Here is a 56,530-nt window from a genome sequence, read left to right on the forward strand (position 1 = left end):
CCCCCGCTATGCGAGCCCGAGCCCCTCGACTATCACTTCGTGCGCGCCTCCATCAATCTGGTGCGCACGACGATGAAGGACCGCCGAGTGTTCCTGGCGATCTGTGCGATCAGCTTTTTCTGGGCGATCGGCACCGTGCTGTTCATCCAGTTCCCGCCACTCGCCAAGAACATGCTGCGCGCCAGCAAGGAAGTTGCGAGCCTGTTCCTGGTGATCTTCTCGGTCGGCGTGGCTATCGGTTCGGTCGCCATCAACGCGCTGCTCAAAGGCACCGTTTCGGCCCGCTGGTCGCCGATTTCGGTGATCGGCATGGGCGTGTTCCTGGTCGCCTTCCAGCAGGTCTGCCGCATCTGGCCGCCCCACACCGGGCCGGACGTGATGATGGACGTCTCCACTTTCGTGATCCAGCCGCTGGCCGCGCCACTGATGCTCACGCTGCTGGGTATCGCGATTTGCGGCGGCATGTTCGTCGTGCCGCTCTACGCCTTCCTCACCACGTTTGTCGAAAAGTCGCAGACGGCCCGGACGATCGCGGCGAACAACATCGTCAACTCGGGCGCCATGGTAGTCGGCTCGCTGGCGACCGGCGTGATGACGCTGATGGGTGTCGCAGTGGCGCAGCAATTGCTTATCGTAGCTTTGGGTTGCGGCGCGTCGGCCTGGCTGGGCCATCTGCTGTTCCGCGCCGAAAAGGCCGCCTGCGCCGCCTGAGGCTCGGCGGAGTTCGCAAGGCCCCACCACACCGCCGTTGCATCGCCCGGAACCGCTTAAACCGCCCTGTGCTGCTTCGCTACGCTCGTAATACCGAGAGTATGTGCCGGAACCCCGAAGGTTCAGGCAATGAACAGGGTGATCGCGACGAAGCTGGCGCAATAGGCGGCCATAAAGCCCTTCCAGTCGCCACCGTTCAACCGCCAGCGGCGGGCGGCTTCCAGATTCTCCCCTGCCTCCACGTCCGCCGGAAGCGGATCGCTGAAGACGTGAGGCGGCAGCGAGCGACGGAACCAGTGTCCGGCCGACTCCTGCGTGAGGACGAGTGCGCGACGTGAGATGCTCCGCATGAGCACGTCTTAACGATTTATTTACTATTTCGTAAAGCGGGCCAAATGCCGCTTCCCGAAACGGGACGCGCCCGTTAAATCTCTTTAATCAACCGCAGGAAAATCAACGAAAAAGGGCCGCCCGAAGGCAGCCCTTATCCGATTCGATGATAGTGCGTCGGGTCAGATGCGGTCGCCGAGGGCGCCCTTCACCTTGCCAGCCGCCTGCTGCAGTTCACCCTTTTTTTCCTGCGCGACGCCTTCGGCCTTCTGGGCCGGATCGTTGCGCGCGTCTCCGAGAGCCTGCTTGGTGTTGCCGGCAACTTCGTTGGCGAGACCCTTCACGGTGTCTTTGAGCTTACCCATGCTGTTATCTCCTTGATTTTTCGGTGAAAACAATTCGCCGTCTTACAAGGAATAAACGCGGGCAGCCGCCGAAAGGTTGCGAGGGGTGCTATCGGTTCGTCGCGAACGAAAGAGATTCACCGCACAGGCGGCCCGCTTCGTCTCAGCCCCCTGCCAGCGACAGGACATATTCCCACTCTTCAGGCGTAACTGGCGCCACCGACAGGCGCGAGAACTTCACCAGTTCCATTTCCGTCAATTTCGGGTCGGCCTTGACCTGCTTCAGGGTGACGGTGCGCTTCAGCTTGCGCACAGGCTTCACCTTCACCGCCGCCCACTTGCCTTCCGGGTCGCTCGGGTCGGCGATCCCGGACTTGCTGACCTGCGCGATCCCGACGATTTCCTTGCCGATGTTCGAGTGATAGAAGAACACCTCGTCCCCGACCTGCATGGCGCGCAGGTTGTTGGCGGCGCGGTGGTTGCGCACTCCGTCCCAGGTTCCTTCGCCCTCGGCGACGAGGTCGTTCCAGCTGTACGCGTCCGGTTCAGACTTCATCAGCCAGTAACTCTTGCCCATCGCTCGCCTTTCCATTTCATCTCCAGCCCACATGCCTCTAAGGCGGGCGACATATCGACTCATACGGATTGCACTACCATGGACCTAGCCGAAATTCCCGTTCTCAGCCTCGACGCAGATCGGGCCGACCTGCCCGCCCGCATCGGTGAGAGCTTCCGCACCTTCGGTTTCGCGATGATCCGCGACCACGGCATCGACCCGGCCCTGATCGAGCGCGCTTGGCAGCTGACCGGCGAATTCTTTGCCCTGCCGGTGGAAACGAAGCAGAAGTATTTCAATCCCGGTCAGGGCGGCGCCCGTGGCTACACCCCGTTCCGCACCGAAGTGGCCAAGGGCGCCAGCGAGAAGGACCTCAAGGAATTCTGGCATGTCGGCCGCGACGTGCCTGCCTCCTCGCCCCTCGCCGCCTCGATGCCGCCGAACGTCTGGCCCACAGAGATCGCCGGATTCCGCGAGACTTTCACTGAGCTTTACGCCCAGTTCGACGAGGCCGGCGCCAAGGTGCTCTCGGCCATTGCCATCGACCTCGGTCTCGATCCACGCTGGTTCGATCCCGCGATCGACGACGGCAACTCGGTCATGCGCCTGCTCCACTACCCCCCCGTGAGCGAGGGTTCCGGCGGCGCCATCCGTGCCGGCGCGCATGAGGATATCAACCTCATCACCCTGCTGCTCGGCGCGCAGGAAGCGGGCCTTGAACTGCTCGGCAAGGATGGTCGCTGGCTTTCCGTCGCCCCGCCCGAAGGCGCGATCGTGGTCAATATCGGCGACATGCTGCAGCGCCTGACCAACCACGTCCTGCCTTCCACCACGCACCGCGTGCGCAACCCCGAAGGCAGCCGGGCTGGCCACAGCCGGTACTCGATGCCGTTCTTCCTGCACTTGCGCAGCGACTTTCCCTTCGTCACCTTGCCCGAGTGCGTCAGCGAATCGAACCCGGACCGCTACCCGGAAACGATCACCGCCGATGATTACCTGCAGGAGCGCCTGCGCGAAATCGGCCTGAAGATGTAACCAAAATGCCGCCGTCCCGGACCTGATCCGAGACGGCGGCGGCCTTCTTAATAAATATTTCAGAGCGTTTACTTAGGGCGTGGGAAATAGGGGCGACACCCTAGGGGGCCACGTCGGTGCGCGCAGTGAAATTCAAGATTGCCGGCTATGACAGCGAGGACGACACTGCGGGACAGCAGGTGGATATCGTCGCGCTGGGCATCGTTACGGCCGCGATCATCCTCTTCGTGGCGACGGGCAGCGAAATCGGCCCGGCTGTCGTGCGCTCGCTCAGGGGGCAAGGTCCGGGGCCGGACAGCTTCATGCTCGACGCCTTCCTCCTCAACATCGCCATCATCATTTTCGGCTGGAGCCGTTATCGCCAGTTGTGCGAGGAAATCGTGCTGCGCAAGGCGGCCGAAAACGCCGCGCGCCGCCTGGCCGAAACCGATCCGCTGACCGGCTTCCTCAACCGCCGCAGCTTCAATACCGGCATCGATGCGCTGATCGCCCGATGCACCGACCAACGCCCGAACCATGGCGCGGACCGGAACCGGGTCGCAGCGCTGATGATGATCGACCTCGACAACTTCAAACAGGTCAACGACCACAACGGCCACTCCGTCGGTGACCTGCTGCTGTGCGAATGCGCCCGCCGCATCAGCACGGCGCTGCCCCGCGGCGCCATCGTGGGCCGCATCGGCGGCGACGAATTCGCTGTCGCCCTGCCCTTCGACCGGCAGCACCCCGAATTCGTCACTCATATCGCCAAGGTGCTGGTCGCCGCGATCGGCGAAAGCGTGCAGATCAACGCCGTCAACATCACCGTCAGCGCCTCGATCGGCCTGTCACGCTCCGACCTCGGCGGCGATTCGCCCGGCGGACGGGTCAGTTCGCTGTTCGAGATGGCCGATATCGCCATGTACCACTCCAAACGGCAGGGCCGGAACGGCTTCTCGTGGTTCGAACCCCACATGGCCGACGAAATGCGCTTTCGCTCCGAGCTGGAAAGCGGCATCCGCCAAGGCATCCCGCGCGGTGAATTCGTGCCCTTTTACGAACAGCAGGTCGACCTGCAAACCGGCGAGCTGATCGGTTTCGAAATGCTGGCGCGCTGGGATTCGCCGCAGTTCGGCATCGTCGCGCCCGACATCTTCATCCCCGTCGCCGAGGATATCGGCGCCATCGCCGAACTTTCGCAAAGCGTGATCGCGCAGGCCCTCGAAGATGCCCGGGCGTGGGACCCGCGCCTGACGCTGGCAGTCAACATCTCGCCGATCCAGTTGCGCGATCCGTGGTTCGCGCAGAAGCTGCTGCGGATGCTGGTGGAAGCGAACTTCCCGCCCCAGCGACTTGAGGTGGAAATCACCGAAAGCTGCCTGCACCAGAACCTGGCCCAGGTGCGTTCGCTGATAACCAGCCTGAAAAACCAGGGCATTCGCGTCAGCCTCGACGATTTCGGCACCGGCTACAGCTCGATCGGCCAGCTGCGCGAACTGCCGTTCGACCGCATCAAGATCGACCGCAGCTTCGTCTCCAGCCTCGTCGACGACGAGGACAGCGCCGCCATCGTGCGCGCCGTCACCACGCTGGGTCAGGGGCTGCACCTGCCTATCACTGCCGAGGGTATCGAGACACAGGACGTCCTCGACCACCTGCGCCAATACGGCGAAATCACCGGCCAGGGCTACCTCTACGGCCGCCCCCGCCCGGCCGGCGAGCTGGGCGAATGGCTGGACGCCGGGCACCACCCCGAAACCGAAGCGCCGGTGGAGCCGCAGAATCCGTTACTGCCCAAGACCCGGCTCGGCTGACCCGTCCGGCATCGGGGCATTCGCCGGCACGCGCAGGCCCGCGATGATGACAACACTGGACCTTGGCCCCCGAGGCTCCTAGATCGCGCGCCATGCGGATCGAATTCACCAAGATGCATGGACTCGGCAACGATTTCGTCGTGCTCGATGCGCGCCTTCGCCCCCTGCCCACGATGAACGCGGCTTTTGCCGCCGCTCTGGCAGACCGGCACACCGGGATCGGCTGCGATCAGCTCATCCTGCTCGAACCTTCCGACCTGGCGGACTTCCGCATGCGCATCTTCAACGGCGACGGCAGCGAGGTGGAAGCCTGCGGCAATGCCACGCGCGCGGTCGGCCTGCTACACGGGCGCGCCGCGCGGATCGAGACGCTGGGCGGCATGATCGCCTCCAGCCCGGTCGAAACCGGCATCAGCGTGGAAATGGGCAAGCCCCGCTTCGACTGGAACGCGATCCCGCTGGGCTATGCGATGGATACCCATGCGATGCCGGTGGCGTTGGAGGAACTGGTCAATCCCATCGCCGTCAACGTCGGCAATCCGCACGTCATCTTCTTCGTGCCCGATCCCTACGCCATCGACATGGCCCGCCTTGGCCCCATGATCGAGAACGACCAGATCTTCCCCGAGCGCATCAACGTCAACGTCGCTGCCATTACCGCACGCGATGCGATGATCCTGCGCGTGTGGGAGCGGGGCGCCGGCCTCACCCGCGCCTGCGGTACGGGTGCCTGCGCCAGCGCCATCGGCGCGATGAAGCGCGGTCTGGTCGATCGCCGCGTCACCGTCACCCTGCCCGGCGGCCCGCTGGTGATCGAGTGGCGCGAAGATGACGTGATCGTCATGACCGGCCCTGCCACCGAGGCGTTCCGCGGCAGCTTCGATCCGGCGGACTTCGGGATCATCGCTTGAGCGTGGAGGTCCACACGCTGGGCTGCCGGCTCAACATCGCCGAGAGCGAAACCCTGCGCGGCCTGCTGGACGGCGATGAAAACCTCGTCGTCATCAATTCCTGCGCGGTCACCGCCGAAGCCGTGCGCCAGACCCGCCAGGCGATCCGCCGAGCCCGGCGCGCCCGGCCTGACGCGCGCCTGCTGGTCACCGGCTGCGCCGCCGAAGTCGAGCGCGAAATGCTGAGCGCCATGCCCGAAGTGGATGGCCTCATCGCCAACGCCGCCAAGCTCGATCCGCGCGCCTGGAACGTGCCGCCTGCCCCCCGCCCGGCCGTAAAGCGCGGCTACACGCGCGGCTTCGTGCAGGTGCAGAACGGCTGCGACCACGCCTGCACCTTCTGCGTCATCCCGCAGGGACGCGGCCCCAGCCGCTCGCGCTCCGTCGCCGAAGTGCTGGAGGACATCGCCGTGCACCTCGCCGCCGGGGTCCAGGAGATCGTGCTGACCGGCGTCGACCTCACATCCTGGGGCAGCGACCTTCCCGGCGAGCCGCGCCTTGGCGCCCTGTGCGAGGCGATCCTCACCCGGTTCGGAGAGCTGCCGCGCCTGCGCCTCTCCTCGATCGACGGGGCGGAAGTGGACGAGGCCCTGTTCGAGCTGCTGGCCGGAGAGGCGCGGGTGATGCCGCACGTCCATCTCTCGCTCCAGCACGGCCACGACCTTATCCTCAAGCGCATGAAGCGCCGCCACAGCCGCGCCGATGCGGTCGGCCTTGTGGAACGCCTGCGCGCGCGCCGCCCCGACTTGGCGATCGGCGCCGACCTCATCGCCGGTTTCCCGACCGAGGACGAGGCCGCGCATGCAGCGAACCTCTCCATCATCGCCGAGCTTGGCATCGCCCACGGCCACGTTTTCCCTTACTCGCAGCGTCCCGGCACCCCTGCCGCGCGGATGCCGCAAGTGGAGCACGCCGTGATCCGCGCCCGCGCCGCGCAGCTTCGTGAAGCACTCGCGCGCGAACGGGCCACGTGGCTTGCCGCCCATCTGGGCAAACCGCTAAGGGTGCTCGCCGAAAAGGGCGGAACCGGCCATGCGCCGGATTTCGCCCCCGTCCGCGTCCCCGCAGACACGCAGCCCGGAACCCTGGTGAGCGTTGTACCCGCAAGGGTAGTCGAAGGAATACTGGAAGCATGAGTATCGACGGCCCCCAGAACGATACGGGGACTCCTGAAACCGGCGGCGACTGGTCCGAGCGCCTCTTCGGAGGTTTTCGCAAGACCTCGGAGCGCCTGACCGGCAACCTCTCCGGCATCGTCGGCGGCGGGCGCCTGACCGAGGCGCAGCTCGACGATCTCGAAGATGCGCTGATCATGTCGGACCTCGGCCCGCGCGCCGCGGCCCGCATCCGCGGCCGCCTGGCCGAGGAACGTTTCGAGCGCGCCGCAGACGAACGCGCGATCATGGAAGTGGTCGCCCGCGAGATCGCCGAGATCCTGCGCCCCGTCGCCAAGCCGCTCGACATCATCGCCTTCCCGCGCCCGCAGGTGATCCTAGTGATCGGCGTCAACGGATCGGGCAAGACCACCACCATCGCCAAGCTGGCGCACCTGTTCCAGGAACAGGACTATTCGGTGATGCTGGCCGCCGGAGACACCTTCCGCGCCGCCGCCATCGGCCAGCTGCGCGTATGGGCGGACCGCCTTTCCATCCCCATCATCACCGGCCCCGAGGGCGGCGACCCCGCCTCCATCGTCTTCGACGGTCTGAAGGCGGCGACCGAACAGGGCATCGACGCTCTGATCGTCGACACCGCCGGACGCCTCCAGAACAAGCGCGAGCTGATGGACGAGCTGGCCAAGATCCGCCGCGTCCTGGGCCGCCTGAACCCCGCCGCCCCGCATGACGTGGTGCTGGTACTGGATGCCACCAACGGCCAGAACGCGCTCTCGCAGATCGAGACGTTCAAGGAAGTGGCGGGCGTCTCGGGCCTCATCATGACCAAGCTGGACGGCACCGCGCGCGGCGGCGTCCTCGTCGCGGCCGCCGAGCAGTACGGCCTTCCCATCCATGCCATCGGCGTGGGCGAGAAGATCGACGACCTGCGCCCCTTCAACCCGGACCTGCTTGCGCGGGTGATCGCGGGAATTGCCTGATGACTGAAACCACCGAAGTTCCCGGCAAGCCCAAACCTAAGAGTTCCTGGGTCAACCTCGTCGTCGATTTCGGGCCGCTGCTCGTCTTCTTCCTCGCCTACCGCCACTTCGCGCCGACCGATGACAACAACATGGTCGGCACCGTCGGCGCCGTCATCAAGGGCACCGTGGCGTTCATGGTCGCGACCGTGGTGGCGCTTGCGGTATCGAAATGGCGGCTTGGCCATATCTCGCCCATGCTGTGGCTGACGACGGTGCTGATCCTCGGCTTCGGCGCGCTGACCGTGATCTTCCGCAATCCGTTCTACGTCCAGATCAAGCCCACGGCCGTCTACCTGCTGTTCTCGGTGGTGCTGTTCATCGGCCTGTTCAAGGGCAAGCCGATGCTGAAATACCTCCTCCAGTCCGCGTTCGAGGGGCTGAACGACGAAGGCTGGATGAAGCTGTCGCGCAACTGGGCGTGGTTCTTCCTGGTGCTCGCGGTGCTGAACACGGCGCTGGTCTATACCGTCAGCTTCGACACCTGGATGCAGGCCAAGCTCTGGGGCTTCACGGTGCTGTCATTCCTCTTCACCTTCTCGCAGCTGCCCATGGTGCTCAAGCACGGCATGGGCGAGGAGGCGAAAGCGGAATTCGTGGAAACACCGCCGACCGACTGAGGGCGATGGCCCTCCCCGTCAGGGAGGATGCAGAAACAAGAAGGGCGCGGGAAGCATTGCCTCCCGCGCCCTTTTTCGTTCCGGCGAAACCGCTGTTACGCGGCCTGCTTCTGCCGTTCGGTCGCTTCGAGATTGAGCAGGTTCGCCATCTCGAAAGCCAGCTCGATCGACTGCGCACCGTTGAGGCGCGGGTCGCAGTGGGTGTGGTAGCGATCGGCCAGAGCGGCATCGGTAACGGCGATGGCGCCGCCGGTGCACTCGGTCACATCCTGGCCGGTCATCTCGATATGGATGCCGCCCGCATGCGTACCCTCGGCGCGGTGTACGGCGAAGAAGCCGCGCACTTCGGACAGGATCCGCTCGAACGGACGCGTCTTGAAGCCGCTGTCGGCCTTGATGACGTTGCCGTGCATCGGATCGCACGACCACACCACCGGATGGCCTTCGCGCTTCACGGCGCGCACCAGCTTGGGCAGGCCTGCTTCGACCTTGTCGTGGCCGTAGCGGCTGATCAGCGTCATGCGGCCCGGCTCACGGCCGGGGTTCAGCGTGTCGAGCATGCGCAGCAGGGCGTCCGGCTCCAGCGTGGGGCCGCACTTCATGCCGATCGGATTGCCAACGCCGCGCAGGTACTCGACGTGGGCCGAACCTTCGAAGCGGGTGCGGTCACCGATCCACAGCATATGGGCAGAGCAGTCATACCAGTCACCCGTCAGCGAATCGCGGCGGGTCAGCGCCTGCTCGTAAGGGAGCAGCAGCGCTTCGTGACTGGTGTAGAAGTCGGTGCCCTGAAGCTGCGGCACGGTCATCGGATCGACGCCGCAGGCCGCCATGAAATCAAGCGCTTCGCTGATCCGGTCCGCCATTTGCGAGAACTGCTCACCCCAGGGGCTGCGGCCGATGTGTTCCATCGTCCACTGGTGAACCTGGCGCAGGTTCGCATAACCGCCATGCGCGAAAGCGCGCAGCAGGTTGAGCGTGGCCGACGACTGGCCATAGGCCTTGAGCATACGCTCGGGATCGTTGCGGCGCGCCTCGGCGTTGCCTTCGATGCCGTTGATGATGTCGCCGAAGTAACTGGGCATTTCCACGCCGCCGATAGTCTCGGTCGGCGCGGAGCGCGGCTTGGCGAACTGGCCCGCCATGCGGCCCAGCTTCACCACCGGCTGCTTGCTGGCGAAGGTCAGGACGACAGCCATCTGCAGCAGCACGCGGAAGGAATCGCGGATGTTGTCGGCGCTGAATTCAGCAAAGCTCTCGGCGCAGTCACCGCCCTGAAGCAGGAAACCGCGGCCTGCAGCCACTTCGGCAAGCTCCGCCTTGAGGGCGCGCGCTTCGCCGGCAAAGACGAGCGGCGGGAACTTCGCAAGCGTGGCCTCAACCTCGCCCAGCTTCGCCTCGTCGCCATAAACCGGGAGGTGGCGCGCTTCATGCGCCTTCCAGCTCTCCGGTGTCCAATTGCTTGCCACGTTCTTAACTCCCGATGCCCGCAGCACCATGCGCGAGCCGCTTCTGCGCCGCATTTTGTCTCTCGTGCAGCGCAAGCAAGGGGGGCGCCATAACGCCCTGCGGCAATATTTGCAAAGATGCTTTGCCCGATCAGCGTGATCGGTTGCGCCGAACTTGAATGTGGGGAACGAGAAGCAGGTTAAGGCAAGGCCTCACGCGAAGGCGCTTCGAATGAGACCTTGCCTTTCTTACTTCGCCGCGACGTTCGGCTCCTTGCCCTCGGGCATGACTTCGAGACGCCACGAGTTGTTCTTCCCCAGGTAACGCGCGGCCAGGGCCTGCATCGCCTGCGGCGTGGTGATCGTGTAGTCGCTCAGCACCGAACGCACGGTGCCGATGCGCGCGGGGTCGCTGGTCGCGCCTTCAAGCTGGCTCATGAAGAACGAGGTGCTCGACGCCGCACGCGTCACCTGCTGGCGCAGCGGTTCGACCACGAGCGCCAGTTCGTCGGCGGTGGGGGGATTGTTGATGAGGTTCTGCGCAATCTCGTCAGCCGTCTGGAAGAAGATCGGCAACGACTTGGGGTCGAGCTGCGCCATCGCCGTGATCGAACCACCGGCGGCAAGGTCAACCGGCCAGCTGGAATAGACGTAAGGCGCATAGGATACGCCCAGCTTCTCGCGCACCGCATCCATAAGACGGTTGGTGAACAGCTGCGTGAGGATTTCAAGCTGGCGCGATTCGCGAATGCCCATGACACCGCCGCCAGTCGGCCACGAGATAACCGCCGCCGCCTGATCCGGGTCGCCGTGGTGAACCAGGGTGACAGGCTTGTCGGACGGCTTGGGCACGTCGATCTTCGCCGGCGTGCCGGCGCCTGCGTAAGGCTGGCGGGTCTTGAGCGCGCCGAAAGTCTTCTCCAGCGCGGCGATAGCGGCGGCCTTGTCGAAGTCGCCGAAGATCTGGACTTCGACCGGGCCTTCCTTGAGCTGCTTGCTCCACACGCGCTTGAAACCCTCGGCCGTGGTGGCTTCGATCTCGTCGGGCGTGGGGGTCGCGAAGCGGGGGTCTTCCCCGCGCTGGTAGAACTGCAGGTCGCGGTTCAGCACGCCCTGCGGCGAGGTCGCGAACGTGGCGTACTGAATCTTCGCCGCCGCCTTGGCGCGCGTGAAGGGGTTCACGTCCCACTGCGGCATGTCGAGCTTGGCCGCAAAGAGATAAAGCTGGTCGGCAAGGTCCTGCGGGCGCGTTTCAGCCGAAAGTTCGAAGGAGGCATCCTTCACTTCGAAATCGAAGCCCATCTTGCGGCCGGTGGAGATCCGGTCAAGATCGTCCTGCCCCAGCGTGGCAAGGCCGGAGCCGATAAGCGCGTAATTGCCCAGCGTAATGTAAGCCGCATCCTTCGGGTCGACCGAGCGATAGCCGCCGCCGAAGCGGGTCTTGACCATGACCCGGCCCGGCTCCTCTGCGACCGGCCAGAGCAGCGCCTTCACGCCGTTGGCAAAGGTCAGCTGCTCGATTTCAAGCAAGCCGGTCGGCGCATCGGCAATCGGCTTCTGCGGGGCGCCGATGGCGGGCAGCTTCTCGAACGAAACCGGCGCAAGCGCAGCGCGCACGCTGGCGTCGGCCTTGACCGGCTCGGCCAGCGCCATCTGTAGCTGCTTGTCGGTCGCCTTGCCGGCCTCCTGTACGGTAAACAGTCCGCGTGTCACCGTTCCGGTGAACAGCTGGCGGGTGTGCTTGAGCACTGCATCCGGAGTGAACAGCGGCTGCGATTCGCGGAAGATGCGCAGCACGTCGGCAGGTGCGGCCACCGTCTCGCGGATATCCAGCGCATTGACGAGATCGTCCGCCAGCTTCGATCCCGGCAGGATGCGCTGCTGCTCGACCGGCACCTGGAAGGCGACGTCGAGTTCAGCCGCTTCGCGGTCGATCTCCGCCTGGGTGGGGACGCGGGTCAGGGCATCGGCGATCACCGAACGCACGTCGCGCAGCGCCGCCTGCCAGTCGTCGCCCAGCGGGGTGACGGAAACGAACGTCGCATCGGCAGAACGCGAAACATCGTCCTGGTTGACCGAAGCCGACAGGAAGCTGCCGCCCGCGCGTGCCTTGGATTCAAGGCGGCGGTTGATGATCGCCTGCGCAATCGCGTCGGTCATCAGGCCCTGGTTGTAGACAATATTGTCGGTGACCTGACGCCACGGACGCAAGGTGGCGTACATCAGCGATGGCGGCAGGTCCGGCTCGACCAGCACGCGGGTCTCGCCCACAGGATTCTTCGGATCGGCCCCCTTGGGCAGGACAGGATCGCCGAAGCTGGGCGCGGGCGTCCGCTTGCCCTTGGCGGACCAGTCGGTGAACCACTTCTTGACGTAGGATTCCAGCATCGCCGGATCGACGTCGCCCGCCACGATCACAGCAACGTTGTCCGGGCGATACCAGCGCGAATAGAACGCGCGCACGCTGGCCGGAGTGGCGGCGGTAAGCGATTCGACCGTGCCGATGGGCTCCCGGTTGGCGAGCGGCTGCCCCGCATAAAGCACCTTCTGCATCGCATCCTGCACGCGCTTGGAAGCGCCGCCCCGCTCGCGCATCTCGGCCAGCACGATCGGCAGATCCGACTTGAGGTTCGAGGCCGAGAGCGTGGGTGCGGTGACCATGCCGCTCATCAGCTTGAACGTATCGTCGAGCGAGGTCGGCGTGGCGTTGGGCAAGTCGAGCTTGAACACCGTCTGCGTGGTGGAGGTCACTGCATTGGTATCGCTGCCGAAAGTCGCACCCAGCCGCTGGAAAGCGGCGATCGCCGCCCCTTCGGGCAGGTACTTCGACTGACGGAACAGCATGTGTTCGAGCAGGTGCGCATAACCGCGCTCGGCATCGGTTTCGTAAAGCGAGCCTGCGTCTACGCGGATGCGGATCGAGACCTGTCCCGGCGGCACGCCGTTCTTGCGCACCGCATACTTGAGGCCGTTGCCCAGTTCGCCGAAGTGCCACTCGGGATCGCGCGGAATGTCGCTGCCGCGATAGAGCCAGGGGTCGGCCTGACCCACGCTCGGCGCCACCATGGTTCCCGTCGCAGGCGTCGCCGCAACGGCGGCTTCCTTGGCAAGCAATGGCGGAATCGGCGCCTGGGTAAGGAGAAGCAGGCAGACGAGCGAACGTGCGGCGCGCGGAGAGGATTTCATCGCAAAAGGTATAGGGTGCGGTTTCCTTAAGGGCCAGTGAATAGCGCAGCACAGTGCTCGCCACCGGAGCCACCTAACACCCACTATTCGACACAAAACCGTGCCTTCGGCGCATAATGCAACATCCTGCGACAAGTCTTGCACTTGACCCTTGGGCGACTTCACCTAAATCGCAAAGGTCATGTTTATTGAAACCGAAACCACGCCCAATCCCGCAACGCTCAAGTTCCTGCCCGGCCGGCAGGTAATGCCTGCAGGGACCCGCGAGTTCACATCGCCCGAGGACGCGGCAGCATCGCCGCTGGCCGAAGCATTGTTCGACCTCGGTGACGTGACGGGCGTGTTCTTCGGCACCGGGTTCATCTCGGTTACTGCCGCGCCCGGCGTCGAGTGGCCCTCGCTGCGCCCACAGGTGGTTTCGATCCTGCTCGACCATTTCGTATCGGAAGCCCCGCTGTTTGCAGGCGGGAGCGCGGCCGGTTTCTCCGTTCCGGCCGAAGATGACGATTTCGGCGACGATCCGGCCGATGCCGACATCGTCGAGCAGATCAAGGAACTGATCGAGAGCCGGGTGCGCCCGGCCGTTGCCAACGACGGCGGGGACATCGTCTATCGCGGCTTCCGCGAAGGCGTCGTCTACCTGTCGATGCAGGGCGCCTGCTCGGGCTGCCCCTCGTCCAGCGCCACACTGAAGCAGGGCATCGAAAGCCTGCTCAAACATTACGTCCCCGAAGTCAGCGAAGTACGCGCGGCCTGAGCGGGCGTTGGGCATGCTGCGTGACAAACCACGCGTATCGGCCGGCGCCAAGGACACACCTCCGCCTTCCGTAACGACACTGGTGATCGACAGCGCCACCGACGCGTGTTCGGTTGCGCTGTTCGCGGGTGATACGCTCATCGCGGGCGACTTTCGCGTGTTGGGCCGTGGTCATGCCGAAGCGCTAGTGCCGATGATCGCGGCGTTACCCGGTCGCGGACGAGCCAGCCGCATCGCCGTCGCAGTCGGCCCCGGCAGCTTTACAGGCGTGCGCGTGGGTCTTGCGGCCGCGCGCGCGCTGGCGCTCGCATGGGGCTCGGATCTTGTCGGCTACCCCACGCTCGCACTCGTGGCGGCGATGGCCCGCAGTGCCGAAGGCGGCCAGGCCGTAGGCGTCGCGATGACCGGCGGACACGGCGAATGGTTCATCGAAGGCTTCGGAAGCGACGGGACCAGTTCCCGCCCTCTCGCCTCGCTCGTACCTCACGCGGCCGCGATCGAAACCGTGGAGCACATCGTTGCCGGAAACCAGGCCGAGGCGCTGGTCGCGGCGCGCGGAACAGGCCGCGCCCTCCCCCTCTGGCCTGACGCCCGCGCCTTCGCACTCCTGGCGCCGGACGTGCTGCAAGCCGACACCCAACCGCTCTACGGCCGCGCACCTGACGCGAAACTGCCGGCAGGCACAGTATGACCGACGACGTCGACAAGATCCTGGCGGTAATGGAGGTGGCTTTCGACCCCATTTACGGGGAAGCATGGAACCGGCGCCAAGTCGAAGACGCACTCAAATTCGGTAACTGTCACTATTGCCTCGTCGACGCTAAAGGCGCTGAACCAGTTGATGCCGAATCGACAGCGGGATTTTTCCTGTCTCGCACGGGATATGAAGAAGAAGAACTTCTCCTGATTGCAGTTGATCCGCATTATCGCGGAAAAGGACTTGGCAGGGCCTTGCTCGAAACCCTGCGAATCGGCGCGCGCAGTCGCGGGGCCAAACGCCTGCTTCTTGAAATGAGACGCGGTAATCCAGCTGAATCACTTTACAGAAATGTCGGATTTCATTCCATCGGCGAAAGACGTGAGTACTATCGCACCCCTGGGGGTGAGCGCCTCGACGCGATTACATTTGCCTGTGACATGGATTAAGTTGCGCTAGCCAATACAGAGGCCAGCATCTTGCATCTGGATCGGTAAATTGTATAAAAAATTGAAATTAATTTGCACTTCATAGCGAATTCGTCCACTGCACGATCAGCAATGCCTAATTGGCATGCCACCCCCCAAAACTACTTGGTCGCACCAAAGGACAATAAGAATGGATAATATCCAGCCCGACATGAACGAAATGTTGATCACGCTGACGTCGGACATCGTATCCGCGCACGTGAGCAACAACAGCGTTGTTGTCGAAGATCTCCCCACGCTGATCACCAACGTCTACGGCGCGCTCGCTGGGCTCGGCGGCATTGCCCCGGTCGTCGAAGAAAAGCCCGAGCCTGCGGTTTCGATCCGTTCGTCGGTGAAGCCGGACTTCATCGTCTGCCTTGAGGACGGCAAGAAGCTGAAGATGCTCAAGCGTCACCTCATGACCCACTACAACATGACCCCGGATGACTACCGCGCGCGCTGGAACCTGCCCGCCGATTACCCGATGGTCGCCCCCAATTACGCTGAAAAGCGCCGCGAACTGGCCAAGAAGATCGGCCTGGGCCGCAAGCCCGACGTGCGCCGTGGCCGCAAGCCCAAGGCAGCCGTAGCCTGATCCGCTGACCGGCGGCCGAATAGCCCGCGCGGCGCAGAAGGCACCTGCACTAACGTTCCGAAAGCCGCTTTTTCGGGGACAAAGGTGCCGACCACTGCCGTAGCTGGCTGACAGGCCGCCCATTGCGGTTGTGATTGCAGGCGCACCGCCCTATCTAGGTCGGTGCGCCTCATTCATATTTACAGGTCTATCGTGCACCAACCCATCGACATCGAAGCCCTCTGCGCCGAACGCGGCCTTCGCATCACCGAGCAACGCCGGGTGATCGCCAAGGTTCTTTCGGAAAGCACCGACCACCCCGACGTCGAGAAGCTGCACGAACGTGCAACTGCGATCGATCCGGGCATTTCGATCGCCACGGTCTACCGTACCGTGCGCCTGTTCGAAGAAGCCGGCATTCTCGACCGTCACGATTTCGGCGATGGCCGCGCCCGCTACGAAGCAGCGCCCGAAGCGCATCACGATCACATGATCGACGTCGAATCCGGCCAGGTCATCGAATTCGTCGACCCCGAACTCGAAGCCCTGCAGCGCACCATTGCCGAGCGTCTGGGTTTCCGCCTTGTCGATCACCGGATGGAACTGTTCGGCGTCAAGCTCGACCGCCCGGAAAGCATCGTCGCCCCTCCGCGCAGGTGACCGCAGTCCAGCCCGCTTCGGGCCGCATCGCGCCCTGGGGCTGGCCGCTGATCGCCATGCGGCTTATGGCGATGCTGGCGATGCTGATTGCCTGCACCGCGCTTTATTACATTGCCGCGCCGTTCACGTCGCGCAATCCGGTGCCACGCGGGTTCCTGCGCAGCATCGTCGCGATTGCCGGCGTGCGCCTGCGCGTGCGCGGGACACATCCGGCGCGGCGCACCTTCTTCCTTGCCAATCACGTCAGCTGGATCGACATCCCCGCCGTCGCAGGGCTTACCGGCAGCGCCTTTGTCGCGCATGACGGGTTGGCGCAGATCGGCCCTTTACGCTGGCTGTGCGGGATGAACGATACGGTCTTTATCGCCCGGCACGAACGGCGCAGTGTCGCCGCCCAGGCCGATCAGGTGCGCAGCGCCCTGCGCAATGCCAGTGCCCTGACGATCTTCCCGGAAGGCACGACGTCATCCGGCGACGAAACGCTGGCGTTCAAATCCTCGCTGCTTTCGGCGCTGGAGGACGACGCCGACGCCGCCCCCATCCCGGTTCAGCCGATCTGGCTGGATTATGGCGCGGAAAGCCGTGATATCGCCTGGGTAGATGCGGAACCGGGGCTGGATAACGCATTTCGCATCCTTGCCCGTCTGCGCCCTGTCGAACTGACAGTACACTTCCTGCCGCCGCTGGGGCCGGAAGACCGCGCAGACCGCAAACGCATGGCAGCTGCCGCCCGCGCCGCAATCGACGCGGCGCGAGAGGGTCGAAGCTGAGGCTGGAAGCGTACCGGCACCCTTTGACAGGCTCAGGGTGAGCGGGTCCGGTGAGAAGCAGCGCAGGCCGGAGGCTAAGCCCCCAGCCGCGACATAAACCTCAGCGCGTGGCGTTGTAAGCCAGTTGACCTTCGTCGAGCTGGAAGCCAACCAGCACCTCGAACGAGGAACGCGCCACCGCGGCCTTCACTTCGGGATCAGACAACGGATCCACGGCGGCGTCGGTGTCGCCGGCCTTGCGCTTGCGCGTAATGCGCTCGCGAATTTCCGACGGCAGGGTCGCTGCAGCGCGGTCGATGAAGGCGTTGACGTTGCCGCTGACCTGTCCGCGCTGTTCACCATCGGCGAACGTGATGGTCACGCTGCCCACCCGCTTGCTGATGACGGCGCTGCCGCCCTGCAACACGGTCACAAAATACGGCAGCGTCACCTGGCGAGCGCCAGCGGTATCGTTGCGGCGGGCCTGCACCTGGAAGGCGACGTTGGCGGTGACCTTGTCGCCGACGTCCTGGTTGCACTGGGTGCGCACGTCGGTCATCGCCGCCACGAGGTCGATGTTCGGCGCGGTGCGATCGCCCGCGCTGCGGAACAGGGTGACGTCGCCAGTGTACTCGGGAATACCGACCGCCGGGCACTTAGAGCGGATCGAGGTAATGCCCACGCCCTGGTCGACCACGATCTCCCCCTTGGTCTTGCACCCGCTCAGCGCGGACATCGCAGCTGCGGAGCACAGGACAGTGGCAGTCAGGCGGCGTGCATTCATCGTCACTTCCTCGAGATGGCGTGCGCTTGCCCTAGCGATGCAAGCGGCAAAGCGCTAGAGGGCCCATTATGAACGCGCCCTTTCCGTCCACGACGTCGTCGCCCGCAATCGGCTCATCCGAGGACCTGTTGCCCATCCGCCTGCTGATCGCCGCTCCCCGCGGTTTCTGCGCCGGGGTCGACCGGGCGATCGAGATCGTCGAACGCGCGATCGAGATTTACGGAGCGCCGGTCTACGTGCGCCACGAGATCGTCCACAACAAGTTCGTGGTCGACAGCCTGAAGGCCAAGGGCGCCGTCTTCGTCGAGGAACTGGACGAGGTGCCCGATGGCGTTCCGGTGATCTTCAGTGCGCACGGCGTGCCCAAGTCGGTGCCCGCCGCCGCGAACGAGCGCGGTCTGGAATGGCTGGACGCGACCTGCCCGCTGGTGAGCAAGGTCCACCGCCAGGCGGAACGCCAGATCGAGGCCGGTCGCCACATCCTGTTCATCGGCCATGCCGGGCACCCGGAAGTGATCGGCACCTTTGGTCAGGTCCCCGACGGCAACATGACGCTCGTCGAGACGGTCGAGGATGTCGAAGCACTCGAATTCCCGTCCGAGACGGAACTTTCCTACCTCTCGCAGACCACGCTCTCGGTCGACGATACCGCCGCGATCATCCAGGCGATACAGGATCGCTTCCCCGAGGTCATCGCGCCCAAGGCCGAGGACATCTGCTATGCGACGTCCAACCGTCAGGCCGCCGTCAAGCAGATCGCGCCGCAGTGCCAGCTGGTGCTGGTGATCGGCGCGCCCAACAGCTCCAACTCGCTGCGCCTCGTGGAAGTCGCCCAGCGCGAAGGCGCAGCCTCGCAGCTGATCCAGCGGGCGAGCGAGATCGATCCGGCCTGGCTGGACGGTGTCGATACCGTGGGCCTAACCGCCGGTGCATCCGCGCCGGAGGAACTGGTCAACGAAGTCATCGCCCGCATCAAGGAACTGCGCGCCGTGGACGCCGAGGAATTTGTGACCACGAAAGAACACATGACCTTCAAGCTGCCCCGCCAGCTGGCCCGCTGAAGGACACGTAACGATGGCAGTCTACACACGGCTCGGCGCGGAAGAGATGGCCGTCATCATCTCCGCATTCGACGTCGGCACGCTGGTTTCGGCCAAGGGCATCGCCGAGGGCGTCTCCAACAGCAACTGGCTGATCGAGACGCAGGATGCGGCCGGATCGGGGCGGCGTTTCATCCTGACGATGTACGAGAGCCGCACCGAAGTGGCGGAACTGCCGTTCTTCCTCGACCTGCTCGACCATCTGGCCGCCAAGCACTGCCCAGTGCCGCGCACCATGCATGACAGCGAAGGCGCCAGCCACCGCCTGCACCAGACGCCCGAAGGCACCAAAGCGCTTGCCCTGATCGAGTTCCTGCCCGGCGTCTCGGTCTCCGAACCTACCCCGGCGCAAGCCCGCGCGGTAGGCGGAGCCCTCGCCCAGATCCATCTGGCCGCAGCCGATTTCCCGGCCTCGCGCACCAATTCGCTGGCGCTGGCCGATTGGCAGCAGCTGCTGCGCGATTGCGGACGCGAGGGGCTCGAATCGATCCACCCGGAACTGGGCCATATCGTCGAGCGTGAACTGGCCCTGCTTGCCGCACGCTGGCCGCGCGATCTGCCGAGCGGCGTCATCCATGCCGACCTGTTCCCCGACAATGTCCTGATGCTGGGCGACACTGTCACAGGGCTCATCGATTTCTACTTCGCTTGCACCGATCTGTTTGCTTACGACGTTGCGGTGACACACGCGGCCTGGTGCTTCAGCCCTGACGGCACTCGTTTTCTGCCCGCGCTCTCGGATGCACTGGTGGCGGGCTATACCGCCGTGCGCCCGCTGAGCGCGGCTGAACATGCGGCCCTGCCGCTGCTGGCGCGCGGTGCCGCAATGCGCTTCCTGGCAACCCGCGCCTACGACTGGCTGAACACGCCGGCCGATGCACTGGTGACGCCCAAGGACCCGATGGCCTTTGCGCGCCGCCTCGAATTCTATGCCGATCCGGCCAACGCCAACATCTTTGGAGAAATTTCCGGCTCATGAAGAAGGTCGATGTCTTCACCGACGGCGCCTGCAAGGGTAATCCCGGCCCCGGCGGCTGGGGCGTATTGCTGCGCATGGGCGAGCACGAAAAGGAAATGTCCGGCGGCGAGCCCGACACGACTAACAACCGCATGGAAATGACCGCCGCGATCAAGGCGCTGAACGCGCTGATCGAACCTTGCGAAGTAACGCTCCACACCGACAGCAAGTACGTCATCGACGGGATCACCAAGTGGGTCCACGGCTGGAAGAAGAAGGGCTGGATCAATTCCAGCAAGCAGCCGGTGCGCAACGCAGACCTGTGGCACGACCTGATCGAGGCATCGGGCCGCCACAAGGTCGAGTGGAAGTGGGTCCGCGGCCATAGCGGCCACGTCGAGAACGAGCGTGTCGACAAACTCGCCAGCGATGCTGCGAAGGCTGCGGCGTAGGAACTACCCTCGTCAATGCCGCCTCCCTTGGTTAGGAACATGACGAACTGCCCTCTGGAGGGAAATTGCAAACGCCCCTCACGGACACCCTGCGCGCCGAACTGAGCGCTCTGGTCACTCCCGGTCCGCGCATGGCCGACGAATGGGCCTGTGTCGCCTCGGTGATGCTGGCGATCGTGCTGGCCCATGCGATGGGTGCGAGCATGGTGTCATGGGCCGCGTTCAGCGCCTTCGTCCTGCTTAAGAGCGACGTTTCCGAAACACTGCTGCGCGGCGTCATGCGTATCGCGGGTACTGCCCTGGGCTCAGGTCTCGCGCTGGCGGTGGTGCCCTATGCTGCGCATTCGCTGCCGCTCTCGATGATTGCCGCCGCGCTGGTCGGTGCGGTGGGGCTCTACGGCATGCTCACTGCGCGGCGCGCTTATGCCTGGCTGCTGTTCGGCCTGACCTTCGAGATGATCCTGTTCGACAAGATCGACCGCCCGGACCTCGACACCATCGGCTTCGCGCAGACGCGGCTGCTGGAAGTGATTGCGGGCACGATCGCCTGCACCCTCGTCAGCCTGACGGCGGGCGCGCTGGCGGGCAAGCGTTGGTGGGCCCAGCGCAAGCCCGCGCCCGGCCGGATGCGCTGGCAGCCCCATGCCGCCCGCCACGCGGCGCAGGCAGGGCTCGCCATCGCCGTATTGCCCCTGCTGCACGCCCTGTTCGACCTTCCCGAGCTACCGCAGGCAGCGGTCACCATCATGGCGGTGATGATCGTCCCCGTCGCCGGGATCGGTGCCAGCGGCTTCGTCCCGGTATCGCGCCGGCTGTTCCACCGCGCACTGGGCTGCATGGCAGGCGGCGCGCTGGCGCTTGCCGTGCTGCTGCTGGCGCAGGGAAGCGCGCCGGTGCTGATCGCGGGAACCTGCATCGGCATCGTCATCGGCCGCCATATCGAGAACGGACTGCCCCGGGTGACCTACCTGGGCCTCCAGTTCACGCTGGCCGTGCTGGTCGTGCTGGTGCCCGACAGCTACGCCGACGCGCGGATTGGCCCGGCCATCCAGCGCCTTGTCAGCGTGTTCGTGGGCATGGCGGTGCTCGAACCGGTGCTGCTGGCGTGGCACTTTCTAGCGCCCGGCCGCAAGGCGCAGGCACAGATGCCGGATGCCGACAACGCCGAGTGAGCACGGGCGGCGCCGTCATCACAGCATTGCCGAGGTTCAAGCGTTTTTCAGCCAAACCTGGCTGGCGAATAGGCTGCCGGGTCGACCCCGCCGTGCCCCTCGCCCATAAGCAGGCGCGCGGCGAGATCGGCGGCGGCGGGTGCGGTCTGGATGCCGAAGCCGCCCTGTCCCGCGAACCAGAAGAACGCCGCGTCCTGCGGAGCGAAGCCATAGACCGGCAGCCGGTCGGGCGCGAAGGAGCGCAGCCCCGCCCAGCGATGCTCGACTCGGCGGACCGGCCAGTCGACGACCTGCTCGAAACGGTCGACCGCCAAAGCCACGTCGATCTCCTCCGGAGCAGCGTCGCAGGGCGCACTGGGCGTCTCGTCGTGCGGGCTGAGCCAAAGACGGCCGCTCTCCGGCTTGAAGTAGAAGCAGCCCGCCACGTCCAGCACCAGCGGCAGATCGTCCGGCACCGGCCCTTCGACCGCGAGCTGAGCGACGGTACGGCGATAGGGCGCGATCCCCAGCGGACCCAGCCCAGCCAGCCGCGCCACCGGATCGGCCCAGGCCCCGGCGGCATTGACCAGCACGCCTGCAGTAACGCGGCGCCCGTCCGCCAGCGCCAGGCTCCAGCCCGAAGTTGTCCGCTCGGCCGCGAGCAGCCCGGCGCGGCACCATAACGGCACGCCATGACGGTGCGCCTGGCCAAGGTAGTGCTGGTGCAGCGCGGCGACATCGATGTCGCAGGTGCTGGGCTCCAGCGCGCCGCTGGTCCAGTCCGCCCGCAGGTTCGGCACGCGGGCTTCGATCCCCGCCCGGTCCAGAAGGTCGATTTCGACGCCAACGGCGCGGTAGCGCGCAGCGAAGGCAGCAACCTCGCCCTCCTGCCCGGCGCGGCCGATCGTCAACGCGCCGCGCGGCGTCAGCACGCCAAGGTCTCGCAGCAACGGCCCGGAGGCCGTGGTCAGCGGCTTTACGCCGGGCCCGCCGTAGCTCTCGGTCCAGAAGGCCGCGGAACGGCCGGTAGCGTGGTAGCCGGGGTGTTCTTCCGCTTCGAGCAGCAGTACGCGCGCATTGGCCCGCGCGCCAATCGCGGCGGCGAGCGAAGCGCCGGCCATGCCGGCACCGACGATGACGATATCGAACGCTGCATCCATTGCGCTCAGCCCCTAGCGGGGGCGCGCCGGTTCAGGAAGTCCTTGATGGCGTCCAGCGCGCGGCCCCTCACCGGATCGACTTCGCGCAGGATCTCATGGCGGCACTCATTGCCGAAGGAGACCAGTTCGCCCTGCGGCAAGCGTGCGGCGGCGCGGCGAATCGCGCCCCAAGAGACAAGCCCGTCGATACTAGTGCCCAGCAGCAGCACAGGCACGGTGACGGCCTCCAGCACGCCGGGGCGTTCCAGCAACTGTATCGAGGCAAGTCCGCGCTCCACCCAGCCCCAGCTTGCCGGACCCATGGCAATCGCGGGCCGCTCACGGCGCCACCACTCCTCGTCGTCGTAGCGTCCATCGTCGTGGGTCAGCAGCAGGCTGCGCGCACGGGGCATGGCACCGGGCTTTTCGCCGCCCTTCCACGCCGGACGGCTCGGATCGCCGAGCGATAGGATACCGCGCGCGATGGGGCGCAGCACACCGGCTGGAATCCAGGCCGGATGGATGCCGAGCATCGGCGCGGAAAGTACCACCGCGTCGGGTTTCACCGCACCTTGCGCGACAGCGCGCAGCACCAGATGACCGCCCATCGAATGCCCCACGGCCACATGAGGCCCCGGCGTGCTGGCCGCCCAGTCCGCGAAGAGCGCTGCATAGTCGTCCACCCAGACCGAGAAGTCGGAGACGTGGCCGGTCGTCGCATCGCGGCCCAGCCGGCCCGATCCGCCCTGCCCGCGCCAGTCGGCCGAAGTCACCTGCCAGCCTTCACGGTGCCAGCCGTCGAGCGTTTCCAGCCACTTCTCGTAAGCGTCGCCGCGGCCCGGCATGAACAGGATCGAGCCGCGACGCTCCCCGTTGGCGGGAACCGGCCAGTCGATCCGGCGCAGCGCATGGCCATCGGGCAGGGCCCAACGCGATTCGACCGCCTCTGGCGGGATCGCGCGCCGGGCTGCGGACGAAAGGACTGCGGACTGGAGGATGGTCTCGATGGCGGATGTCACTTCGGGAATGTCGCTGAAAAAGGGGTCAAGCGGGCAGGCGGTTGCCTTGGTTACTATTTGGTAGTGGTGCCCGGAGTACAGCCATCCCGATCCAAAGGGACAAACGCATGACGGGCGCCGTTTTTTCGTATCTGCTGCTGGCCGCATTGGCAACGGCGCTGCTCACCGCGGCGCTGACCGATCTGCGCCGGCGCGAGATCAACAACTGGCTCAACATGACCATCGCGCTGGCCGCTCCGCTGTGGTGGCTGGCGATGGGCCTGGGCCCGCTCGACATCGCGTTCCAGCTTGCCCTCGCCGCCGTGACTTTCGCGGTTGCCTGCCTGCTGTTCGCGACCGGCCAGATGGGCGGCGGCGATGTAAAGCTGCTGGGCGCGCTGGCGCTGTGGTTCACGCCGTCCAGCTTCTGGGACCTGGTGGTACTGATGGCGCTTCTGGGCGGCGGCGGCTCGATCGCGATGGCCGCTCTCAACATGAAGCGCGAGCCCGGCGAATCGCTGCGCGACGCGCTTGCCGGAGTCGCGGCGCTTGCCTGGGTATGGGCTGCCTGCGCAGTGGTATTCGCCGTGGCCACCGGCCGTCCGATCGTCAGCGAAGAAACCATCTCGGCACTGTTCGACCGACTGCCGGGGGTCTGGGTGCTGGCGCTGGGCGCTATCGTGATCCTGGTGCTGTTCATGGCGGGCCTGCGCCACATGATGCGCCGCCAGAAATCGCGGCTCGAGATTCCTTACGGCATCGCCATCGCCGCCGCCGGGCTTTGGGTGATGGGCGCGCAGACGCTTGTCGCGGCCCGTTTCGCAGCCTGACGCGCGCCTCAACGGGGTGAACCCGTTCTTAACCAATTTACCCGATAAGGCTTACTGAGATTCGGGGTTTTTCAAGGGGCTTATCCAGCCATGGACAGGAAGAAGGTGGTGCTGCTCGCAGTGGCGCTGCTCATCGCAGCATTCACCGCGTTTGCAGCAAGGTCGATGTTCGCTGGCGGCGCCGCGCCGCAGGCCGAAGCCGTGGCCGCGCAGCCCAAGGGCCCCAAGGTCCTTGTCGCCCAGCGCGCGCTGCCGGTGGGGACGATCATCACCGCCGATTCGGTGTCCTTCCAGGGCTGGCCGGACGAACTGGTGAAGGACGCCTACTACATCGAGGGCGAGGCCGACATGTCCAAGCTGCTCGGCACCGTGGTGCGCTTCCCGATCACCGCAGGCCAGCCGCTCACTCAGGGCGCGCTCGTCGCACCCGGTGACCGCGGCTTCCTTGCCGCCGCGCTGGCCCCCGGCATGCGCGCCATCACCATCCCTGTTTCCGCAAAGACCGGCGTTGGTGGCTTCGTGTTTCCGGGCGACCGCGTCGACCTCATGCTCACCCAGGACGTGAAGGGCGAAGGCAGCGGCGATTCGCTGCGCACCGCCGAGACGATCCTTCGCAACCTGCGCGTGCTCGCCACCGATCAGGCCACCGACAGCGAAGTGGTCGAAGGCAAGACCGTGGTTCATGCCTTCCGCACCGTCACGCTCGAAGTCACCCCGCGCATCGCCGAAAAGGTCGCCGTAGCGCAGGAGATCGGCGAGATCAGCCTGTCGCTGCGCGCCATCGCCGACAACCAGGGCGAATTCGAACGCATCCTCGCCAACGGCGACGTCAAGGTTCCCGAAGGCGCGACCCGCGAGCAGGAAGAATCGCTGATGAAGCAGGCGATGGGCAAGCCGCTCGAAGGCAACACCACATACGTCACCGGCGGCGACGTCTCGCGCTTCCAGCGCTCGACCATGCCCACTGCCTCCGTGCCTGCCCCGGTCACCGGCTCTGCCCCTCAGGTTGTCTCTGCGAGCGGCCAGCCAGTGCGGACCGGACCTGTGGTGCGCGTCACGCGCGGCAAGGAAACCACCGAAGAACCCGTGGGTAAGCCGTGATGACCATTCGCCACATGCAGCGGCGCTTTGCCGCCCGTTCCACCGCCTTTGGGGGCACCACGATGAAGCCCACTCTTCTCAAGAGCATACTGGTTGCCGCCTGCGCGATCACGCCCCTGGCAGCCGGCATCGCCGCGCCGGCGGGTGCCCAGTCAGCAAGTCCGTCGGTCGTGCGCCCGGCGCAGGACATCACGCTGTCGATCGGCAACGGCCAGCTCGTCAACGTGGCGGGCGCCATGACCGACGTGTTCGTCGCCAACGATTCGGTGGCGGACGTGCAGGTGAAGTCGGCCCGCCAGCTCTACGTCTTCGGCAAGGGCGGCGGCACCACGACCGTCTACGCCAGTAATGCGGCAGGCGCAGTGGTCTGGTCCGGCACGGTCCGCGTGGGCTCCAACCTCGACAGCGTCGATTCGATGCTGCGCCTGGCGATGCCCGAGGCGAAGATCGCGGTTTCGACCATGGGTTCCAGCACTTTCCTGCTGACCGGCACCGTCCGCAACCCGGATGACGCCGCCGAGGCGGAGCGCCTCGTCAAGGCCTATTCCGGCAAGGACGCCAACATCATCAGCCGTCTGCGCCTGGCGACACCACTGCAGGTCAACCTGCAGGTGCGCATCGCCGAAGTCAGCCGTTCGCTGGTCAAGTCGCTGAGCGTCAAGCTGGCAACGCTGGACTCGACGGGTGGCTTCAAGTTCGGTGTCGGACAAGGTGGCTCGATCGGCACCCAGTTCAACACAGGCCGCGTGCTCGGCGTGGGCACCGGCGCGACTGCGCAGGTGGGGATAGACCCGATCACTGGCGAACTCGCCAGCCTTCCCGGCTCCGACGTGACCGCAACGTCGACCGGCACGACCCTCGGCTTTGCCGGCAAGCTGCTGGGCCTGAACCTGCTCAGCGCGCTCGACGCGGGCGAGACCATCGGCCTCGTCAGCACGTTGGCGCAGCCTAACCTGACCGCGCTTTCGGGCGAAACCGCCGACTTCCTCGCCGGCGGCGAATACCCGATTCCGATCAGCCAGGGCCTCGGCGCGACTTCGGTTGAGTACCGCAAGTACGGCGTCAGTCTCAGCTACACGCCCACCGTGCTCGCCAATGGCCGCATCTCCATGCGTGTGCGCCCGGAAGTGTCGGAACTGTCGACCCAGGGCGCCGTCTCGCTCGGCGGTTACACGATCCCCGCGCTGACGGTACGCCGCACCGAGACGACCGTTGAACTCGGCTCGGGCCAGAGCTTCATGATCGCCGGCCTGCTCAGCAACAACACCGCCAACTCGATCCAGAAGATGCCCGGCGCCGGCGACTTGCCGATCCTCGGCTCGCTATTCCGTTCGACCGGCTACAAGCGCGGCGAGACCGAACTGGTGATCGTGGTGACTCCCTACCTCGTCAATCCGGTGGACGGCTCGCAGATCGCGCTGCCGACCGACGGCTTCAATTCGCCCAACGAACTCCAGCGCCTGCTGGGCAACATGGCCAGTGACGGCGTCAGCGGCACCAAGCGCCCCCGACCGACGCAGGCGCCCGCCAGCCCTGCACCGGCCCCCGGCCTCGGCGCGGCCGAGAGCAAGGCCCCCTCGCGCACCACGTCGGGCGATACCGCCAAGCCCGGCTTCAGCCTGAAGTGAGAAAGGTGAACTCCATGCGACAGCTCAAATTCGCTCCCGCCGGGCTCATCCTCGCGCCCATGCTGGCTCTCGCCCTCGCAGGCTGCACCGGCGTCCCGTCCAACCGCTCGATGGAATCGGTTCACCAGCCGGTGGTCGAGAGGACCGACTACACGCTCGACCTGACCACGGGCGGCGGCAACGCCAGCGGCCTCGCCTACGGCGAACAGGGCCGCCTTGCCGGCTGGTTCGAGGCCATGGGCCTCAAGTACGGCGACCGCGTCTATGTCGACGATCCCGCCGCCAGCCCCGCGACGCGCGGCGCGGTCGAAGCCGTCGCCTCGCGCTACGGCATCTTCCTCAGCGACCAGACGCCGCAGAGCGCGGGCTACGTCGCGCCGGGCACCGCCCGCGTGTTCATAACCCGCTTCAAGGCGACTGTGGCCGGCTGCCCGGACTGGTCCGCGAACAGCGACGCCAATCCGACCAACGGCCTGTCCACCAACTACGGCTGCGCGACCAACGCGAACATCGCGGCGATGGTCGCCAACCCCGAGGACCTGATCCACGGCGCCCGGGATACCGGCGTTACCGTCGTGACGACCTCGAACAAGGCCATCGATGCCTATCGCGCCGCACCTACGACCGGCCAGGGCAACACCGTCGCCCAGACCGGCACCAAGGGGAACTGAGCCATGAACGCACCCTGGAAATCCGGCGGCCCCGGCGGACGCGACCAGTTCGCGGCATTCCTGTGCGACGATGCTTCGCTCGACGTCGTGCGCACGCTTGCCACCGACCTCGGCTGGCAGCCGGAGAAGTGCCACAAGGGCGGGTTGCGTAGCGCCGTCCAGTCGCTTTCGATCACCGCCAGTCCCAACATCCTGCTGGTCGACCTGTCGGAAAGCGGCGATCCACTGAGTGACATCAACGCCCTCGCCGAAGTGTGCGAGCCGGGCACGGTCGTCGTCGCGGTGGGCCAGGTCAACGACGTGCGCCTTTACCGCGATCTCATCGCCAGCGGCATCCACGACTACCTGCTCAAGCCGCTGCAGCCCTCGCACGTTCGCGATTCGCTGGCCCATGCACAGGCCGCGTTTGCTGCGCCGCGCGTACATGACGCAGCCGCCTCCAAGCAGCACATCTCGACCGCCGTGATCGGCACGCGCGGCGGCGTCGGTGCTTCCACCCTGGCGACCTCGCTCGCCTGGCTGTTCAGCGCCGACCACAAGCTGCCGACCGCGCTGCTCGACCTCGACATCCACTTCGGGACCGGCGCACTGTGCCTCGACCTGGAGCCGGGCCGCGGCCTCACCGACGCGATCGAGAACCCCAGCCGCATCGACGGCCTTTTCATCGAACGCGCGATGATCCGCGCGAACGACAACCTGGCGATCCTTTCAGCTGAGGCCCCAATCAACACCCCGCTGATGACCGACGGCTCGGCCTTCGTTCAGCTCGAGGAGGAATTCCGTTCCGCCTTCGAGATGACCGTCATCGACATGCCGCGCAACATGCTGATCAACTTCCCTCAGCTGGTCGCCAACGTGAACGTGATCGTGCTTGTCGCCGAGATGACGCTGGCCTCGGCCCGCGATTCGATCCGCATGCTGTCCTGGTTCAAGAGCAATGCGCCCCAGACCCGTATCATCATCGTCGCCAACAAGGTGCAGACCGCGCTGGCCGAAATCAGCAAGGCCGATTTCGAAGCTTCGATCGAAGCCAAGATCGACCTCCTGATCCCCTATGACCTCAAGTCCGCTTCGATGGCCGCCAAACTGGGCCAGACGTTCGCCGATGCCAACCGCACCAGCAAGGCCGGTTCGGTGATGTGCGAACTGGCCCGGAGCATCGCCGACACCGGCGACGATAACGTGGTTTCGGGAGGCAAGACGTCGCTGCTGGGCAAGATCGACTTCAAGTCGATGATGCCCAAGGCGAAGAAGAAGGCGCAGGCCTCGGCGCAGTGATGCGCCGCAGGCAGGCTCGGGCGTAAAGGCACGGCACGGCTATGAACTTTCTCCAGCTCATCACGGTCGCAGCGGGCCTTTCCGGCGTGCTGCTGCTGATCTGGGCAGCCTTTTCGGGGCCCTCGCCGGCCAAGGAATCGACGCGCCGCCTGAAGTCGGTGCGCTTCCGGCATTCGGCAAACGGCAGCGACCGGCTCGAAGCGCAGATGCGCAGGGCCGTGGCCGCACGCAAGCCCAAGGGCCACCACATCGCCGGCTCCGGATCGCGGACGGAAGCGCTGGCGCTGCGCCTGAACCGCTCGGGCAAGAAGTGGACGATCAAGCAGTATCTTTACGGCTCGGTCGGTCTGGGCAGCGCCATCGCGCTGCTCGTATTCCTGAAGACCGGAGCGCTGTTCCTCGGGCTGGCCTTCGGCGCTTTCGTGGGGGCCGGTCTGCCGCACATGGTGCTGAACTATTTCGTCAAGAAGCGCACCAACGCCTTCACCATCAAGTTCGCCGATGCCATCGACCTGCTCGTGCGCGGCCTGCGCTCGGGCCTGCCGGTGTCGGAAACGCTGACGATCGTCTCGCAGGAAGTTCCCGGCCCCGTCGGCGAGGAGTTCAAGCTCGTCACCGACCGCATGAAAGTGGGTAAGACCATGGAGGACGCCCTCCAGGAAACCGCCGACCGCCTTGGCATTTCCGAATTCAACTTCTTCTGCATCACCCTGGCGATCCAGCGCGAAACCGGCGGTAACCTCGCCGAGACGCTGGCCAACCTCTCCGACGTCCTGCGCAAGCGCGCGCAGATGAAGCTCAAGATCCGCGCGATGAGTTCGGAATCCAAGGCTTCGGCTTATATCGTCGGCTCGCTGCCCTTCATCGTGACCATCATGATTTACTGGGTAAACCCCAAGTATATCGGCGAATTCATGGTCGACGAACGCCTGATGGTCGCCGGCATGGGCGGCGCGATCTGGATGGGCATCGGCGCCTTCATCATGGCCAAGATGGTCAGCTTCGAAATCTGATCGAGAAGGCAGGACAACACCCATGCTCGACCAACCCGCAGGTCCCACCCTCCTCGGCTTCGACGTTACGCTCGTCGGCACGCTGCTGTCCGTGGTTGCCGCTGCTGCGGTGATCCTCGCGATCTATTCCGCGATCACCATCCGCGATCCGATGGCAAAGCGCGTCAAGGCCCTCAACCAGCGCCGCGAGGCCCTCAAGCTGGGCCTGACCACGACTGCCCGCAAACGCCAGAGCCTGGTGCGCCGCAACGACACCACCGACAAGATGGGCGCGTTCCTGGGCGGCGCCAAGATGCTGCAGGACAGCCAGATCAAGGAGATCCAGCAGAAGCTGGCCCAGGCCGGCATCCGCAACAAGGAGTGGGCCGTCGCGGTCGTCTTCGCGCGCCTCGTCGCGCCGATCGTGCTGGGCGCCCTCGCCGCACTGGTGATCTACGGGATCGACTATTTCCCGGAATGGAGTTCTTTCAAGAAGTTCATGGGCTTCGCGGCCATGGTACTGGCGGGCTACAAGGGGCCTGACGTCTTCATCAAGAACCTGATCACCAAGCGCACCGATGCTATCCGCAAGGGTTTGCCCGATGCACTCGACCTTCTGGTGATCTGCGCCGAAGCCGGCCTGACCGTCGACGCTGCCTTCGAGCGCGTCTCGCGCGAACTGGGCCGCGCCTACCCAGAACTGGGCGACGAATTCTCGATGACATCGATCGAACTGTCGTTCCTTCACGAGCGCCGACAGGCGTTCGAGAACCTCGCCTACCGCGTCAATCTGGAAGCGGTGAAAGGCGTGGTCACGACCATGGTGCAGACGGAACGCTACGGCACCCCGCTCGCTTCGGCACTGCGTGTGCTGTCGGCGGAATTCCGCAACGAGCGCATGATGCGCGCCGAGGAAAAGGCCGCGCGCCTGCCTGCGATCATGACCGTGCCGCTGATCCTGTTCATCCTGCCCACGCTCTTCGTGGTGATCCTTGGCCCGGCCGCCTGCTCGATCGGCGACGCTTTCTCCGGGGGCGACCCGCACCCGGCCAAGCCGGGCTGATCAGCGAGGCTCGAGCAATGTGGCATAAGCTGTAGTTTGCCCCGGTCGTCACCTCAGTGAATGCCGGGGTGACGACCAAGGGCCGCTTTACCTAAACCGGCGTTTCCACCAGATCCGCGATCTCGAACACGAAGCTTAGCCAGCCGCGCATTCGCGCTGCGTCGTCCAGAGCGGCCCGCTTCTTCTTCGCCTCTGCCAGCGAGCGCGCATGGCCCCAGAACACTTCGGTCTTGCCGTTCTGCAACTGCGCCACCACTCGCCAGTAATGCGTGAGAGGATCGCCAGTAGGGCCGATGGTCTTGACATAGCCATCAGGCATCGTCGCGGTGAGGTAGCGCTTTTTCCGGGCCATTGCAGCCTTCCCCGTCAGCCCGGCACGCGGCCGGCAGCAGGATAGCTGCCACCGATCCGCAGATACCGGCTCCGGCTCTTCTCAGCGCGCAAGGATACCCGCCATGATGATGTCGATGGTATGCTCGCGGTAGCGGTCGCGCAGTTCTTCCGTCAGCGAATCCTGATCGAAACAGTGCTTGAGCACCAGCCGCGCCGAGAAGAAGCGGTCCACCGCCCCGGTGACGGTGAAGTAGAACAGCTGCGGGTCGATCTCGCGGAACACGCCCGCCTTCACCCCGTCGCCGATCAGCTGCTCGTAAGCACGGTAGATCGGCGAGAGATAGCAGTCGGCGATGCGGCGCGCCTCGGCATCGTCGCTCTCGCGCACCATGCGCATCGTCAGGCGGTTGAGGTAAGGCACTTCGTAGAAAGTATCGACGACCTTCCACAAGTGCCGCCGCAGCTTGGCCTCCGGTTCCCACTCGTCCTTGGCGACAAGCGCGTCGACGCTGCTGACGATGGCCTGCCAGTCGCGGTCGAGCAGCGCTTTCAGAAGCCCTGCCTTGTTGCCGAAGTAGTACTTCACCAGCGCCGAATTCAGCCCGGACCGCAGCGAAAGTTCGGACAGCGAAATGTCGACCACATCGCCGTCACGCATGATCGCGCTTGCGGTGTCGAGCAGCAACTCCCGTGCCCCCGGAGGTGCAGCGACGTCACCCGATGCCGGGCCATTCGGCGAGGCGGAACGCTCCTTCATCGCAACCTTACTTCGGCCCCAGGCGAATCGCACCGTCAAGACGCACGGATTCGCCGTTCATATAGTCGTGTTCCAGCAGGAACAGCGCCAGCTTGGCGTATTCATCCGCCTTGCCTAGCCGCTTGGGGAACGGCACCATCGCAGCGAGCGCGTCCTGCACGCCCTGCGGCATGCCGGCCATCATCGGCGTCTCGAAGATGCCCGGCAGGATGGTGTTGACGCGAATACCCTCGCTCATGAGATCGCGCGCGACGGGCAGCGTCATCGCCAGCACGCCGCCCTTGGAGGCAGCATAGGCGGCCTGCCCGATCTGCCCGTCCTGCGCCGCGACGGACGCTGTATTGACGATGGCTCCCCGCGAACCGGCCTCGTCGAGCGGCTCCAGCGTCGACATGCCTGCGGCCGACTTGCTGATGCAGCGGAACGTGCCGACAAGGTTGATGGCGATAGCCTTTTCGAACAGCGCCATGTCGTGCGCACGCGGCTCGCCGGTTTCACGGTTCTTGCCAACGGTCTTGGCCGCAGGCGCGATGCCGGCGCAGTTGACCAGCACCCGCTCCTGCCCATGCACAGCGCGCGCCTTGGCGAAGCCTGCGACAACGCTGTCCTCGTCGGTGACGTTGACCGCGCAGAACACGCCGCCGATCTCCGCAGCCAGGGCCTCGCCCGCCTCGGCATTGAGATCGAAGATCGCAACCTTCACGCCATTCGCCGCAAGCGCACGCGCCGTTGCAGCGCCCAACCCCGATGCCGCGCCGGTCACGACGGCGGCCATGCTGCTATCAAGCTTCATCCCGATGATCCTTTTGGCCAGATTTCATGAGACGGCCCGTATGCCGTTCCAGACAGCCCGGGCAACCTTTTCGCTCGGCCTATTTAATCGCCCGGTTAAGCGGGCAATGAAGCGCGGTCAATGCGCTTGTGGGACACAGTACCAGTTACGCAACAGGATTTCCCCCAGGCGATGCCAAACGTAACAATCAAAACGAACCGACCCAAAATGCGACACTCTATTATGTACCACACACGCTTTCGAAGCGTTGATTTTCCGCGATTATCCACACCCGAGCGAGGGTGTATGTTGCCACATTGCAACAACGATGAACGCAATTTAATTCCTCAGGCAAAATCCATTGAAAGCAGCCCCCCCCGGCGCGAGAAGCCCCGGCCATGGCGTCGAGGTGCGGAAAGTACCCGAAGCTGCAACGTGTCATTTGCCGGGTCTGGTCACGCTCCCTGGCAAGTGAACGAAGCCACAAGGGACACAAACGTTGAAGACATCCATTCACAAGGGCGCCCTTCGCGGCGCGACGAGCCTTGGTGCGCTCGCGCTGCTTTGCGGAACTGCCTATGCGCAGGACGCCGCCCCCCAGGCGGCCGACGCGGTCGACGATTCCAACACCATTGTCGTCACCGGCTCGATCACGCGCAACCCGGCGGCCGCCACAGCATCGCCGGTCGTTTCCATTACTTCGGATGACCTCAGCAAGCGCGGCATCACCACTGTTGCCGACGCGCTCCAGACGCTGACCGCCAACAACGCCGGCACCATTCCCGCCAGCTGGTCGGCCAACGGCTTCACCACCGGCGCCACCGCCCCTTCGCTGCGCGGCTTCAACAACTCCTACACGCTCACGCTGTTCGACGGCATGCGCACCGCCTACTACCCGCTGGCAGACGACACCCAGCGCAACATCGTCGACATCAACAGCATCCCCGGCTCGATCGTGGACCGCGTCGACACCCTGCTCGACGGCGCTTCGGCAACGTACGGCTCTGACGCCATCGCAGGCGTCATCAACGTCATCACCAAGCGCCAGATCACCGGCCTGCACCTCGATGGCTCGCTGGGCATCTCGCAGCGCGGCGATGGCGGCGAACAGCGCCTGAACGCCACTTACGGCTACGGCGATCTCGATGAGCAGGGCTTCAACATCTACGCGAACGTCGAATATCAGCGTAACGCCAAGATGTTCCTGCGCGATCGCGGCGCACCATTCAACACCGCCGACCAGAGCTCGATCTGCGGTACCGCCGAGCAGGGCTGCCTTCCCAACAGCATCCGCAACGGCATCCAGGCCGATGGCAGCTACAACGGCTTCCAGTCGACGATCATCAATTTCGTCCAGCCGGTCTCGGCTACGCCTGATGCCAACGGCAACTACTTCGGCCTGGCTCCGAACCAGCTGCTTAACCCGGGCGCCGGTTGCGGCCGCCTGGACTCGGTCACGCTGACCCCCGAGCAGCAGGCCGGAACGGCCAACGCGACCACCGGCGTCCCCGTCGCACCCTCGGTCGCCTGCCAGCAGGACCTGGTGAACGACTACAGCATGTACAACGCCAAGATCGAGCGTAAGGGCGCCACCCTTCGCGCGACCGCCAAGGTTGGTTCCGACGCCGAAGCGTTCTTCATGTTCAACTACTACAACGTGAAGACCTCGAACCTTTCGCAGAACTCGGCATGGGCTGACCGTACCGCTGCCGGCGGCGACCGCGTCACCGTCAGCCAGATTCTGCTGCCGGCCTATGTCTGCGCCAACGGCACTTCGTCGGTCGTCGGCGGCAACCTGATCGCATCGGGCTGCAACGCTGCGAACGGCACGCTCAACCCCAACAATCCGTTTGCGGCTGATGGCAACCTCGCCCTCCTCACCGGTCGGCCTGACCGTCCGCGTGAAACCTTCACCGACGCCAAGACCTACCGCGCTTCGGCCGGCATCAACGGCAGCTTCGGCCAGGGCTGGAACTACTCGCTCGGCGCCACCGCGTCCGAGGTCACGCTGGACGTCAAGAACACCGGCTACATCTACCTTCAGGGGCTGATGGACGCCGTTGCCCAGGGCACCTACAACTTCGTCGATCCCTCGGCCAATTCCGAAGCCGCAAACCAGATCGTCTTCCGTGACCAGAACAAGCGCTCGACCTCGAAGCTTGCCCAGGTCATTGCAACGCTCAACAAGGACGTGTTCGAGCTTCCCGGCGGTTTCGTGAACGTCGCCGTCGCGGGCCAGTACCGTTACGAGTCGATCAACAACCCCAGCTCCAACGCCCCGAACGACGACAACCCGGCAGCGCGTTACTACGGCATCAACGCCGTGGGCGTGAAGGGCAACCGCGACATCTGGTCCGCTTCGTATGAAATCTCGGTTCCGGTCGTCGACCAGTTCCGCTTCAAGCTCGACGGTTCCTACGACCACTACTCGACAGGTCAGAAGAACTTCGCACCCAAGTTCGAAGCGGAATTCACCCCGATCGAGCAGGTAAAGCTGCGCGGCACGTTCTCGAAGGGCTTCCGTGCCCCGAACCTGAACGAGTCCTTCCAGTTGCCTTCCACCGGCTACACCGCCGCACAGATCAACTGCAACGACGCGACTTACGCTGCATTCTGCGCCGCTCACGCCAGCAACACCGCGTATTATGCGGGAGGCTACAACCCCGGCATCACCTCTTCGGGCAACCCTGACCTGAAGGCAGAAAAGTCGACCTCGTACACCATGGGAATCGTGGTGCAGCCGACGCGCAGGATCACCCTGACGCTCGACTACTGGCGCACGAAGATCAACAACCTGATCGCCAGCGCCAGCGCCAGCGACGACATCTACAGCCAGTACTACACCAACAACGGCGTCGTTAACATTCCGGGCATCGAGGTCAGCCAGGGTGCGCCCGATCCGCAGAACCTGAGCGCACTGCCGCTGCTGGGCGAGATCATCAGCTCGTTCCAGAACCAGAACTCGCTGCTCGGCAAGGGCATCGACTTCTCGGCGGATGGCCGTTTCAACCTGACCGACACCGTCTCGCTGCGCAGTAAGGCGACCGCTTCGTACCTGCTCCGCCTCCAGCAGGAGAACGACGATGGCACGACCTGGCGCTATGATGGCTCGCTGGGCGGCTGCAACCTGACCTCGTGCTCGGGCGCCCCGCGCTTCCGCGCCACCTGGCAGAACACGCTGGACTTCAACGACAAGGCCAGCTTCACCCTGACCGCCAGCTACACCAGCGGGTACTCGGCAACGTCCTCGGATGCTGGCGGCTTCTACAAGGACTGCCAGCGCAGCGCCGACAGCGGCCAGCTGGTGTCTTACGACAACGGCGATCCCGTGCAGTGCCATGCGAAGTCGGTCTTCAACCTCGACGCCCACGGCGAAATCAAGGTTGCCGACCAGTTCAAGTTCTACTTCGACATGCTCAATGTCCTCGACGGCAAGCCGAAGTACGACCCGAACGCCGGTTATGGCCTGTACCAGTTCAACCCGGCCTGGTCGGACCGTCTCTTCATGGGCCGCTACTTCCGCGTCGGCGCCAAGGTCGACTTCTAAAGTCACCAGCCAGACCTGAAATGAGGGGCGGTTCGCGCAAGCGGCCGCCCCTTTTTTTATGGCTTCGATCATCCCTTGCGTGCTGTGCAACATAGTCGCAACAATTCCGCTGACTTGTTGTAATGTTACAACTCTTTGGGAGGAAAATTGCACCCATGTTGCAGATAGTGTTGCAGTTCCGCGACTCTTGGGCAGGATGGCCTCATTGATCCTGACCGCGCAGCGGAGGGATCTTCGGATCTTTTCCGGGGTCCGAATGCAATAAGGGGACACACTAAGTGAAAGCCACAATGACCAAGGCCGCCCTCCGCGGGGCGACCTGTCTTTCGATTGCGCTGCTGGGCAGCAACGCATACGCACAGGACGCCGCTACTCAGGACACGGCAGCTCAGGCAGCTGAAGATGCCACCACCGCCGATTCAATCGTCGTCACCGGATCGCGCATCTCCACCCCGAATCTGCAGTCGGCCAACCCCGTCGCCATCGTCACGGGTGAGCAGATCTTCAGCTCGGGCAACCTCTCGGTTGGCGACCAGCTGAACGAACTGCCGCAGCTGCGCAGCACCTACAGCCAGGCGAACTCGACTCGCTTCCTCGGTACGCGCGGCCTGAACCTGCTCGACCTTCGCGGTCTGGGCACGCAGCGCACCCTGGTCCTGGTCAACGGCCGTCGTCACGTGGGCAGCGACATCCTGGTCAACGGCACCTCGGTTGACGTCAACACGATCCCCGCCGACCTCATCGACCGCGTCGATGTCGTCACCGGCGGCGCTTCGGGCGTCTACGGCTCGGACGCAATTGCCGGCGTCGTGAACTTCGTTCTCAAGGAAGACTACGAAGGTCTGAAGCTGCGCGCGCAGAACGGCATTTCCAAGTATGGCGATGCCGGCAAGCAGTACGCCTCGATCCTTGCGGGCAAGAACTTCGCCGATGGCCGCGGCAACATCACCTTCTCGGGTGAATTCTCGCACTCCGACGATTTCTACGCCTCGGGCCGCCCGGGCCTCGCCCGCAACCAGGCCTTCGTCGTCACAGACACCGATCCCGCTGGTGCGCTCAACGGTTCCGACGGCATTCCCGACCGCACGTTCTACACCGACGTCCGCTCCGCCACCATTTCGCTGGGCGGTCTTGTTGCAGTCGGCCAGGGTTCCAGCTCGCGCTGCGGCAACAACGTGTCGAACTTCAGCTGCACCTATCTGTTCCAGCCGGATGGCACGCTCATCCCGCAGACCGGTGAACGCATCGGCATCGGCCCGAACGGCAACTTCCAGGGCGGCAACGGCGCCACCAACCGCGAAGGCCAGCTGCTTGCGCTCTCGCCCGACCTGAAGCGCTATACCGCCAACCTGACCGGCCACTTCGAAGTCACTCCGGCACTCGTTCCGTTCTTCGAAGCAAAGTACAGCCGCACCGAAGCCCGCGGCTCGCAGAGCGGTCCGTTCTTCTCGCAGGGCACCACCCTGGGCGATCCCGGCGGCCGTGAACGTGTCCGTCTGGACAACCCGTACCTTAGCGCCCAGGCCCGCGACGTTCTGACCCAGGCTTTCCTGGCGACGCCCGGCAACGTCAACGGCACCTCGTTCGCGGACATTCTGGATGCTAACGGCAACGTCACGACCACCGCTGCCGCACAGCTCGCCGCGCAGCGCGCCGCAATTGCTGCCGGCACGTACAAGTTCAACCTGCGCCGCAACTGGACGGACTTCGGCAACCGCGACGAAGAGATTCAGCGCGAAACCTACCGCATTGTCGCCGGCGTCCGCGGCGATTTCAACGATGACTGGCATTACGAACTGTCCGCCAACTACGGCGAGCACAAGGAATCCAACATCATCCGCGGCAACGTGAACGTTCAGCGCTACCTGCTGGCGCTCGATTCGACGCGTGATGCGGCCGGCAACATCGTCTGCCGTTCGCAGGTCAATCCGGCTGCCGGGATTTCCTACATCACGGGCACGACAAGGGGCGATCCGCGTCTCGCAGGCGACATCGCTTCCTGCGTTCCGCTGAACCCGTTCGGCCAGGGTTCGGTCAGCCAGGCTGCGAAGGACTACATCCTCGTCGACAGCATGGCGCGCGGCAAAATGACCCAGCTCGACCTGATGGGCTTCATGTCGGGTGACACCAGCTCGTTCTTCAACCTGCCAGGCGGTCCGGTCGCCTTCTCGGTTGGCGGTGAATATCGCCGCGAGACGGTTGCCTACGACCTCGACGACCTGACGCAGGAAGGCTATGCGTTCTACAACGCTATCCCGACCTTCAACGCACCGGCATTCAAGGTGAAGGAAGCCTACGGCGAAATCCTGCTGCCGCTTCTTGCCGACAAGCCGTTCTTCCAGGACCTGAGCCTGCGCGGTAACGGCCGTATCTCGGACTACGCCGGTGCGACCGGCACCGTCTACACGTACGGTGGTGAAGCGATCTGGAGCCCCGTCCGCGACATCAAGTTCCGTGGCACCTACTCGCGCTCGGTTCGCGCGCCGAACCTGTCCGAGCTCTATTCGGCACAGGGCCAGAACTTCGCACCGCTCTTCGTCGATCCCTGCTCTGACCGCAACCTCGCAACCGGTTCCGCGAACCGCCTCGCGAACTGCAACGCAGCTGGCCGTCCGGCCGGTTACGACTTCGTCTATTCTCAGTCGCTCGAGATCGTGAGCGGCGGTAACCCCAACCTGAAGCAGGAAACCTCCGACTCGATCACCGTCGGCACCGTCATCCAGCCCCGCTGGGTCCCGGGCCTGTCGATCTCGGTCGATTACTGGAACATCAAGGTCAATAACGTCATCTCGTCGGTCGACGCGCAGACGATCGCCAACCTTTGCTACGACTCGGCAACGCTGAGCAACCCGTTCTGCGGACTGTTCCAGCGCGCCGGTGCCGGAGGCGGCCCGAACGGCGAAGTCGCCTTCCAGATTCTCGAAGGCTCGCTCCTGCAGTCGCAGGCGAACTTCGCGAAGCTGAAGGTTCGCGGTATCGATACGCAGATCAACTATGATCACACGTTCGACTTCGGCCGCCTGACGCTCGCGGCGTACTGGACACACTACCTCCAGAACGACTCGTTCACCGACCCCAGCGATCCGACCTTCAAGGACCGCTTCCTGGACGAACTGAACGATCCTTCGGATGAGGTGACCCTGAACGCTTCGTTCCAGACCGGCCCGATCAAGTTCAGCTACGGCCTGCGCTGGATCGACAAGATGTACCTGAATACGTACGAGGACTATAACGCGCTCAACGGCAGCCCGCCGCAGAACGAAGACTATGCTCCGATCAAGAAGTACCCGGACGTCTTCTACCACGACGTGCGACTGCAGTACTCCATCAACAAGGACTTCGACTTCTACGTCGGCGCGGACAACGTCTTCAACAAGATGCCTCCGTACGGCCTGACCGGCGTCGGCAGCGGCTCGGGTGTCTACCCGAACCTTGGTCGTTACTTCTACGCAGGCATCACTGCCAACTTCTGATCGTTTCGATCGGCAATGCCTTGACGAAGGGGCGGCGGGCTATCCCGCTGCCCCTTTTCTTTGCCCGTTCGGCAGGCCATGAAAGCCTCATGAGCCAACATAGTGACCGAGCCAACCGCGCACTTGAACGCGGAGCGACAGCTGATGCGATAGCCATCGCCCGCGATGCCGGAGACGACGCAGACGCCCTCAACCTCCTGGCCCACTGGACGCTTGCCGGGCGCCTCCTCCCACGGGACCTGGTCGAAGCGCGCCGACTCCTGCGAGCGGCGCGCGAGGCCGGCAACGAAGACGCCAGTCTGGTAGAGGCGGCGCTGACCGCCAACGGTACCGGAAGCGCCCGCGACTGGCAGGGGGCGCTCGTTTTGCTGCGCAATGCTGCAGAGCGGTTCGGGGGCCCAGCCCGCGATGACCTCGCACTTCTCGGCGCCATGGAGCTGGACGCGAACGGCGATCCGGCGGAGCTGCCCGATCCTGAAATACTGGGCAAAGACTATACGGTGCGCCGTTGGCGTGCTTTCCTGACACCGGCCGAATGCGCACATGTGGCCATGTCCGTCAGCGATCTGCTAGCCCCTTCCGTCGTGGCCGATCCACGAACGGGAAGGATGATGGATCACCCGGTTCGAACCTCGTCCGCCGCCGTTCTCGGGCCTACTCGCGAAACCCTGCCCTTGCAGGCGATCATGCGACGTCTGGCTACCGCTACCGGAACTGCGGTGGAGCAGGGCGAGCCGCTAAACGTGCTCCATTATGCACCCGGCCAGCAATATCGCGATCATGTCGATACGCTTCCGCATGAGCCCAATCAGCGGATCAAGACGGCGCTCATGTATCTCAACTCGGGATATGCGGGCGGCGAAACGCACTTCGCACTCTCACGCCTGTCGGTCGCGGGCGGCGGGGGCGATGCCGTTGCCTTCGACAATGTCCTGCCGGACGGCACCCCGGACCCGAGAAGCCGCCACGCCGGCCTGCCGATCCGGCAAGGCGCGAAATGGGCGGCAACCCGGTGGATCAGGGCGCGGCCCTACGACGTGTGGAATCCCCGCTGAAACAGACAGCGGACGGGACTATGCCCGCCGCTGCCTGGCCCATCCGGTCGGCTCACATCACGCCGATCACCAGCGCCCCGTCGCCATCCTCGATGTGAAGGTGCGACCCATCGGGCACTTCGCCCGCCAGCAGCTTTTCGGCGAGCGGGTCCTGCAGGTAACGCTGGACCGCGCGCTTCAAAGGCCGGGCGCCGTAGACCGGATCGTATCCCACCCGCCCGAGCCAGCGCTTCGCGGCATCGCTGAGGTCCAGCACGATCTTCCGGTCCTTGAGCAGCTTCTGCACCCGCGCCACCTGGATATCGACGATCGGTCCCATGTCCGCCTGCCCAAGCCGGTGGAACAGCACGATCTCGTCGAGACGGTTGAGGAATTCGGGCCGGAAATGCCCGCGCACCACTTCCATCACCTGCGGCTCGACCACGTCGACATCCTGCCCTTCGTCGAGCTGGGTGAGGTACTGGCTGCCCAGGTTCGAGGTCAGAATGATGAGCGTGTTGGTGAAGTCCACCACCCGGCCCTGCCCGTCCGTCAGGCGTCCATCGTCGAGCACCTGCAGCAGCACGTTGAACACGTCCGGGTGCGCCTTCTCGACCTCGTCGAACAGCACGACCTGGTAAGGGCGCCTGCGCACGGCCTCGGTCAGCACACCGCCAGATTCGTAACCGACATAGCCCGGAGGGGCGCCGATCAGGCGGGACACGGCGTGCTTTTCCATGAACTCCGACATGTCGATGCGCACCATCGCGGTGTCGTCGTCGAACAGGAACCCCGCGAGCGCCTTGGTCAGTTCGGTCTTGCCGACACCCGTGGGGCCGAGGAACAGGAACGAGCCGAGCGGCCGGTTCGGATCCTGAAGCCCTGCGCGAGCACGCCGCACCGCCTTGGACACGGCGGACACCGCGTCCTTCTGGCCAATGACGCGCGCGCCGATGATCGCCTCCATCTTGAGGAGCTTCTCGCGCTCGCCCTCCAGCATCTTGTCGACTGGCACACCGGTCCAGCGGCTGACGACGCCGGCGATGTCGTCCTCAGTCACTTCCTCGCGCAGCAACGCATTGCCGGCAGAGGCCTGCGCATCGCCCAGCTGCTTTTCCAGTGCCGGGATCGTGCCGTAGGACAGCTCGCCCGCGCGGGCGAGGTCGCCCGAACGCTGCGCCTGTTCCAGTTCGATGCGCGCGGCGTCCAGCTTCTCCTTGACCTTGCTTTCGGCGGCGATCTTGTCGCGCTCGTTCTGCCAGCGGGTAGTCAGTTCGCTCGACTGCTGTTCGAGGTTGCCCAGTTCACCGCGCAAAGTGGCGAGGCGGTCCTTCGATGCCTCGTCGCTCTCCTTGCCGAGCGCCATTTCCTCGATCTTGAGCTGGATGATCCGGCGGTCGAGCTTCTCGATTTCCTCCGGCTTGGACTCCACTTCCATGCGGATACGACTTGCGGCCTCGTCCATGAGGTCGATCGCCTTGTCGGGCAGGAAGCGGTTGGTGATGTAGCGGTGCGACAGGGTCGCCGCCGCCACGATAGCGCCGTCGGTGATCCGCACCCCGTGGTGCAGCTCGTACTTCTCCTTAAGCCCGCGCAGGATCGAGATCGTGTCCTCAACGGTCGGCTCGCCCACGAACACCGGCTGGAAACGCCGCTGCAGCGCCGCGTCCTTCTCGACGTACTTCTGGTATTCATCTAGCGTGGTCGCGCCGATGCAATGCAATTCGCCGCGGGCCAGGGCGGGCTTAAGCAGGTTGCCCGCATCCATCGAACCTTCCGAGGCCCCCGCGCCGATCAGCGTGTGCATCTCATCGATGAACAGGATGATCTGGCCATCCGCGCCCTTCACTTCGTCGAGCACGGCCTTCAGGCGCTCCTCGAATTCGCCGCGGTACTTGGCGCCCGCGATCAGCGAGCCCATGTCGAGCGACATCAGGCTGCGATCCTTCAGGCTGTCGGGCACGTCGCCATTGGCGATGCGCAGCGCGAGGCCTTCGGCGATAGCGGTCTTGCCCACGCCGGGATCGCCGATCAGCACCGGGTTGTTCTTTGTGCGCCGGGCGAGAATCTGAATGGTGCGGCGGATTTCCTCGTCACGCCCGATGACCGGGTCGAGCTTACCGCTACGCGCCGCCTCGGTGAGGTCGCGGGCGTACTTCTTCATCGCGTCGTAGGCGTTTTCAGCGCCTGCGCTGTCTGCGGTGCGGCCTCCGCGAAGTTCGGTGATCGCCGTTTCCAGCGATTGCGCGGTGACATTGGCGGCCTTCAGCGCTTGCCCCGCAGGCGTGGTGGTGGCGAGCGCGAGGCCCAGCAGCAACCGCTCCACGGTGACAAAACTGTCGCCCGACTTGGTCGCCGCCTGCTCCGCCGCGTCGAGCACGCGCACGGCATCGTTATCAAGCCCCGGCGCGCCCGCCGCGCCGCTGCCCGATACCGCCGGCACCTTGGCCAGCGCACGGTCGAGTTCCTGCACTGCGAAAACAGGGTTGCCGCCCGCGCGCTTGATGAGCCCGGCGGCCATGCCTTCGGGATCGTCGAGAAGGGCCTTAAGGATATGTTCGGGTGCGATGCGCTGGTGGTTCAAGCGGATCGCGACGGTCTGCGCGGCCTGCAGGAATCCCTTGGCGCGGTCGGTGAATTTTTCGAGATTCATGGGTAGTGTTGCCTCCTGACCTCGTCGATATGGTGTTGCAATTGTGCAACACAAGAGCCGCTACAGGAAATTTTCCCTGCGCCGTACTCTCGTCCATTCAAGGTCGAAGCGCCTTGATCGTTCTCAAGAAAACAGCGCCGAAGCGAGCTGGAGCAGAGATGGGTGTACCGCGCGAAATTGCCAGAGGGCTTCGAATAACAGGTTCGCTGGGGCGGTAATGAACAGTGCTTTCGATCAAGACTTGGCCTTGGCCGGGTGCCTCGCCTAGCCTCTGCGCGATAATCCAAAGGGAAGAGGCAACAATCGTGGCAAAATTCACTCCCCAGCAGGCGGCAGATGTGCTTGCGGTCAAGCAAGTGGTCTATGAGTGGGGCGACGAGCTGGACGTCAACAACGGCCTGTCGATGCGCACCAGCGACTGCCTCGCGCAGGATGTACGCTACAACGTGGGCGGCCAGTGGCGCGAAGGGCTGGAAGCGGTTGAGGCCTTCTACAGTGGCCGTGCCGAGGCGATGCGCAGTGGCGCGGGGCTGATGACGATGCGCCACATCATCACTTCCCTGCGTGTCAGCTTCGACGATGCGGACCACGCCAAGGTCGGCTATCTGCTGGTGTTCTTCGCAGCGCTGGGGGACGGACCTTTCGACAAGTACTGCGATCCTCTCGCCGTAGCGGACGTGAAGATGGAATGCCGTCGGGACAAAGACGGCGAATGGCGCATTTCGATGTTCGATTCGGGACAGATCTTCAAGCGGGGGTGAAGGCGCGGGCGGGGCAACCCTGCGGTTGCCCCGCCAGGACCAAACCCATGTTCCGCATCGCCCCCGCGCAGGCGAGAACCCGGTTTTTTCCTGAAACGTTGCGTAAAGCAGCAATACCCCGCCTTCGCGGCGGGCTGCGGAATTTTGTCGGCCGAATGCAAGCCGCCACACCGCATTGAAGTAACGCGAACATCTCCGGCAGGATGGTCCATCATACCCGCCGTTTGACGCTGGCCCTCGCCAAACAAGCTGCTAGGCTGGGCCCATGCGACCGTCCCCTACGTCGAGCCTGAGCGCTCTCGCCGCCGTCCTTGCCCTTTCCGCCTGCGCCACCGCAGGTCCGCCGGGAACGCCGCCGGCACCCGCCGTCTCACCGGGACAGGAAAACCGCTCTGCCACCACGCCCGGCCCCGTAGCAGGTGCAGTCTCTGCGGAAGAACTCGTCTCGCGCGTCGACATTCCCTTCGAAAAGTTCGTGCTACCCAACGGGCTGACCACGATCGTCCACACCGATCGCAAGGCTCCGATCGTCGCCGTCACGCTCTATTACAAGGTCGGCTCCAAGAACGAGCCGCGTGGCCACACCGGATTCGCGCACTTGTACGAGCACTTGTTCTTCGGCGGATCGGCCAATGTGCCGAGCTTTGACATTCCGCTGGAGGGCGCGGGCTCCACGCCGACCAACGGCTCCACCTGGTACGATCGCACCAACTATGTGGAGACGGTGCCCACCGGCGCGCTCGATCTGGCGCTGTTCATGGAGAGCGACCGTATGGGCGCCCTGCTGCCCGCCGTCTCCCAGGACAAGCTCGACAAGCAGCGCGGCGTTGTCCAGAACGAGAAGCGCCAGGGCGACAACCAGCCTTACGGCCTTGCCGAATATGCCGTGGCCGACGGGCTGTTCCCGGTGGGCCACCCCTACCGCCATTCGACCATCGGCTCGATGGCCGATCTCGACGCCGCCACCCTGACCGACGTGCGCAAGTGGTTCACCGACCACTACGGCCCCAACAACGTGGTGCTGGTACTATCGGGCGACATCGACGCGGCCACCGCAAGGCCCAAGGTCGAAAAGTGGTTCGGCCAGGTCCCCAAGGGCCCGGAAGTGGCGCCGGTTCAGGCCGGTCCGGTCACGCTGCCCGCGCCGATCTCACGCGACATGACAGATCAGGTTCCCGTGCTGCGCCTTACCCGCCAGTGGAGCGGCCCTGGGCTCAACGACGCAGACTCCCCGGCGCTGCGCATCGGCATGCATATCCTGGGCGGCCTTGCCAGTTCGCAGCTCGACAACGCGCTGGTGCGCGGATCGCAGCAGGCAGTATCGGTCAGCGCCTCGGCGCAGGTCCACGAACAGGTCAGCATGCTTGAAGCCTCGATGGACGTGAAGCCCGGCGTCGAACGCGCCGCCGCCGAAGCCGCCCTCGACAAGGTCATTACCGATTTCGTCGCCCGGGGCCCGAGCGAGGACGAAGTACGCCGCGCCGTCGTCAGCACGCTGTCGGCCGAAATCGGCGGGCTGGAACAGGTCGGCGGGTTCTCCGGCAAGGGCGCAACCCTGGCCGAAGGGCAAGTCTATTCGGGCGATCCCGCCAAGTACAAGACCGACCTCCTGGCCATCGCCGCGCTCTCACCGCAGACCGTCCACGCGGCACTGCGCAAGTGGCTGAGCCGCCCGGTCTACAAGCTCGCCATCGTGCCGGGTGCCCGCACCGAAAACGGCGACGTCATGGGCGGCTGGGGCGACGAAAAGGCAACCGCCGCTCCGCCGGCAGACGCCCGCGCCAAGGCGCCCAAGCTGGCCCCCGCGCCCAAGCGCACCTCCCCCCCGGTCGCGCCGGTGGGCGAACTCGCCTTCCCGGCGATCGAGCGAACCACGCTGTCAAACGGCATCCCGGTGGTGCTGGCGCGCCGCACCGCCGTGCCCAAGCTGGTCCTCTCGATCGACTTCGACGCAGGCTTTGCCGCCGATGCGCTCGACACGCCCGGAACGCAGGGCCTGATGCTCGACATGCTGGAAGAAGGCACCAAGACCCGCAACGCCACCCAGATCGCCGAGGAGCAGGAGCGTCTGGGCGCCTCGATCGGCACCACCGCCAGCCTCGATACCAGCAGCGTGATGCTCAGCGCGCTTAGCGCCAACCTGGCGCCTTCGCTGGCGTTGACCACCGACCTACTTCTGAACCCTGCCTTCGCGCAGGCCGATTTCGACCGTACGCGCGGGCAGGCCGAAGCCGAACTGGCGCAGGCCGAATCGACTCCCTCCGCGCTTGCTGCACGCACGCTCAGCAGTGAACTCTACGGCAGCCATCCTTATGCCCAGCCGGGCGACGGCCTTGGCACCAGGCTCTCGCTCACCGCGCTGACCCCGGCGGCCCTGCGGGCGGCCCATGCCAAGTGGCTGCGCCCCGATCTGGCCCGGATCACAGTGGTCGGCGACGTCACCATGGCGGAACTGAAACCGCTGCTGGAAAAGGCGCTCGGCGGGTGGAAAGCCCCGGCCGCGCCCAAGCCAGTCAAGGTGCTCGATGCGCAGACGCCCGCGCCTGCCTCGCGCATCGTGCTGATCGACCGGCCCAATTCGCCGCAGTCGGTGATTTACGCCGGGCGCGTCCTGCCGCTCACCGGCCGCACACCCGGCGAGGAGCCGCTGATGCTGGCCAACGACGTGGTCGGCAACGGTTTCCTCTCGCGCCTGAACGCCGACATCCGCGAGGACAAGGGCTGGAGCTACGGCGTCCGCACCGGCGTCACCCAGTCCATCGGCCCGCGCGCACTGCAGGTCATGGCTCCGGTGCAGGCGGACCGCACCGGCGATTCTATTCGCGCAATCATCAAGGACATGTCGTCCTTCCCCGCGAAGCAGCCGGTCTCTGCCGAAGAATACCAGCGCGTCACTGAAGGCGCGATCCGCGCCCTACCCACCCAGTTCGAAACCAATGGTGCCGTTCTGTCCGCCATCGTCAAGAACGACCGGCTGGGGCGGCCCGAAGACTACTACGTGCGCCTCGCAGCGACCTACCGCGCCATCGACGCCAGGCGGATAGGCGCGGCGGCAGGGCAATATCTGCAACCCGCCGACCTGACCTGGGTGATCGTCGGGGACCGCAAGATCGTGGAACCGCAGCTCAAGGGGCTGGGTTTACCGGTAGAGGTCCGCGAGGCCCCCACCGCCGCCGGTGACGAAGGCGAACAAGAGTAAGGAGTACCCGAATGTCTGTTGCAGGAACCTACGACTGCGTGACCAATACGCCTCTCGGCAAGCAGAAAGGCGTGCTCACCGTGGTGCCCGGCGAAGCGAACAGCTTCACTGGGCACATCTCGGGCGACCTGGGCAACATGGATGTCACCGATGGCCGGATCAGCGGTCAGTCGCTGGTGTGGTCGATGAAGATGACCATGCCGATGCCGATGGACCTCGATTGCCAAGCAATCGTTGAAGGTGACAGCCTGACCGGGCAGATCAAGGCGGGCATGTTCGGCTCGATGGAACTGACGGGGACGCGGCAGGCCTGAGGGCACGCCGCCCGAATACACGAAAGCCCGGCACCGCGCGCTCAATTGGGCGCAGTACCGGGCTCCCTCACCCCCCCAGGTGAGCTCGTGCGGCAAGGTCGGAGTGCCCCCGCGCCGCAGCGTCGGTCTCCGACCATGCCTATACGCGCGCTTCGCACAGGCGGCATCTGGTGTACGCAAGCCGCGTACATGTCATGGAATAGTTGGAAAGCCCCCCGTCCTTCTGGCGCAATCGATAACATCAGCATTGCCGAAAACAAGCGTATTATTGCGGAAACGCCGGATGGCTGCCCTTGGCGATGCTTAACAACGCCAGGGTGTTACGCAGGTGCAACACGAAGCTGCACAGGAGGGGTTTCCAGGAAGGCGGCGGCAACCCCGGGTCGCCGCCGCGTAACTGCCTCAGCCTAGCTTGGACTTGAGGATTTCGTTGATGACGCCGGGATTGGCCTTGCCCTGCATTGCCTTCATCGTCTGCCCGACGAAGAAGCCGAACAGCGCAACTTTGCCGCCCCGATACTGCTCCACCTTGTCGCCATTGGCAGCAAGGATCTCATCCACCTTGGCTTCGATCGCGCCGGTGTCGCTTTCCTGCTTGAGGCCCTCGCGCTCGACAATGACGGTAGCGCCGTCGCCGGTCTCCAGCATGATCTCCAGCACCTGCTTGGCGATCGAGCCGGAAATCGTGCCCTTGCCGACAAGCGCCAGCAGTTCGGCTGCCTGTTCATGGCTGACGGGCGATTCGTCGAGCGACTTGCCAAGCTTGTTCAGCGCGCCGAACAGTTCGGAAATCAGCCAGTTGGCCGCCTGCTTGGCGACCTCGGCGGGCTGCTTGCCCTGAGCCAGAGCGGTCTCTGCCAGCAACGCTTCGAACCAGCGGAAGGTGTCGACGTCGGCGGTCAGCACGGCGGCGTTGTAGGCGGACAGGCCCAGTTCGCCTTCGTAGCGCGCGCGCTTGGCGTCAGGCAGTTCGGGGAGCGAGGCGCGGCAGTCCTCAAGGAATGCGTCTTCCAGCACCAACGGCAGCAGGTCCGGGTCCGGGAAGTAGCGATAGTCGTGCGCGTCTTCCTTCGAGCGCATCGAGCGCGTCGAGCCCGTGTTCGGATCGAACAGGCGCGTTTCCTGGACGATCTTGCCGCCGCCCTCTATCACGTCGACCTGACGGTTCGCCTCGTGCTCGATCGCCTGCATGACGAAGCGCACCGAGTTGACGTTCTTCGTCTCGGTACGGGTGCCCAGTTCGTCACCGGGGCGGCGTACCGACACGTTGACGTCGGCGCGCATCGAACCCTGGTCCATGTTGCCGTCGCACGAGCCGACATAGCGCAGGATCGTGCGCAGCTTGGACAAGTAGGCACCTGCTTCGGCCGGGCTGTTCATGTCCGGACGGCTGACGATTTCCATCAGCGCCACGCCCGAACGGTTGAGGTCGACATAGGACATCGTCGGATGCTGATCGTGCATCAGCTTGCCCGCGTCCTGCTCGACGTGGATACGCTCCACGCCGATGACCTTGGCCTCCGGGATGCCGGCCTTCTCGTCCGCTTCGATAGTCAGGCTGCCCTCACCCACGATCGGGTGGTAGAGCTGGCTGATCTGGTAGCCCTGCGGCAGATCAGCGTAGAAGTAGTTCTTGCGGTCGAAGCGCGACCACTTGTTGATCTGCGCGTCGATGGCCATGCCGGTGCGCACAGCCTGGCGAATGCACTCGCCATTGAGCACGGGCAACATGCCGGGCATCGCCGCGTCGATCAGCGACACCTGGCTGTTCGGCTCCGCCCCGAAGGCCGTGGCCGAGCCGGAGAACAGCTTGGAATTGGACGTGACCTGCGCGTGGACTTCAAGGCCGATCACGACCTCCCAGTCCCCGGTGGCGCCCTGGATGCGATACGTGCTCATATTACCACCACTTCTCAGGCTTGGCCGTGAACCCGGCGCGGGCTTCGATCGCGAGACCGGCATTCAGCACGCCCTGCTCGTCGAGCGGGCGGCCGATGATCTGCAGGCCAAGCGGCAGGCCCTGTGCGTCGAGCCCCGCAGGCACCGACATCGCCGGCAGGCCGGCCAGCGAAGCCGGCACGGTGAACACGTCGTTGAGGTACATCGACAGCGGATCGTCGACATTCTCGCCCAGCGCAAAGGCGGCGCTCGGCGCGGTCGGGGTCAGCAGCACGTCGACCTGCTCGAAGGCCTTCGCAAAGTCCTGCGAGATCAGCGTGCGGACCTTCTGGGCCTGCGTGTAATAAGCGTCGTAGAAGCCCGCCGAGAGCACATAAGTGCCGATAAGGATGCGGCGCTTCACTTCGTCGCCAAAACCGGCTGCGCGGGTGGCGGCGTACATGTCCTGAAGACCGGCGCCGTCCGGCAGATCACGCAGGCCGTACCGCACGCCGTCATAGCGCGCGAGGTTCGAGGACGCCTCGGCAGGCGCGATGATGTAGTACGCGGCCAGCGCATACTTGGTGTGCGGCAGCGAAACCTCGACCACCTCGGCGCCCGCGTCCTTCGCCCAGGCAATGCCCTGCTCCCAGATCGCGTCCACTTCGGCAGGCATGCCATCGACGCGGTATTCGCGCGGGATGCCGACCTTCTTGCCCCTGAGATCGCCCGAAAGGCTGGCCGTCCATGCCGGAACCGCGAGGTCGAGGCTGGTCGAATCCTTGGGATCGAAGCCCGCCATCGCCTCCAGCATGATCGCGCAGTCGGTGACGTCGCGCGCCATCGAACCGGCCTGGTCGAGCGAGCTGGCATACGCCACCACGCCCCAGCGCGAGCAGCGGCCATACGTGGGCTTGATGCCCACGGTGCCGGTGTAGGCGGCAGGCTGACGGATCGAGCCGCCGGTGTCGGTGCCGGTGGCCGCAGGCGCAAGGCGCGCCGCGATCGCTGCCGACGAGCCGCCCGAGGAACCGCCCGGCGTCAGCTGCGCGTTGCTTCCGGGACGCTGCCAAGGCGAGATCACGTTGCCGAAATAGCTAGATTCGTTCGAGGAGCCCATCGCGAACTGGTCGAGGTTGAGCTTGCCGAGCATGCCGGCGCCCGCTTCCCACAGCTTGCGCGAAACGGTCGATTCGTATTGCGGCACGAAGCCTTCCAGCATGTGGCTGGCGGCAGTGGTCTGCACGCCTTCGGTGGCGAACAGGTCCTTCATGCCGATCGGCACGCCGGCCATCGGGCCAAGCGCCTGACCGGCACTGCGTGCGGCGTCGACGGCCTTTGCCGCTTCAATCGCTTTTTCAGGGGTCGCGACGATGAAGGCGTTCAGCGCATCCTGTGCAGCGGCGACGTTGGCGTTGAACGCCTCGGCCACTTCGACGGCGGAAAACTGGCCGGCAGCAACGCCGTCACGGATGGCGGCAACGCCAAGATCGGTAATTGAGTTGGACGAATTTGGCATTATTCGATCACCTTGGGCACGCCGAAGAAGCCATGCTGCGCGGCGGGGGCATTGGCCAGCACGGCGTCGCGCCGGTCGCCGCCAGTCAGCGGGTCGGCGTTGATGACGTCTTCGCGCAGGCGCAGGGTGTTGGGGATGACGGCGGTCATCGGCTCGACGCCGGTGACGTCGACTTCGCCGAGTTGCTCCACCCAGGCGAGAATTCCGTTCAGCTCGGGCACCATCGCCTCAAGCTCGGCTTCGCTCACCTTGAGGCGCGCGAGGCTGGCGATCTTCGCCACGGTTGCGGTATCGACCGACATGGCTTTCCTTCACGGGTTAGCCCGGCGCGCAAGGCTTGGCGCCGGGGCGGTATTCGATTGCGCGCGCTAGCATCGGGGCTGCCCGGCTTCAAGCACGGGCGCGCCGGGAGCTGCGGCTATTGGCCCGGCTGCGGTGCCGGAGCGGGTGCCTGCCCTTGCGGTTGTTGCTCCGCCGTCTGCTCGGCGTGCATCTGCTCCATCAGCACGGCGATTTCCTCGGGCGTCTTGAAATCGAGCAGCTCGATCTCGAAGACGAGGGTCGCATTCGCCGGGATCGGGCCGGATGCCTGCGCACCATAACCCAGTTCCGGCGGGATGGTCAGTTTGTAGCGGCCGCCGCGCTGCATCTGCACGAGCCCCAGCGCGAAACCGGGCACGACTTCGTCGAGCGCCATCGGCATCTGCTGGTTCTGATCGAAGACAGTGCCGTCCGGCAACATGCCCTTGTAATTGATAAGCACATAGGAATGCTCGGGCGGCTTCTCGCCGGTTCCGGGGGTCAGCGTTTCCACGCTGACCTTGGGAGCGACAGGCGCAGCCGCTGGAGCAGGCGCGGCCTGCGCGAGCGCGGCCCCCGAAGGCACCGCTGCTGCGAGAACGAGGGCTGCCAGCCGGCCTGCGTTACCGAGAATCATCGACGCGATCAGGGCTGGGCCGGAGCCGGCATCGCACCGGGAGCACCGCCCTGCTGCTGCATCTGCTGCATCTGCTGCATAATGCGCTGCTGCTGCTGGATCTCGGCAAGGCTCCGGTAGTCGAGCAGTTCGACTTCGAACTTCAGATCGGCATTGGCGGGGATGGGCGAACCGGCAGGCGGATTCGCGCCGTAGGCCAGCGCTGCGGGAATCTCGACCATGTACTTGCCGCCGCGCTGCATCTTCATAAGCGCCTTGCTGAAGCCGGGCACGAACTGCGCGACCGGATTCGGATAGCCCTTGTTCTGGTCGAACACGGTGCCGTCCTGAAGCATGCCCTTGTAGTTGATGAGCACGACATCTTCCATCGTCGGCGAATCACCCGTGCCCGCGCTCAGCGTCTTCACGGTCGGAGTCGGCGGCAGGGCCGCATAAGCGATGCCGCCGGCTGCCAGAGCCACCACAGCGACGCCGAGCCAGATCTTCGTAAGCGAACCCTTGGTGATCGGCTGAAGCGCAACGCGGGTAATCTCTGTCATGGACCTGCCTCGTATTCGAAAATTGTGGATTCGCGCCCGAAAGTTGAATGCACAAAGGGCGCGGAAATGAAATTCCGCGCCCTCATGGCTCAACCCGGCGCGGCGTTCAAGCCGCAAGCCGTGATTTCGAGGTGCCCTGCGGAAAAGCGCAGGAAACAGCGCTTACTTGGCGCCGTCACGCTCCATGCGCTTACGCTCCAGCTTGCGGGCGCGACGCACAGCAGCGGCCTTTTCACGGGCGCGCTTCTCGGACGGCTTCTCGAAGTGACGGCGCAGCTTCATTTCGCGGTACACGCCTTCACGCTGCAGCTTCTTCTTGAGCGCACGAAGAGCCTGATCGACGTTGTTGTCGCGAACGAGAATTTGCATAAACCGACACACCTCACAAAATACGAACGAGGCCCGCCCCACACCTTTCGGCGAGGCGAACCGCGAATCCTAGAGCCAAACCAAGGCCGCAACCAGCGAAGGTACGGCTCGAATGGCGGGCCCGTTACCAAAGCGACGCCTTGAAGACAAGTCCTAAGGGTCAATCGGCTCTGCAAAAGGACCGGGAAAGGCCATCAGGCCCCGGCCGATACCGCCATCACGTCACACTCTTATATAGCAATACGCCTGCCATGCCCACTACGTTTGGAAATTCGCCGATTCGCGTCTAAGGCGAGCGCCATGCCCCAACCTTCCTTTCTTGCAGCCTCGTTATACGTGGCGTGCGGCGGTGCCTTCGGGTCCTGGCTGCGCTTCCTCGTCTCGCGGGGATGGAGCGCCGCGCTCGGCACTGTGCGCGCCGGGGCCTTTCCCTATGGCACGCTTACGGTGAATATCCTCGGCAGCCTGGCGATGGGCTTGCTCGCAGGCGCGCTTGCAGGATTCGGGCAAGGTAATGGGTTGCACGGCGAAGCGACACGCCTGCTGCTCGCCGTCGGTGTGCTCGGCGGCTTCACTACTTTCTCGTCGTTCAGCCTCGACACCGTTGCGCTCATCGAGCGCGGCGATATCGGTACGGCTGCACTCTATTGCGGCCTTTCGCTGGCCGCGGGTTTCGCCAGCCTGTTCATCGGCCTTATCATGATGCGGAGCGTGGCATGAAGCCCGGCAATACCCCCGAAAATACCGATTCCGTCCGCCAGTTCACTGTCGGCAAAGACGATGAAGGCGTGCGCCTCGACCGCTGGTTCAAGCGTCACTTGCCCAATATCGGCTTTGCCATGGTTTCGCGCTGGGCGCGTACCGGCCAGATCCGCATCGACGGCAAGCGCGCCGATGTCGACACCCGGCTCGCCGCCGGACAGATCCTGCGCGTACCTCCGGGCGGCGAGGCAAAGCCGGGCCTCGGCGGCGCCGACATGCCGCGCCGCGAACTGACCGAGGAAGAGATCGCGCTGGCCGATTCGATGGTGCTGACGCAGGACCGCGCCGCCATCGTGCTGAACAAGCCGCCGGGCCTCGCCACGCAGGGCGGCTCAGGCCAGAAGGAGCACGTCGACGGCCTGCTCGACGCCTATGTGGAACGCGGCCCCCGCCCGCGCCTCGTCCACAGGCTCGACAAGGACACCTCGGGCGTCCTGCTGATCGCCCGGACGCCTGGCAGCGCGGCATTCTTCTCCAAGCGCTTCTCGGGGCGCACTGCCAAGAAGATCTACTGGGCGCTGGTGGTCGGTGTGCCGCACATCCATGAAGGCCTGATCGAACTGCCCCTCGCCAAGCAGCCGGGCACCGGCGGCGAGAAGATGCATGTCGACGAGAAGGAAGGCCAGACCGCACGCACCCGCTACCGTGTGATCGACCGCGCCGGCAACCGCGCGGCATGGGTAGAACTGCACCCGCTGACCGGCCGCACCCACCAGCTGCGCGTGCACATGGCGGCAATCGGCCACCCGATCGTCGGTGACGGCAAGTACGGCGGTCAGGAAGCCTTCCTGACCGGCTCGATCAGCCGCAAGATGCACCTGCACGCACGCCGCCTGATCATCGAACACCCGGACGGCACCCCGCTGGACGTGACCGCGCCCCTGCCCGAACACTTCGCAAATTCGCTGGAGCAGCTCGGGTTCGAGGAATCCGAAGGCGAGATGCCGGAAGAGGCATCGACCGATTTCACCAAGGAAGAGCGCAAGAAGGCCGCTAAGCAGCACGCCAAGGAATACCGCAAGGAACGCCGCGGCGAGCGCCATAACCGCAGCGACAGCCCTTCGGGCCGGGTGCGTTCGGGCAAGCCTTCGGCCAAGCCCGGCGCCAAGGCGATCGGCAAGCTGGGCGGCAAGCCGGTTGGCAAGCCCGGCGCAAAGCCGGCAGGCAAGTCCTTCGGCAAGCCGGCGGGCAAGCCTTCGGGGCCGCGCGCCGGTGGCCCCTCGGCTCGGCCGGGCGGCGGCAAGCCTGCCGGTGGGCGCAAGCCGACCGGAGCGCCCCGAGGCGCACCGCGCGGCCGGGGCTGATAGGCGATGAAGCTGGCGGTATTCGATTGCGACGGCACCCTGGTCGATGGCCAGGCGCCGATCTGCGAGGCGATGGAGGCGGCATTCGCCGCCTTCGCGCTGCCCGCACCCTCGCGCGGGGCGATCCGGCGCGCGGTCGGGCTCTCGCTCCCGCAGGCGATCCGCCAGCTGCTTCCCGAATCGGATGCCGAGCGCCAGAACGCTATGGCCGAGGCCTACAAGCTCTCCTTTCGCTCCGCGCGTGAACACGGCCGCGTCGCCCAGCCGCTGTTTCCCGGTATCGAGGACACCCTGCGCGGCCTGCACGGCGCAGGCTGGACACTGGGCGTGGCTACCGGAATGTCGGACAGGGGCCTGACCCACTGCCTTGCCGCCAATGGCATCGCGGACCTTTTCGTCACGCTCCAGACCGCCGACCGGCACCCGTCCAAGCCGCACCCCGCAATGCTGGAGCAGGCGCTGTCCGAGGCAGGCGCCCAGCCGGGCGAGGCGGTGATGATCGGCGACACCGTCTACGACATACAGATGGCTGCAAGCGCGCAAGTCCGCGGCATCGGGGTCGACTGGGGCTATCACCACCCGCGCGAACTGACCGAAGCAGGCGCCGAGATCGTGGTCGAAACGCCTGCCCAGCTTCTGGCGCATCTGCTGAAATGAGCGACCCGGCCGCCGCCCGCTTCGCCATGATCCAGGTGACCCGCATCTTCGGCGTCGCCTGTGTGATCGCAGGTATGCTGATGGCAAACGGACGCCTGTTCGCGGGCGCGCCGGTGTGGATCGCCTACCTGCTCATCGCCAATGGTATCGTCGATATCTTCGTCATTCCGGTGATAATGGCCCGCAAGTGGCGCACCCCCAAATAAAGCGATCCAGATGAAGCGATTCTACAAGGAAGCCAGCATAGAGCAGGCCGATGGCGGCTGGCGCGCGGTTCTCGACGGACGCGGTATCCGCACCGCCGGCGGCAGGGCGCAAATCGTGCCCACCGAGGCACTGGCGCGGGCTCTCGCCGCCGAATGGGCCGGTCAGGCCGAGACGATCGAAGCCTCCGCCTTCCATTTCCGCGACCTCGCAGACTTCGCGATCGACGCCATCGCCGGGAACCACCAAGCGGTGATCGCCGAACTGGTGCCCTACGCCGAGACCGATACGCTGTGCTACCGCGCCGATCCCGACGAAGCACTCTACAAACGGCAGGCAGAAATCTGGGAGCCGCTCCT

Annotated in this window: 52 protein-coding genes and 2 pseudogenes (1 of these 54 cut by a window edge); 35 read left to right on the forward strand and 19 right to left on the reverse strand. The window is 65.1% G+C overall.

The genetic code is table 11. The features are described from left to right. Positions 1-711: pseudogene (locus GVL61_RS07105) on the forward strand (MFS transporter); the annotation flags it as partial. 122 nt (positions 712-833) lie between these two features. On the opposite strand, the gene GVL61_RS07110 reads toward GVL61_RS07105, so the two are convergent. From GVL61_RS07110 to GVL61_RS07120, 3 genes are all read right to left on the reverse strand, one after another. After that, positions 834-1,061 carry a hypothetical protein gene (locus GVL61_RS07110; protein WP_159978453.1) on the reverse strand — a complete coding sequence of 76 codons (228 nt, stop codon included), beginning with the start codon at positions 1,059-1,061 and terminating at the stop codon, positions 834-836. A 162-nt stretch (positions 1,062-1,223) separates the two neighbouring features. Beyond that, complete coding sequence (locus GVL61_RS07115; protein ID WP_159978455.1) at positions 1,224-1,406, reverse strand: CsbD family protein; 183 nt, start codon at positions 1,404-1,406, stop codon at positions 1,224-1,226. Positions 1,407-1,548: 142 nt separating this feature from the next. Beyond that, positions 1,549-1,962 (reverse strand): EVE domain-containing protein, encoded by a 414-nt coding sequence (locus GVL61_RS07120; RefSeq protein WP_159978457.1) that lies wholly within the window; start codon positions 1,960-1,962, stop codon positions 1,549-1,551. Between the two features lie 78 nt (positions 1,963-2,040). Between GVL61_RS07120 and GVL61_RS07125 the strand changes: the two genes are divergently transcribed. The 6 genes from GVL61_RS07125 (at position 2,041) to GVL61_RS07150 (ending at position 8,473) form a co-directional block, all read left to right on the forward strand. Further along, on the forward strand, positions 2,041-2,976 hold the full coding sequence (locus tag GVL61_RS07125; protein WP_159978459.1) for an isopenicillin N synthase family oxygenase: 936 nt from the start codon (positions 2,041-2,043) through the stop codon (positions 2,974-2,976). Positions 2,977-3,101: 125 nt separating this feature from the next. Beyond that, positions 3,102-4,769, forward strand: a complete 1,668-nt coding sequence (locus tag GVL61_RS07130; protein WP_235037566.1) for a bifunctional diguanylate cyclase/phosphodiesterase — start codon at positions 3,102-3,104, stop codon at positions 4,767-4,769. Positions 4,770-4,861: 92 nt separating this feature from the next. Further along, a complete protein-coding gene (dapF, locus tag GVL61_RS07135; RefSeq protein ID WP_159978461.1) occupies positions 4,862-5,680 on the forward strand; it encodes a diaminopimelate epimerase in 819 nt (272 codons plus the stop codon). Then, positions 5,677-6,855, forward strand: coding sequence for a MiaB/RimO family radical SAM methylthiotransferase (locus GVL61_RS07140; RefSeq protein WP_159978463.1), 1,179 nt, complete (start codon positions 5,677-5,679; stop codon positions 6,853-6,855). The genes dapF and GVL61_RS07140 overlap by 4 nt, the downstream gene beginning before the upstream one ends. After that, the gene (gene ftsY / locus GVL61_RS07145; RefSeq protein WP_159978465.1) at positions 6,852-7,814 is read left to right on the forward strand and encodes a signal recognition particle-docking protein FtsY; all 963 of its coding nucleotides are present in this window, start codon (positions 6,852-6,854) and stop codon (positions 7,812-7,814) included. The genes GVL61_RS07140 and ftsY overlap by 4 nt, the downstream gene beginning before the upstream one ends. Then, a complete protein-coding gene (locus GVL61_RS07150; protein WP_159978467.1) occupies positions 7,814-8,473 on the forward strand; it encodes an inner membrane-spanning protein YciB in 660 nt (219 codons plus the stop codon). The genes ftsY and GVL61_RS07150 overlap by 1 nt, the downstream gene beginning before the upstream one ends. Before the next feature lie 95 nt (positions 8,474-8,568). On the opposite strand, the gene GVL61_RS07155 is transcribed toward GVL61_RS07150, so the two are convergent. The 3 genes and pseudogenes from GVL61_RS07155 to GVL61_RS25385 form a co-directional block, all read right to left on the reverse strand. Further along, positions 8,569-9,942: a class II 3-deoxy-7-phosphoheptulonate synthase gene (locus GVL61_RS07155; protein ID WP_159978469.1), complete on the reverse strand. Its 1,374-nt coding sequence runs from the start codon at positions 9,940-9,942 to the stop codon at positions 8,569-8,571. A gap of 228 nt (positions 9,943-10,170) precedes the next feature. Beyond that, positions 10,171-13,107, reverse strand: coding sequence for a pitrilysin family protein (locus tag GVL61_RS07160; protein WP_159978471.1), 2,937 nt, complete (start codon positions 13,105-13,107; stop codon positions 10,171-10,173). A gap of 83 nt (positions 13,108-13,190) precedes the next feature. Then, positions 13,191-13,256: pseudogene (locus GVL61_RS25385) on the reverse strand (hypothetical protein); the annotation flags it as partial. 32 nt (positions 13,257-13,288) lie between these two features. On the opposite strand from GVL61_RS25385, the gene GVL61_RS07170 reads away from it, so the two are divergent. From GVL61_RS07170 to GVL61_RS07195, 6 genes are all read left to right on the forward strand, one after another. After that, positions 13,289-13,864 carry a NifU family protein gene (locus tag GVL61_RS07170; RefSeq protein WP_159978473.1) on the forward strand — a complete coding sequence of 192 codons (576 nt, stop codon included), beginning with the start codon at positions 13,289-13,291 and terminating at the stop codon, positions 13,862-13,864. A gap of 13 nt (positions 13,865-13,877) precedes the next feature. Further along, on the forward strand, positions 13,878-14,555 hold the full coding sequence (gene tsaB / locus GVL61_RS07175; RefSeq protein WP_159978475.1) for a tRNA (adenosine(37)-N6)-threonylcarbamoyltransferase complex dimerization subunit type 1 TsaB: 678 nt from the start codon (positions 13,878-13,880) through the stop codon (positions 14,553-14,555). Beyond that, the gene (locus GVL61_RS07180) at positions 14,552-15,010 is read left to right on the forward strand and encodes a GNAT family N-acetyltransferase (RefSeq protein ID WP_159978477.1); all 459 of its coding nucleotides are present in this window, start codon (positions 14,552-14,554) and stop codon (positions 15,008-15,010) included. The genes tsaB and GVL61_RS07180 overlap by 4 nt, the downstream gene beginning before the upstream one ends. Positions 15,011-15,179: 169 nt before the next feature. Then, positions 15,180-15,626 (forward strand): MucR family transcriptional regulator, encoded by a 447-nt coding sequence (locus GVL61_RS07185; RefSeq protein WP_159978479.1) that lies wholly within the window; start codon positions 15,180-15,182, stop codon positions 15,624-15,626. A gap of 192 nt (positions 15,627-15,818) precedes the next feature. Continuing rightward, positions 15,819-16,265 (forward strand): Fur family transcriptional regulator, encoded by a 447-nt coding sequence (locus GVL61_RS07190; protein ID WP_043976224.1) that lies wholly within the window; start codon positions 15,819-15,821, stop codon positions 16,263-16,265. Continuing rightward, a complete protein-coding gene (locus GVL61_RS07195; RefSeq protein WP_235037567.1) occupies positions 16,262-17,035 on the forward strand; it encodes a 1-acyl-sn-glycerol-3-phosphate acyltransferase in 774 nt (257 codons plus the stop codon). The genes GVL61_RS07190 and GVL61_RS07195 overlap by 4 nt, the downstream gene beginning before the upstream one ends. 100 nt (positions 17,036-17,135) lie before the next feature. On the opposite strand, the gene GVL61_RS07200 is transcribed toward GVL61_RS07195, so the two are convergent. After that, a complete protein-coding gene (locus tag GVL61_RS07200) occupies positions 17,136-17,798 on the reverse strand; it encodes a hypothetical protein (RefSeq protein WP_159978481.1) in 663 nt (220 codons plus the stop codon). A gap of 68 nt (positions 17,799-17,866) precedes the next feature. Here GVL61_RS07200 and ispH point away from each other — a divergent pair, with 68 nt between their 5' ends. The 4 genes from ispH (at position 17,867) to GVL61_RS07220 (ending at position 21,480) form a co-directional block, all read left to right on the forward strand. Then, complete coding sequence (gene ispH, locus GVL61_RS07205; RefSeq protein WP_043976227.1) at positions 17,867-18,859, forward strand: 4-hydroxy-3-methylbut-2-enyl diphosphate reductase; 993 nt, start codon at positions 17,867-17,869, stop codon at positions 18,857-18,859. A 13-nt stretch (positions 18,860-18,872) separates the two neighbouring features. After that, positions 18,873-19,877 (forward strand): homoserine kinase, encoded by a 1,005-nt coding sequence (gene thrB / locus GVL61_RS07210; RefSeq protein WP_159978483.1) that lies wholly within the window; start codon positions 18,873-18,875, stop codon positions 19,875-19,877. Next, entirely contained in the window at positions 19,874-20,308 is a 435-nt protein-coding gene (gene rnhA / locus GVL61_RS07215; protein WP_159978485.1) for a ribonuclease HI, read from the forward strand. Before thrB ends, rnhA begins: the two co-directional genes overlap by 4 nt. Before the next feature lie 65 nt (positions 20,309-20,373). After that, entirely contained in the window at positions 20,374-21,480 is a 1,107-nt protein-coding gene (locus GVL61_RS07220) for an FUSC family protein (protein ID WP_235037568.1), read from the forward strand. Between the two features lie 47 nt (positions 21,481-21,527). Here the strand turns inward: GVL61_RS07220 and GVL61_RS07225 are convergent, their stop codons facing one another. Both GVL61_RS07225 and GVL61_RS07230 read right to left on the reverse strand, forming a co-directional pair. Further along, on the reverse strand, positions 21,528-22,619 hold the full coding sequence (locus GVL61_RS07225; protein ID WP_159978487.1) for an FAD-binding oxidoreductase: 1,092 nt from the start codon (positions 22,617-22,619) through the stop codon (positions 21,528-21,530). Between the two features lie 5 nt (positions 22,620-22,624). Further along, positions 22,625-23,617 (reverse strand): alpha/beta fold hydrolase, encoded by a 993-nt coding sequence (locus tag GVL61_RS07230; RefSeq protein ID WP_159978489.1) that lies wholly within the window; start codon positions 23,615-23,617, stop codon positions 22,625-22,627. A 107-nt stretch (positions 23,618-23,724) separates the two neighbouring features. On the opposite strand from GVL61_RS07230, the gene GVL61_RS07235 reads away from it, so the two are divergent. The 7 genes from GVL61_RS07235 (at position 23,725) to GVL61_RS07265 (ending at position 31,159) form a co-directional block, all read left to right on the forward strand. Then, positions 23,725-24,426, forward strand: coding sequence for a prepilin peptidase (locus tag GVL61_RS07235; RefSeq protein ID WP_159978491.1), 702 nt, complete (start codon positions 23,725-23,727; stop codon positions 24,424-24,426). A gap of 90 nt (positions 24,427-24,516) precedes the next feature. Then, positions 24,517-25,527: a Flp pilus assembly protein CpaB gene (gene cpaB, locus GVL61_RS07240; protein ID WP_159978493.1), complete on the forward strand. Its 1,011-nt coding sequence runs from the start codon at positions 24,517-24,519 to the stop codon at positions 25,525-25,527. 62 nt (positions 25,528-25,589) lie between these two features. Further along, positions 25,590-27,155 carry a type II and III secretion system protein family protein gene (locus GVL61_RS07245; RefSeq protein ID WP_200844820.1) on the forward strand — a complete coding sequence of 522 codons (1,566 nt, stop codon included), beginning with the start codon at positions 25,590-25,592 and terminating at the stop codon, positions 27,153-27,155. 14 nt (positions 27,156-27,169) lie between these two features. Continuing rightward, entirely contained in the window at positions 27,170-27,826 is a 657-nt protein-coding gene (locus GVL61_RS07250) for a CpaD family pilus assembly protein (RefSeq protein WP_159978495.1), read from the forward strand. A 3-nt stretch (positions 27,827-27,829) separates the two neighbouring features. Then, complete coding sequence (locus GVL61_RS07255; protein ID WP_159978497.1) at positions 27,830-29,104, forward strand: pilus assembly protein CpaE; 1,275 nt, start codon at positions 27,830-27,832, stop codon at positions 29,102-29,104. A gap of 41 nt (positions 29,105-29,145) precedes the next feature. After that, on the forward strand, positions 29,146-30,117 hold the full coding sequence (locus tag GVL61_RS07260; RefSeq protein WP_159978499.1) for a type II secretion system F family protein: 972 nt from the start codon (positions 29,146-29,148) through the stop codon (positions 30,115-30,117). Between the two features lie 22 nt (positions 30,118-30,139). Continuing rightward, positions 30,140-31,159 (forward strand): type II secretion system F family protein, encoded by a 1,020-nt coding sequence (locus GVL61_RS07265; RefSeq protein WP_159978501.1) that lies wholly within the window; start codon positions 30,140-30,142, stop codon positions 31,157-31,159. A gap of 91 nt (positions 31,160-31,250) precedes the next feature. Here the strand turns inward: GVL61_RS07265 and GVL61_RS07270 are convergent, their stop codons facing one another. From GVL61_RS07270 to GVL61_RS07280, 3 genes are all read right to left on the reverse strand, one after another. Further along, the gene (locus GVL61_RS07270) at positions 31,251-31,511 is read right to left on the reverse strand and encodes a hypothetical protein (RefSeq protein WP_159978503.1); all 261 of its coding nucleotides are present in this window, start codon (positions 31,509-31,511) and stop codon (positions 31,251-31,253) included. Between the two features lie 81 nt (positions 31,512-31,592). Then, positions 31,593-32,249, reverse strand: coding sequence for a TetR family transcriptional regulator (locus GVL61_RS07275; RefSeq protein ID WP_159978505.1), 657 nt, complete (start codon positions 32,247-32,249; stop codon positions 31,593-31,595). Positions 32,250-32,256: 7 nt separating this feature from the next. Then, the gene (locus GVL61_RS07280) at positions 32,257-33,042 is read right to left on the reverse strand and encodes an SDR family oxidoreductase (RefSeq protein ID WP_159978507.1); all 786 of its coding nucleotides are present in this window, start codon (positions 33,040-33,042) and stop codon (positions 32,257-32,259) included. 478 nt (positions 33,043-33,520) lie between these two features. Here GVL61_RS07280 and GVL61_RS07285 point away from each other — a divergent pair, with 478 nt between their 5' ends. The 3 genes from GVL61_RS07285 to GVL61_RS07295 all read left to right on the forward strand — a co-directional run bounded on the left by GVL61_RS07285 (position 33,521) and on the right by GVL61_RS07295 (position 41,096). Continuing rightward, on the forward strand, positions 33,521-36,568 hold the full coding sequence (locus GVL61_RS07285; RefSeq protein ID WP_159978509.1) for a TonB-dependent siderophore receptor: 3,048 nt from the start codon (positions 33,521-33,523) through the stop codon (positions 36,566-36,568). Between the two features lie 290 nt (positions 36,569-36,858). Beyond that, positions 36,859-40,041, forward strand: coding sequence for a TonB-dependent receptor (locus tag GVL61_RS07290; RefSeq protein WP_159978511.1), 3,183 nt, complete (start codon positions 36,859-36,861; stop codon positions 40,039-40,041). An 89-nt stretch (positions 40,042-40,130) separates the two neighbouring features. Next, entirely contained in the window at positions 40,131-41,096 is a 966-nt protein-coding gene (locus GVL61_RS07295; protein WP_159978513.1) for a 2OG-Fe(II) oxygenase, read from the forward strand. Positions 41,097-41,148: 52 nt separating this feature from the next. Here the strand turns inward: GVL61_RS07295 and clpB are convergent, their stop codons facing one another. Then, positions 41,149-43,728, reverse strand: coding sequence for an ATP-dependent chaperone ClpB (clpB, locus tag GVL61_RS07300; RefSeq protein ID WP_159978515.1), 2,580 nt, complete (start codon positions 43,726-43,728; stop codon positions 41,149-41,151). A 305-nt stretch (positions 43,729-44,033) separates the two neighbouring features. Between clpB and GVL61_RS07305 the strand changes: the two genes are divergently transcribed. The 3 genes from GVL61_RS07305 to GVL61_RS07315 all read left to right on the forward strand — a co-directional run bounded on the left by GVL61_RS07305 (position 44,034) and on the right by GVL61_RS07315 (position 48,002). After that, complete coding sequence (locus tag GVL61_RS07305; protein ID WP_159978517.1) at positions 44,034-44,489, forward strand: nuclear transport factor 2 family protein; 456 nt, start codon at positions 44,034-44,036, stop codon at positions 44,487-44,489. A gap of 265 nt (positions 44,490-44,754) precedes the next feature. Next, positions 44,755-47,688, forward strand: a complete 2,934-nt coding sequence (locus GVL61_RS07310; RefSeq protein ID WP_159978519.1) for a pitrilysin family protein — start codon at positions 44,755-44,757, stop codon at positions 47,686-47,688. Positions 47,689-47,699: 11 nt separating this feature from the next. Beyond that, entirely contained in the window at positions 47,700-48,002 is a 303-nt protein-coding gene (locus GVL61_RS07315; RefSeq protein WP_159978521.1) for a hypothetical protein, read from the forward strand. A gap of 402 nt (positions 48,003-48,404) precedes the next feature. Here GVL61_RS07315 and gatB read toward each other — a convergent pair whose 3' ends face one another. From gatB to rpsU, 6 genes are all read right to left on the reverse strand, one after another. Beyond that, the gene (gene gatB, locus GVL61_RS07320; RefSeq protein ID WP_159978523.1) at positions 48,405-49,901 is read right to left on the reverse strand and encodes an Asp-tRNA(Asn)/Glu-tRNA(Gln) amidotransferase subunit GatB; all 1,497 of its coding nucleotides are present in this window, start codon (positions 49,899-49,901) and stop codon (positions 48,405-48,407) included. Between the two features lies 1 nt (position 49,902). Beyond that, on the reverse strand, positions 49,903-51,399 hold the full coding sequence (gatA, locus tag GVL61_RS07325) for an Asp-tRNA(Asn)/Glu-tRNA(Gln) amidotransferase subunit GatA (protein WP_159978525.1): 1,497 nt from the start codon (positions 51,397-51,399) through the stop codon (positions 49,903-49,905). Continuing rightward, the gene (gene gatC / locus GVL61_RS07330) at positions 51,399-51,701 is read right to left on the reverse strand and encodes an Asp-tRNA(Asn)/Glu-tRNA(Gln) amidotransferase subunit GatC (RefSeq protein WP_043976262.1); all 303 of its coding nucleotides are present in this window, start codon (positions 51,699-51,701) and stop codon (positions 51,399-51,401) included. The genes gatA and gatC overlap by 1 nt, the downstream gene beginning before the upstream one ends. Before the next feature lie 116 nt (positions 51,702-51,817). Further along, complete coding sequence (locus GVL61_RS07335) at positions 51,818-52,336, reverse strand: FKBP-type peptidyl-prolyl cis-trans isomerase (protein ID WP_159978527.1); 519 nt, start codon at positions 52,334-52,336, stop codon at positions 51,818-51,820. A gap of 8 nt (positions 52,337-52,344) precedes the next feature. Next, a complete protein-coding gene (locus GVL61_RS07340; RefSeq protein ID WP_159978529.1) occupies positions 52,345-52,875 on the reverse strand; it encodes an FKBP-type peptidyl-prolyl cis-trans isomerase in 531 nt (176 codons plus the stop codon). Between the two features lie 162 nt (positions 52,876-53,037). Then, on the reverse strand, positions 53,038-53,244 hold the full coding sequence (gene rpsU / locus GVL61_RS07345) for a 30S ribosomal protein S21 (RefSeq protein ID WP_043976268.1): 207 nt from the start codon (positions 53,242-53,244) through the stop codon (positions 53,038-53,040). 300 nt (positions 53,245-53,544) lie between these two features. On the opposite strand from rpsU, the gene GVL61_RS07350 reads away from it, so the two are divergent. The 5 genes in view from GVL61_RS07350 to GVL61_RS07370 are tightly spaced (at most 10 nt apart) and all read left to right on the forward strand, a layout consistent with a single transcriptional unit that may run on beyond the window. After that, positions 53,545-53,964, forward strand: a complete 420-nt coding sequence (locus GVL61_RS07350; RefSeq protein WP_159978531.1) for a CrcB family protein — start codon at positions 53,545-53,547, stop codon at positions 53,962-53,964. Continuing rightward, on the forward strand, positions 53,961-55,310 hold the full coding sequence (locus GVL61_RS07355) for an RluA family pseudouridine synthase (RefSeq protein WP_159978532.1): 1,350 nt from the start codon (positions 53,961-53,963) through the stop codon (positions 55,308-55,310). The genes GVL61_RS07350 and GVL61_RS07355 overlap by 4 nt, the downstream gene beginning before the upstream one ends. Before the next feature lie 6 nt (positions 55,311-55,316). After that, positions 55,317-55,967 (forward strand): HAD-IA family hydrolase, encoded by a 651-nt coding sequence (locus tag GVL61_RS07360; protein WP_159978534.1) that lies wholly within the window; start codon positions 55,317-55,319, stop codon positions 55,965-55,967. Continuing rightward, positions 55,964-56,173, forward strand: a complete 210-nt coding sequence (locus tag GVL61_RS07365) for a hypothetical protein (protein WP_159978536.1) — start codon at positions 55,964-55,966, stop codon at positions 56,171-56,173. The genes GVL61_RS07360 and GVL61_RS07365 overlap by 4 nt, the downstream gene beginning before the upstream one ends. Before the next feature lie 10 nt (positions 56,174-56,183). Next, positions 56,184-56,530: the 5' portion of an ATP12 family chaperone protein gene (locus GVL61_RS07370; RefSeq protein ID WP_159978538.1), read on the forward strand. Its footprint extends 346 nt past the window's final position; the window shows 347 of its 693 coding nt (coding positions 1-347); the start codon lies at positions 56,184-56,186; its stop codon lies beyond the right edge, outside the window.

It is taken from the genome of Novosphingobium sp. 18050 (genome assembly GCF_902706195.1).
Lineage (GTDB): Bacteria > Pseudomonadota > Alphaproteobacteria > Sphingomonadales > Sphingomonadaceae > Novosphingobium.

Excerpts from the sequence above, each read along its gene's own strand:
- GVL61_RS07295 (WP_159978513.1), top strand. The coding sequence starts at position 40,131 with ATGAGCCAACATAGTGACCGAGCCAACCGCGCACTTGAACGCGGAGCG.
- GVL61_RS07225 (WP_159978487.1), bottom strand. The coding sequence starts at position 22,619 with ATGGATGCAGCGTTCGATATCGTCATCGTCGGTGCCGGCATGGCCGGC.
- gatA (WP_159978525.1), bottom strand. The coding sequence starts at position 51,399 with ATGCCAAATTCGTCCAACTCAATTACCGATCTTGGCGTTGCCGCCATC.
- gatC (WP_043976262.1), bottom strand. The coding sequence starts at position 51,701 with ATGTCGGTCGATACCGCAACCGTGGCGAAGATCGCCAGCCTCGCGCGC.
- GVL61_RS07310 (WP_159978519.1), top strand. The coding sequence starts at position 44,755 with ATGCGACCGTCCCCTACGTCGAGCCTGAGCGCTCTCGCCGCCGTCCTT.
- GVL61_RS07245 (WP_200844820.1), top strand. The coding sequence starts at position 25,590 with ATGAAGCCCACTCTTCTCAAGAGCATACTGGTTGCCGCCTGCGCGATC.
- rnhA (WP_159978485.1), top strand. The coding sequence starts at position 19,874 with ATGAAGAAGGTCGATGTCTTCACCGACGGCGCCTGCAAGGGTAATCCC.
- GVL61_RS07150 (WP_159978467.1), top strand. The coding sequence starts at position 7,814 with ATGACTGAAACCACCGAAGTTCCCGGCAAGCCCAAACCTAAGAGTTCC.
- GVL61_RS07355 (WP_159978532.1), top strand. The coding sequence starts at position 53,961 with ATGAAGCCCGGCAATACCCCCGAAAATACCGATTCCGTCCGCCAGTTC.
- ftsY (WP_159978465.1), top strand. The coding sequence starts at position 6,852 with ATGAGTATCGACGGCCCCCAGAACGATACGGGGACTCCTGAAACCGGC.
- GVL61_RS07360 (WP_159978534.1), top strand. The coding sequence starts at position 55,317 with ATGAAGCTGGCGGTATTCGATTGCGACGGCACCCTGGTCGATGGCCAG.
- GVL61_RS07260 (WP_159978499.1), top strand. The coding sequence starts at position 29,146 with ATGAACTTTCTCCAGCTCATCACGGTCGCAGCGGGCCTTTCCGGCGTG.
- cpaB (WP_159978493.1), top strand. The coding sequence starts at position 24,517 with ATGGACAGGAAGAAGGTGGTGCTGCTCGCAGTGGCGCTGCTCATCGCA.
- GVL61_RS07350 (WP_159978531.1), top strand. The coding sequence starts at position 53,545 with ATGCCCCAACCTTCCTTTCTTGCAGCCTCGTTATACGTGGCGTGCGGC.
- GVL61_RS07125 (WP_159978459.1), top strand. The coding sequence starts at position 2,041 with ATGGACCTAGCCGAAATTCCCGTTCTCAGCCTCGACGCAGATCGGGCC.
- GVL61_RS07200 (WP_159978481.1), bottom strand. The coding sequence starts at position 17,798 with ATGAATGCACGCCGCCTGACTGCCACTGTCCTGTGCTCCGCAGCTGCG.
- GVL61_RS07120 (WP_159978457.1), bottom strand. The coding sequence starts at position 1,962 with ATGGGCAAGAGTTACTGGCTGATGAAGTCTGAACCGGACGCGTACAGC.
- GVL61_RS07115 (WP_159978455.1), bottom strand. The coding sequence starts at position 1,406 with ATGGGTAAGCTCAAAGACACCGTGAAGGGTCTCGCCAACGAAGTTGCC.
- GVL61_RS07365 (WP_159978536.1), top strand. The coding sequence starts at position 55,964 with ATGAGCGACCCGGCCGCCGCCCGCTTCGCCATGATCCAGGTGACCCGC.
- GVL61_RS07265 (WP_159978501.1), top strand. The coding sequence starts at position 30,140 with ATGCTCGACCAACCCGCAGGTCCCACCCTCCTCGGCTTCGACGTTACG.
- rpsU (WP_043976268.1), bottom strand. The coding sequence starts at position 53,244 with ATGCAAATTCTCGTTCGCGACAACAACGTCGATCAGGCTCTTCGTGCG.
- GVL61_RS07170 (WP_159978473.1), top strand. The coding sequence starts at position 13,289 with ATGTTTATTGAAACCGAAACCACGCCCAATCCCGCAACGCTCAAGTTC.
- clpB (WP_159978515.1), bottom strand. The coding sequence starts at position 43,728 with ATGAATCTCGAAAAATTCACCGACCGCGCCAAGGGATTCCTGCAGGCC.
- tsaB (WP_159978475.1), top strand. The coding sequence starts at position 13,878 with ATGCTGCGTGACAAACCACGCGTATCGGCCGGCGCCAAGGACACACCT.
- thrB (WP_159978483.1), top strand. The coding sequence starts at position 18,873 with ATGGCAGTCTACACACGGCTCGGCGCGGAAGAGATGGCCGTCATCATC.
- GVL61_RS07180 (WP_159978477.1), top strand. The coding sequence starts at position 14,552 with ATGACCGACGACGTCGACAAGATCCTGGCGGTAATGGAGGTGGCTTTC.
- GVL61_RS07255 (WP_159978497.1), top strand. The coding sequence starts at position 27,830 with ATGAACGCACCCTGGAAATCCGGCGGCCCCGGCGGACGCGACCAGTTC.
- GVL61_RS07110 (WP_159978453.1), bottom strand. The coding sequence starts at position 1,061 with ATGCGGAGCATCTCACGTCGCGCACTCGTCCTCACGCAGGAGTCGGCC.
- GVL61_RS07340 (WP_159978529.1), bottom strand. The coding sequence starts at position 52,875 with ATGACAGAGATTACCCGCGTTGCGCTTCAGCCGATCACCAAGGGTTCG.
- GVL61_RS07250 (WP_159978495.1), top strand. The coding sequence starts at position 27,170 with ATGCGACAGCTCAAATTCGCTCCCGCCGGGCTCATCCTCGCGCCCATG.
- GVL61_RS07280 (WP_159978507.1), bottom strand. The coding sequence starts at position 33,042 with ATGAAGCTTGATAGCAGCATGGCCGCCGTCGTGACCGGCGCGGCATCG.
- GVL61_RS07270 (WP_159978503.1), bottom strand. The coding sequence starts at position 31,511 with ATGGCCCGGAAAAAGCGCTACCTCACCGCGACGATGCCTGATGGCTAT.
- ispH (WP_043976227.1), top strand. The coding sequence starts at position 17,867 with ATGAACGCGCCCTTTCCGTCCACGACGTCGTCGCCCGCAATCGGCTCA.
- GVL61_RS07315 (WP_159978521.1), top strand. The coding sequence starts at position 47,700 with ATGTCTGTTGCAGGAACCTACGACTGCGTGACCAATACGCCTCTCGGC.
- GVL61_RS07290 (WP_159978511.1), top strand. The coding sequence starts at position 36,859 with ATGACCAAGGCCGCCCTCCGCGGGGCGACCTGTCTTTCGATTGCGCTG.
- GVL61_RS07160 (WP_159978471.1), bottom strand. The coding sequence starts at position 13,107 with ATGAAATCCTCTCCGCGCGCCGCACGTTCGCTCGTCTGCCTGCTTCTC.
- GVL61_RS07185 (WP_159978479.1), top strand. The coding sequence starts at position 15,180 with ATGGATAATATCCAGCCCGACATGAACGAAATGTTGATCACGCTGACG.
- GVL61_RS07235 (WP_159978491.1), top strand. The coding sequence starts at position 23,725 with ATGACGGGCGCCGTTTTTTCGTATCTGCTGCTGGCCGCATTGGCAACG.
- GVL61_RS07335 (WP_159978527.1), bottom strand. The coding sequence starts at position 52,336 with ATGATTCTCGGTAACGCAGGCCGGCTGGCAGCCCTCGTTCTCGCAGCA.
- gatB (WP_159978523.1), bottom strand. The coding sequence starts at position 49,901 with ATGAGCACGTATCGCATCCAGGGCGCCACCGGGGACTGGGAGGTCGTG.
- GVL61_RS07275 (WP_159978505.1), bottom strand. The coding sequence starts at position 32,249 with ATGAAGGAGCGTTCCGCCTCGCCGAATGGCCCGGCATCGGGTGACGTC.
- dapF (WP_159978461.1), top strand. The coding sequence starts at position 4,862 with ATGCGGATCGAATTCACCAAGATGCATGGACTCGGCAACGATTTCGTC.